The organism is Buchnera sp. (in: enterobacteria) (genome assembly GCF_056343165.1).
The window spans coordinates 55,800-99,469 of sequence record NZ_JBWHTS010000001.1 but is presented as its reverse complement, the minus strand read 5'-3'; the positions used below and the strand labels follow the sequence as shown (position 1 = coordinate 99,469).

Here is a 43,670-nt window from a genome sequence, read left to right as displayed (position 1 = left end):
CTAAATTCAAAAGATAAAAAAACATTTAAAGATCTAAATTCAAAAGATAAAAAAACATTTAAAGATCTAAATTCAAAAGATAAAAAAATTAATTAATTATTATTATTATTATTAGAAAAGATAAAATCTGTGGATAAGTAGTCTGAAGCATTGATTATAAAAGAACTTATTCTGTTAATTAACTGTGTATAATCGGTGATTTTCATGCTAATAACTTTTTTTATATGTTATTTTTTTGACTAAAATAAAATAAATATTTATTATTATATAATTCTTATTGCATTCAACAATTAAAAATTGTTTATTAGAAAAAATTGATTTTTAAATGTAATTATTTCATTTAAAACAAATTATTCAAAATTAATAAGAGACAAAAATGTTTAATATATCGAAAAAAAATATTATTTTTTTTATTTTATTTTTTCTTTTTATAAGTTTTTTTTTGTTTTATTGGAAATACCCTTTTATTATTCATGAGAAAAATTTAGAACTATTAAAATACGAAGAAATTGTAAAAAAAATAAATAGTAAAAAACCCAAAAATTTAAATGAAGTAGAAAATTTTATCATTCAAAATGATAGTATTTATGGAACCCTAACTGCTTTATCTTTAGCAAAAAAATACGTATTACAAAACAATCTTGATAAAGCGTTTATTCAATTAAAAAATAGTTTAAAGTACACGCAAGAAGAAAATTTAAAAAACATTTTAAAGTTAAATATGGCAAAAATAAAAATACAAAAAAATAAAAACCAAGAAGCTTTAGATATTCTTAAAACCATTCAAAATAATAATTGGGATAATATAATTGAAAATATAAAAGGCGATATTTTTTTTAATAAAAACAATAAAAAAGAAGCAAGAAAACATTGGGAAAAAAGCTTTTTAACTGAAGATTCTAATGCATCTAAAGAAATTATTAAAATGAAAATTAATGAATCAAAAGAATAAAATAAACTTAATAAATAAAATAGATGCAAAATATAAAAAAATAATAAAATATCTATTAAAATAAGAGCGTGTATTTAAAATGATACCTATCATTGTATTGATCGGACGTACCAACGTAGGAAAATCTACTTTATTTAATGTTTTAACAAAAACTAGAAATGCATTAGTAGATAATTATCCAGGAATTACTAGAGATAGACAATATGGATACTGTGAATTACAATTAAACCAAAAAATTATTTTAATTGATACAGCAGGTCTAGATATGCAATCAAATGAAATAGAAAAAAAAGCATATAAACAAACATTAATAGCTATAAAAGAATCACACTTAATTTTGTTTCTAGTAGATGCCCGCGATGGATTGATACCGCAAGAGTATGAAATTTCTAAAAAAATAAGAACATATCAAAAAAAAACTATTTTGATCATTAATAAAATCGATGGTATTAATGAAACTGACAAAATAAATGAATTTTATTCTTTAGGATTTGAAAAAATACAAAAAATTTCCGCTAGTCATAATCGAGGAATTAATACTCTAATCACTAAACACTTAATCCCCTGGATAAATATAAAATTTAAAGAAACAATAAATAAATTAGATGAAAATACCGATTATGAAAAATTAGCAATAAAAGTAGCTTTTATTGGCCGACCTAATGTTGGTAAATCGACTTTAATAAATGGAATTTTAAAAGAAAAAAGAATGATTACATCTGATATTCCCGGTACAACATTAGATAGTATATCCACGAATATTCAATATAATCATAAAAATTACATATTAATCGATACTGCAGGAACATCTAAAAAAAATAAAAATATTAATTCTTTTGAAAAATTTTCAATAATTAAAACATTACAAACTATTGAAAAAGCCAATATTATACTACTAATAATAGATGCAAATATTCAAGTATGTCATCAAGACTTATCATTATCTGAATTTATTGTTAATGCTGGAAAAGGAATCGTTATAGTTGTGAATAAATGTGATTTATTAGATAAAACAGAACTAAAAAAAATTAAAGACATAACTAAAGATAAATTAAAATTTATTAATTTTTCAAGAATACATTTTGTATCAGCATTATATAAAAAAGGAATATTTCAATTATTTAAATCCATTAATGAATCTCATGAAACATCTAAAAAAAAGATTAGCACATCAACACTTACAAAAACTATGCATGTAGCAGTTAAAAAACATCAACCCCCGATCATAAAAGGACGTCGAATAAAATTAAAATACGCACATCTGGGAAGTTCTAATCCACCTAAAATCATTGTACACGGTAATCAAGTCAAACATCTACCTTCACCTTATAAACGATATTTAAAGAATTTCTTTCATAAAATTCTAAAAATAAAAGGCACCCCTATTCAAATAGATTTTAAAGATAATACAAATCCTTATGTAAAAAATAAAGATTAATATTCCGTAGTATAATTTACGTGATACAAAGGGATTTCTACTTCAATATCAAATTTTCCTATAATAGCTTGGCAACTCAAACGACTTTCAGATTCGAGACCCCAAGCTTTATCTAAAATGTCTTCTTCTTTTTCAGACCATCCTGAAAGAGAAAAAAATCCTTTTCTAATAATACAATGACAAGTGCTACAAGCACATGATTGTTCACATGCGTGCTCCAATTGAATTTTATTTCGTAGTGCAACAGTTAATATTGTTTCTCCTTCTACTGCTTTAAATTCACCACCCTGTGGTAACATAATTTTATGAGGTAAAAATAAAACTTTAGGCATTATATATTCTCTTTTAAAATATTTTTAATCGAAGAGGAATTAATAGCAGATTTAAGCTGTAATGAAAAAAAATTTTTACTTGCTTCGTCTAATTTTTTTAAATTATTTTTCATCGAAAAAAAATCATCGTCTTCAATAGATTTTTCTAATTTTTTTTGTATATATTTTATTTTTCTTAATTCTTGTTTAGTAATTAGTTTTTTATATTTTTTCAAAGATGTATTTAAAATATCTAAAATACGGATAGATTCAATTTTTTTTTCTTCCTTTATTCTAAAATAATAATCATCCTTAGAATATTTTAAAGAATCTTCTAGTATTTCAGGAATATTGATATTTTTTAATATGATATTATTATCAATTGTGATTTTTTTTTCTTTATTACTATATTTTTCTAAAATTTTAACATCAATTAATCCATCTGTATCAACTTGAAATGTCACTAAAATTCTAACTAATCCGGCTTTTTGTGGTTTAATACCTCTTAAAACAAAACTAGATAATGAAATGCAATCTTTTACTAATTCTCTTTCTCCTTGTACAATATGTATCAAAATTGATGTCTGATTGTCTTTATATGTTGTAAATTCTTTGGTTTTTGAAATAGGGAGGGGTGTATTTCGAAAAATAATTTTTTCAACAAAACCACCCATAACTTCAATACCTAATGATAATGGTATTACATCTAATAATATTATTTTATTTTTAGCATTATTGTTATTAACTAGCATATTAAGATGCATAGCTGCACCCATTGCTACAACTTGATCAGGATTAATAGAATTCAATGGAGTTCTTTTAAAAAATTTTGAAACTTCGGCATAAACTAATGGAACACGAGTAGAACCTCCTACCATTATTACTTCTTCGATTTCATCAATTGACAAATTAATTTCTTTAAGAAGATGAGCACAAATAAATAAAGTTTTTTTAACAAAATCAATAATAATCAAATTAAATTCATCAAGAGTAATATAACCTTCCCAATTTAAAAAATGAACTTTAACTTTTTTATGTCTTGTTAATTTTATTTTTGTTGACTTTGCAATGTGGAGCAAATATGTTTGAAGAAATTCATTACATGTATTTAATATATTCGATTTTTTATAGATATAATTCGCTAGAGCATCATCAAAATCATCACCACCTAAGTTAGAATCTCCACTAGTGGCTAAAACTTCAAATATTCCCTTATTATTTAAATTTAATATAGAAACATCAAATGTACCTCCACCCAGATCATATATAACGATAATGCCTTTTTTTTGTATTTGCAAACTATATGCTATAGCTGCTGATGTGGGTTCATTTAATAGTCTTATTAAATTAATTTTAGCTAAAATAGCTGCTTTTTTAGTTTCTTTTTTCTGAATATCATTAAAATATGCTGGAACTGTAATAATACTTCCGTCTATTTCTTGATTGAATAAAAAAATAGCTCTTTTTTTCAAATGTTTTAATATATCGCTAGCAACATCAATCGGAGTAATACAACCAGCATCTGTGTGAAAAAAAATTCCTTGGTTTGAATTTTTCCCTATGAAATATGGGAGAACAGGAAATTTATTTTTAATAAAATTAAGAGAACGACCTAATAAACGTTTTACAGAACTAATTGTATTAGATGGATCTTTAGCAATATTGTTTAAAGCTTCCCAGCCTACTAATATTTTATCTTTTTTATATTGAACAACTGATGGCAATAAATAACGTTTTTTTTTATCTGATAATAAAATTACATTTTCTTGTCTGACTGTAGCAGCTAATGAATAAGTAGTACCAAGATCAATACCTAGTAACAATTTTTTTTTATATTTTTGTTCTAAAAAAATCATCTAAAATTATCCTAATTTATCTGACTTAAATATACATCATGTTCTTTTATTAAATTATCTTCTATTTTTTTGAAAAAAAGTAACTTCGCAATTATTTGAATAACTTTTTCATATTTTTCATTTTTAAAATTTATTTTAATTTTATTTTGACAATCCATAATTTTTTCTTCTATTTTTTTTTTAAAAATATCTAGTTTTTTTAATTCAAAGTTATTTTTTTTTAAATCATCTAATTCCTCATATAAAGAAAAATATTTTATTAAAAAATTATTATTTTTCAATAAAAGAGTTTCTTTTTTTATTTTAAAACCATTTAAATGCAGAAAATATATTGCTCTGCTCAAAAAATTTTTTAAGGTTTTATAACCTTTATTAATTTTTATTGATTTTTCTAAAATGATTTTTTTTTTAGATTCAGATTGATTTATAAACAAATCAGGATGAAATTGTAATTGTAATTTATAAAAATTTTTAGAAAGCAACTGTTCATTAATTTGAAAATTTTCTGGTAAATCAAACAGTTTAAAATAATTCATAAAGTGCCTATTTAACAATTAATAAATATGAAACGTACTCTAAAAATAGAATGTTGAAAGAAAATATTCTTTCAACACTAGATAATCATCTAATTAATCTAAATTTTTTTACTTTTATAATCAGCAATAGCTGCTCTAATGGCATCTTCTGCTAAAATAGAGCAATGAATCTTCACTGGAGGAAGTTCTAATTCTTCTACTATTTTAGTATTTTTTATTGATTCTGCTTCTTTTATAGATTTACCTTTAACCCATTCAGTGACTAATGAACTAGATGCTATCGCAGAACCGCAACCATATGTTTTAAAACATGCGTCTTCAATGATACCTTTTTCGTTAACTTTAATTTGTAGTTTCATTACATCACCACAAGCAGGGGCACCTACTAATCCACTTCCTACATTAATATCAGAACTAGAAAAAGATCCAACGTTTCGTGGATTTTCATAATGATCCATTACTTTTTTACTATAAGCCATTTTAAATTCCTTTCTAATAATCTATATTATTAACTATGATCCCATTCTATACTATTTAAATCAACTCCTGATTTAAACATCTCCCATAAAGGAGAGAGTTCACGTAATTTATTAATAGATTGATGAATTAATTTTATTGTGTGTATAATTTCTTCTTCTGTAGTAAATCTTCCAATTGAAAAACGAATAGAACTATGAGCTAATTCATCTTTTATTCCTAAAGATTTTAAAACATAAGAAGGCTCTAAACTAGCAGAAGTACAAGCAGAACCAGAAGAAATAGCTAAATCTTTAAGAGCCATAATTAATGATTCACCCTCAACATAATTAAAACTAACATTTAATATATGAGGTACCCCTTGTTGTAAATCACTATTTAAATAGACCTCTTCAATATTTTTAATACCATTCCAAAGAGAATTTCTTAGTTTTGTTAAATGTACAAAATCTTCATTTATTTTTCTTTTAGCTAAAGAAAATGCTTCACCCATTCCTACAATTTGATGAACAGGAAGTGTTCCTGAACGCATACCTCTCTCATGACCACCACCATGTATTAAAGCTGATAATCGAATACGCGGTTTACGACGAACATAAAGCCCCCCAATACCTTTGGGACCATAAACTTTATGGGCAGAAAAAGACATTAAATCTATAGATAATTTTTTTAAATTAATAGGTATTTTACCTACGCTTTGAGTGGCATCTACATGAAAAAAAACACCATTATTTCGACAAATTTTTGATATACTATTAATATCTTGTATGATTCCAATTTCATTATTTACATGCATGATGGAAACAAGTATAGTGTCTTTTTTTATATTTTTTTTTAAATCATTTAAATCAATAATACCGTTATTTTTAGGAGTAAGATAAGTTAAAATAAAACCTTTACTTTCCAAGTATCTGCAAGTGTCTAAAACAGATTTATGTTCTGTTTTACTAGTAATAATATGCTTACCTTTTTTTTGATAAAAAGAAGCTATACCTTTTATTGCTAAATTATTAGATTCAGTAGCACCAGAAGTAAAAACAATTTCCCGAGAATCAGATCCGATTAATTCAGATATTTGATTACGTGCAATATCAACTACCTCTTCTGCATTCCAACCAAATTTATGAGAACGTGATGCTGAATTCCCAAAAATTCCATCAATTGTTAAATAATTCATCATTTTTTTTGCAACTTCAAATTCAACAGGTGTAGTGGCCGCATAATCTAAATAAATAGGAGTTTTCATAATAAATTTTCACCTTCAAATAACATTACCTTCAAATAACATGCCAGGAAATATATTCTATCATTTTCATAAAACTTTAGAAAATTAATAAAACCCAATTTTTTAAAATATAAAAAATACAATGCTAGACTTTTCTTTCTATTAAGATTATACTATATAATAATGTTTAGTATTAGGGGTGTAGTTCAATTTGGTAGAGCATCGGTCTCCAAAACCGAAAGTTGTAGGTTCAAGTCCTTCCACCCCTGCCAAAATTACCAATTCAAAAATTTTTAATAATTTTTTTAAAAAATCAACATAAAAAATATATTAATATAATTTCGACTACTGTATAAAAATACAATTCTTGCTTTTTTCTTGAAAACTTTCTAACAAAATATACATTTCCAATAAAAATTTTTCGTTATAACAAAATAATTTATCTTAAATAATTCTTTTAAAAATTTTTATTTTTGGAGTCATCTAAAATGCCTAAATATCGTTCTCTCACAACTACTCAAGGTAAAAATATGTCTGGAGCAAGGTCATTATGGCGAGCTACAGGCATGACAGATGAAGATTTTAAAAAACCTATCATTGCAGTAGTTAACTCTTTTTCTGAATTTGTTCCTGGGCATATTCACTTACGTGAAGTTGGTAAGATTATTTCAAAAGAAATTCAAAATTCAGGGGGTGTTGCAAAAGAATTTAACACTATAGCAATAGATGATGGAATAGCCATGGGTCATTCTGGAATGTTATATTCTTTACCATCGCGTGAATTGATTTCGGATTCTATTGAATATGTAATTAACGCACATTGTGCTGATGCGATGATTTGCATTTCTAATTGTGATAAAATAACTCCAGGAATGCTCATGGCCTCATTACGTTTAAATATACCATCAGTCTTTGTCTCTGGTGGCCCTATGGAAGCAGGAAAAATCAAAAGAAACAAAAAAACAATAAAAATTGATTTAGTTGATGCGATTATTTATGGCGGTCAATCAAATACATCAAATGATTTTCTGAAAAACATTGAACTTTCAGCTTGCCCTACCTGTGGTTCTTGTTCAGGCATGTTTACAGCTAATTCCATGAATTGTTTAACAGAAGCAATGGGTTTATCTTTACCGGGTAATGGCACATTATTAGCAACTCATATTGAACGTAAAAATTTATTTATAAAATCAGCTCAAACTATAGTTCAGATAACCAAAGAATTCTATGAAAAAAATAATGAAAAGATTTTACCAAGGAATATTGCTAATAAAGAATCATTTGAAAATGCAATGATATTAGATATTGCAATGGGAGGTTCAACAAATACTATTCTGCATTTATTAGCAGCCGCTCAAGAAGCTAAAGTTGATTTTAAAATGTCTCATATTAACAAACTATCTAAAAAAACACCTCATATTTGTAAAGTTTCACCAAGTACTTCAGTATATCATGTAGAAGATGTTCATCGTGCAGGTGGTGTCATGAGCATTTTATCTGAATTAAATCGTTCTAACTTACTACATAAAAATACAAGAAATATATTACAGCTAAATTTAGAAGAAACATTAAATCAATATGACATTTTATTAACAAAAAATTCAGATATAATTGATATGTTTAGAGCAGGACCTGGCGGAATTCGCACAAAAAAAGCATATTCTCAAAATTTTAGATGGGAAACATTAGATTACGATCGTAAAGAAGGTTGTATCCGTTCTTGTCGATACGCCTATAGTAAGGATGGAGGATTAGCTGTTTTATATGGAAATTTAGCAAAGAATGGTTGTATAATAAAAACTGCTGGAATAGATCAAAAAAACTATATTTTTTCTGGAATTGCTAAAGTATATGAAAGTCAAGAAGAAGCAGTCAAGGCTATTTTAAATAAAAAAATAATTCCAGGTGATATTGTTGTTATTCGTTATGAAGGTCCTAAAGGAGGACCAGGCATGCAAGAAATGTTATATCCAACTACATATTTAAAATCGATGAATTTAGATAAAAAATGCGCATTAATTACTGATGGTAGATTTTCAGGAGGTACATCTGGAATATCTATTGGACATATTTCACCTGAAGCTGCAAATAAAGGCATAATTGCTTTAGTAAAAAATGGTGATATCATTAATATTAATATTCCTCAAAGAATTATTCACTTAGACATCACAGAAAAAGAATTATCTAATCGTATTTTGAACGAAGAATTAAAAGGACCGTTGGCTTATAAACCCAATAATCGTAAAAGATATATTTCTTCTGCTTTAAAAACATATGCTTTCTTTTGTACCAGCGCTGATAAAGGAGCGGTTAGAGACTATAAAAAAATATCTAACATTTAGATAATAGCATGAAATTAAAAAATTTTTAAAAATACAAGGATTTGATTATGAATTATTTTAACACATTAAGTTTTACACAAAAAATTAATCAACTAAATAAATGTCGTTTTATGAAAAAAAATGAATTTATCAAAAAAAATGATATTTTAAAAAATAAAAATATAGTTATTGTTGGCTGTGGTGCTCAAGGTTTAAATCAAGGGTTGAATATGCGAGACGCAGGATTAAAAATTTCGTATGCGCTAAAAAAAAATAGTATTTTAAAAAAAAATCAATCCTGGATAAATGCCGTTCAAAATAATTTTAAAGTAGATGATTATGAATCATTAATACCAGATGCTGATTTAGTAATTAATTTAACTCCTGATAAACAACATCATAATGTTTTAAAAGATCTCAAGAAATTAATGAAAAAAAATTCTTGTTTAGGCTATTCACATGGTTTTAATATTGTAGAATTTGGAGAAAAAATAAGAGAAGACATTACTGTTATCATGGTTGCTCCAAAATGTCCTGGAACAGAAGTTCGAGAAGAATATAAAAGAGGATTTGGAGTACCTACATTAATTGCAGTTCATCATGAAAACGATATAAATAAAATCGGATTAGAAATTGCAAAAGCGTGGGCTTTTTCTATTGGAGGACATCGTGCAGGCGTTCTAGAATCGTCATTTGTAGCTGAAGTTAAATCAGATTTAATGGGTGAACAAACAATTTTGTGTGGAATGCTTCAAACTGCTTCCTTATTATGTTATGAAAAATTAATTACAGAGCAATATAATCCAGCATATGCGGCGAAATTAATACAATATGGATGGGAAACTATTACAGAATCACTGAAGCATGGCGGAATTACTTTAATGATGGATCGATTATCTAATACATCAAAAATAAGAGCTTATAAAATTTGTGAAGAAATTAAAGAAATATTATCACCGTTATTTCAAAAACATATGGATGATATTATTTCAGGGAAATTTTCTAATGAAATGATGAAGGACTGGGAAAATAATGATAAAAAACTATTGAATTGGCGATTTAATACAAAAAATACATCTTTTGAAAAGGCTCCTTTGTATGATGGTAAAATACCAGAACAAGAATATTACGATCATGGAACGTTAATGGTTGCAATATTAAAATCTGGTATTGAGCTGGCTTTTGAAAAAATGATTCAAACAGGTATTATAGAAGAATCAGCTTATTATGAATCATTACATGAGTTGCCATTAATTGCTAATACTATTGCAAGAAAAAAACTGTATGAAATGAACAAAGTCATTTCAGACACTGCCGAATATGGCAGTTATCTTTTTTCTGAATCTGCATATCCTATTCTAAAAAAATTCATACTAAGTCTTCAAAAAAACGATCTTGGTTGTTCATTACCTGATAAATCAATAGATAATATTGAATTATATAAAATAAATCAAAAAATAGAGAGTCATCCAGTAGAAATTGTTGGACGCAAACTAAGAAGGTATATGAAAAAAATGAAAACTATTACAGTTGCAAAATAAAAAATAAAACACATATTGTTCTTACTTTTATAAATTCGAAAATATAACTCATCAATTAAATATTCATATTCTATGCCTCTAAATACTGCACAAAAACATGCTGTTGAATTTACTAATGGTCCCTGTCTAATATTAGCAGGGGCTGGTTCTGGAAAAACTAAGGTAATTATTAATAAAATTATTTATTTAATTAATCAATGCAAATATAAACCAGAAAATATCGCAGCAGTAACTTTTACGAATAAAGCTGCTTATGAAATGAGAATTCGATTATCGAAATATTTAAATATTTTAAAAATAAAAAAAATAAATATTTCTACTTTTCATTCATTGGGATTAGAAATTATTAAGAAGGAAATAGATGAATTAGAATTTAATAATCATTTCACTCTGTTAGATGAAAAAGATCAGATGATTTTGTTTAAAAAAATATGCAAAAAAGAAATTAAAAATAATATTCAGTTATTAAAAAAATTAAATTTTATGATTTCTTATTGGAAAAACAATTTTCTTGCTCCTTCAAAGGTTCGAGCGTCAGCACAATCTAAGGAAGAAAAATATTTTGCATATGTTTATGAAGAATATAATAATTATCTTTATCAATTTAATATATTGGATTTTGATGATTTAATTTGTATACCCACATTGTTGTTAAAAAATAACAAAACAATTAAAATGCGTTGGCAAAAAAAAATATCTTACTTATTGGTAGATGAATATCAAGATACAAATAATAGTCAGTATGAGTTTATTAAAATTCTTACTAATATTGATTCTAATTTTACATTAGTTGGTGATAATGATCAATCTATTTACTCATGGAGAGGAGCAAATCCTCAAAATATTTTTTTATTAAAAAAAGACTTTCCTAGCTTGAAAATTATAAAAATGGAACACAATTATAGATCTTCAGGAAGAATATTAAAAGCTGCCAATACTCTTATTGCTAATAATGTACATTTTTTAGAAAAAAATTTATTTTCTAAACTTAAATACGGAAATTATATAAAAGTTTTAATAGGAAAAAATGAAGAAAATGAAGCTGAAAAAATAGTTAAAAAAATTATTTCTCAAAATGCTAAAAAAAAAACAAAATATCAAGATTACGCTATTTTATACCGTGGTAATTATCAATCTCGAATTCTCGAAAAAGCTTTAATAAAAGAAAACGTACCATATAATATTTCTGAAAAATCATCATTTTTTTCTCGTCCTGAAATTAAAGACTTATTGAGTTATCTTCGTTTGATTGTTAATCTAGATGATAATCATGCATTTATAAGGATTATTAATGTCCCTTCTCGTCAAATAGGAAAAATAACATTAAATAAATTAGAGAAATGGGCCGTCGAAAAAAATAAAAGTCTCTTTCAAGCAAGCAATGATGTAGAGTTGAAAAATTTTTTAAAAGAAAAAACTATCAATAGAATAAAAAAATTTGTCTCCACGATAAAAAAATTTTCTGAATTATCTTCTTTACAATCACATAATATTTTAAAACATATTATTTGTAATATTCAATATGAAGAATGGCTAAATAAAAACCTAAAAGAACCCAATAAAATTAAAAATAGCTTAAATAATATTTATACTTTATCTAAATGGTTTAAAAATATGATTCAAGGAAATAATTTTGAACCACCAATGACTCTATCTCAAGTTGTCACACGAATGACAATTCGTGATATTCCAGAGACTGATATAAAAGAAGAAAAACAAAATCGAGTACAATTAATGACTTTACATGGTTCTAAGGGACTAGAATTTTCTTCTGTGTTCATAGTTGGCATGTGCGAAGGAATACTACCTAACCAAAGAAGCATTAATGAAAATAATATAGAAGAAGAAAGAAGATTAACTTATGTAGGAATAACTCGAGCAAAAAAACAATTATTTTTTACTTATTGTTGTAAACGTATACAATACGGACAAACATTAGATATGTTACCCAGTAGATTTTTATTTGAATTACCTCAAGAAGATTTAAAATGGGATAAAAATATTTTTTTCAATCCACCTATTAAAAAAATAGAAAACATTAAATTTAAAATATATAATATAAAGAAAAATATTAAAAAAAATCAAAATAATTTTAAATAAAATATTTTAAATTTAGTTTTAAAAAATTCTTAAAAATGTTATTATGATTTAATATTATAAAAATTTAAATTTTATTTATTTAAAATTTCTTACTATCGAGTAAATGTATCAAAATGAATAAAATAATCGAACTAACTGATCAAAATTTTAAAGAAAAAGTTTTAAATTCAAAAGGTTTTATTTTAGTTGATTTTTGGGCTCAATGGTGTAATCCTTGTAAGATTTTAGCACCTATTTTAGAAGAAATATCACAAGAATATTCCGATAAAATTGTGATTGGAAAATTAAATATTGAAGAAAACCCAAATACTGCTCCGCTATATTCTATTAGAAGTATTCCTACATTATTATTGTTTCATAACAGTGAAGTTCTCACGACTAAAGTTGGGGCAATTTCTAAATTGCAACTTAAAGAATTTTTAAATGAGCACATTAATTAAAATTATTTAAATAATGAAATTATTTAAATAATTAATTAAACACATTAAAAATTTAATTCTATTTAAAATTTATTAGTAAATTTTAAAATTATGTCATAATTTTTATTTCGAGATATACCCCGATTTTACTAAGAACCCACCATTATGAACCTTACCGCACTTAAAAATATGCCAGTTTCTGAAATAATTACTCTTGGTGAAAAAATGGGGTTGGAAAATTTAGCGCGTATGCGTAAACAAGATATTATTTTTGCCATCCTTAAACAACATGCAAAAAGTGGAGAAGATATATTTGGAGACGGTGTTTTAGAAATACTGCAAGATGGTTTTGGTTTTCTACGTTCTGCAGATAGTTCTTATTTAGCTGGACCTGATGATATTTACGTTTCACCAAGTCAAATTCGTAGATTTAATCTGCGTACAGGTGATACTATTGCTGGAAAAATAAGACCGCCTAAAGAGGGCGAGAGATATTTTGCTTTACTCAAAGTAAACGAAGTAAATTATGATAAACCTGAAAACGCAAGAAGTAAAATATTATTTGAAAATTTAACACCTTTACATGCTAACTCGCGACTGCGAATGGAACGCGGCAACGGATCTACAGAAGATTTAACAGCAAGAGTTTTAGATTTAGCATCACCTATTGGACGAGGACAACGCGGATTAATTGTAGCTCCTCCAAAAGCCGGTAAAACAATATTACTGCAAAATATAGCACAAAGTATTGCTTATAATCATCCAGATTGTGTTTTAATGGTATTATTAATAGATGAAAGACCTGAAGAAGTGACTGAAATGCAAAGATTAGTCAAGGGAGAAGTGGTTGCATCTACTTTTGATGAACCTGCTTCGAGACATGTTCAAGTTGCTGAAATGGTTATCGAAAAAGCAAAAAGATTAGTAGAACATAAAAAAGATGTGATTATTCTACTTGATTCTATTACTCGATTAGCAAGAGCGTATAACACAGTGGTACCGGCCTCTGGAAAAGTTTTAACAGGTGGAGTTGATGCAAATGCTTTACATAGACCTAAACGATTTTTTGGTGCTGCACGTAATGTAGAAGAAGGAGGAAGTTTGACAATTATTGCAACAGCACTAGTGGACACTGGTTCTAAAATGGATGAAGTAATTTACGAAGAGTTTAAGGGAACAGGTAACATGGAACTTCCATTATCTAGAAAAATTGCAGAAAAACGTGTTTTTCCAGCTATTGATTACAATCGATCAGGAACGAGAAAAGAAGAATTATTAACTTTACCAGATGAACTTCAAAAAATGTGGATTCTAAGAAAAATTATTCATCCTATGAGCGAAATAGACGCAATGGAATTTTTACTTAATAAACTTTCTATGACTAAAACAAATGATGAATTTTTTGACATGATGAAACGTTCGTAAAATTTAAAATATTTTTAATATTTTAAAATTTATTAAATTAAATATAAACTATATAAAAATGTTTTTTCTAAAAAAATAATATGATAAAATCAAATATAATATTCATTATATATGAATTTTAAAAAAAAGCTGGACAATCAAGATTATTAATTTTAAAATCTAATTTGTTTTTATTAATGCGCTCGTAGCTCATTTGGATAGAGCGCTACCCTCCGAAGGTAGAGGTGTCAGGTTCAAATCCTGTCGAGCGCAATTTTTTTAATACAAAAAATTTTTAAATTGGTGGCTATAGCTCAGCTGGTAGAGCTCTGGATTGTGATTCCAGTGGTCATGGGTTCAAATCCCATTAGCCACCCCACATTAAAATTTAGATAGAATTTAGAATTTTATTCACGGCGAATAGCGCAGCTTGGTAGCGCAACTGGTTTGGGACCAGTAGGTCAGAGGTTCAAATCCTCTTTCGCCGACCAAAAATTAATTTATAAATTTTGTTTTTTAATTATTTTGAGAAAGAATTCATTATTAGCATAGTTTGAAACTATTATATTCTTCCAACCTAATTTTTTAGCTATTTGATATAATCTTTGTCCAACAACAAAAATTTTACATTGTAATAACCATTCCACATGATTAGTGCCTGAAATAATTTTTTTTAATTGATATAAAGCTTCACTGCTAGTTACTAGTATCGTATCTATTTTATATAATCGCCATTTTTTTACTTCTACATTATTGTTTAATATTTTAAACACTCTTTTATAACATTCAATTAAAGAAACATTAAAACCTTCTTTTTTTAGTTTCTTTTCTATTAATTTTCTACCATTCTCTCCTTGTAGTAAAATTATTTTATCATTTTCTATTTTATCTTTATATAATATGTTTAACAAACCTTCACTGTTTTCTTTTTTTTGAGGAAAAATAATTTTTTTTTAATATATTTATGAAGAACAAGAGCAGTACTTTTTCCAATAGTATAATATTTTGCTTGTAAGGGCCATTTTAAATTATTTTTTTTTAAGTATAAGTTCGTATAATGAATAGCTGTTTTAGAAAAAATAAGAATAATTTTTGATTCATATAATTCTTTAATTTTCTTTGATAAACTCATTAAACTAAAACTCGGGTAAAAATCAAATAAAGAAAAATGCCAAGAAGATATTCCAATTTTATTTAAATTATATACTAATTCTTCTCCTGTAGGAGAAGGCCTTACAACTAATATTTTCATATATAGTAGGATTGTTTAATCTGAAGGTTATTCAGAATGTTTTTAGCTCCATTTTTAAGCAATTCGTCAGCAAGCGAATATCCCATTTTTTCTCCTGTATTATACCAACCTATTCTTTCTCCTTTTAATATTGTTTTACCATTAGGCGATCCTACTAATCCTCTTAACCAAATTTTATTTTTTCTTAAGATAGCATAACTTCCAATAGGAATTTGACATCCTGACTCTAATTTTCTACAAAAAGCTCTTTCCGCATTTATTTCAATAAAAGTATCAATATGATTAAGATGAGATAAAAAAAATAGAACATTTTTATCATGTAATCTAGATTGAACACCAATAGCACCTTGACCGCATGAGGGAAGGGATAATTCTGCAGGTATAATTTGAGCGATTCTATTTTTTAATCTTAATCTATTCAATCCTTCAGTAGCAAGAATAATAGCATCATATTTACCTTGATCTAATTTAGCTATTCTAGTTTCTATATTACCCCTTAAAGGAGAAATAATTAAATCTGGTCGATAAGTAACTAATTGACACTGTCGTCTTAAACTAGACGTTCCAATTATAGCACCTTTAGGTAATTGATTTATTGATTGATAATTATTAGATACCAGTGAATCTAAAGCGTTGCCTCTTTTACATATACTAACTAAAGATAATTCCTTTGTTAGATTTACTGGGAGATCTTTCATGGAATGAATAGCAATATCCGCTTTGTTTTCAAGTAAAGCGCGTTCTAATTCTTTAATAAATAATCCTTTTCCTCCAATTTTTGAAAGAGATTTATTTAATATATTATCTCCATGAGTGACAATAGGTACTAATTTTATATTTAAATGCGGATGTAAAGAAAGTATTTTTTTTTGAACATATTTAGTTTGCTCTAATGCTAATGGACTTCTTCTAGTGGCAATTCGTAATGTTTTATTGTACATATCAGGATTCATATTAATATAAATGCATTTTTTATAATTTTGTGAAATTAAAATATTTTTCAGTCTAAAAAGATATTACCATTCTTTTAAATTTATATATAAAATTTTTTTAATTCAACATATTAATTTTTTACAAAATACTAATTTTTTTTTTGATTGAACCGAACATGCATTTTCAAATATTTCCCAAAAATTTTTGTTGCTGCGATTACAGATCCATTGATTATTTTTGTAATTAAAATGATATCCGTTCACTGTTGTAGCTAACCAAATTTGTTTTAGTGATTCTTGTTTATTAATTATAATTACACTTTTATTTTCGAAATTAATAGTCATAACATAATTTTGAATTTCATAATCTATATCAATTTCATTATCGTATAGATTTAAATTATCTTCTATTTTTGAAAACAAATCGTTTACTAATACATGAAAATTGTTATGATTTTTTTTAGAAATATTTTTTTTTCTCATAAAATGATCCTTGATATTAACTAGCAATATAATAAATAAAAAATAAAAAAAATTAAATTTATATAATAAATGTCATCTCATTTTTTATAAAATATAAATAAATTATTAAACGAATAATATTATAAAATAAAAATTATAAAAAATATTAAAAAATTAGGTAAAAGAAAAAATGGAAAAATACTATAAAAATAAAAAAAAAATAAATTTTTCTAAAATGCATGGATTAGGAAATGATTTTATGGTTATTAATTGTATTAAAGAAAATTTTATTTTATCATCACTTATAATACAAAAATTATCTAATCGACATACTGGTATTGGTTTTGATCAATTATTACTTGTAGAAAAATCACACAGTTCTTTCTTTGATTTCAATTATCGAATTTTTAATTCTAATGGAAATGAAGTTGAACAATGTGGAAATGGAGCTAGATGTTTTGGTCTTTTTTTATTATTAAAAGATCTGACTAGGAAAAATAAAATTTCAGTTAGTACTAAAAAAAAACATTTAATAATTGAATTTTTACCTAAAAACATGATTAAAGTTAATATGAATGAACCTGATTTTAGATTTGATAATTTATCTGTGTTAAAAAATGTTTTATGTCAAAATTTTTCAATTAAACTATTCAATGAGAATTTAATTTGCAATTTAGTTTCTATTGGAAATCCTCATTGTATTATTAAAGTACAATGTATTAAATATGCTCCTGTAAAAAAAATTGGTAAACATATAGCAGAAAACCCGATATTTCCAGAAGGTATAAACGTGAGTTTTATAGAAATTGTAAATAAAAAATATATTAAATTAAGAGTATATGAACGAGATGTAGGTGAAACAAAAGCTTGCGGAAGTGCTGCTTGCGCAGCAGTTTCTATAGGGATAGCACAAAAATTACTTGCTAATGTTGTTGAAGTTGAATTATTGGGTGGAAAACTTATTATAATGTGGAAAGGTTTTGGGACACCGCTTTATATGATAGGACCTGCAGAACATGTTTATGATGGTTATATATACATATAAAATTTTTTTTTATTAACCAAAGAGGCTATATTTTGATTTTTTTAAAGAATGAACAAGAACTATCAAAAAAACAGTATATAAAAAAAAACACAAAAAAATTTAATCAAGTTATTTTAGCTCTTTTTTCTGGTGGTTTTGCTACTTTTTCTATTTTATATTGTGTTCAATCAATTTTGCCAATATTCTCTAAACAATTCTATTTAACTCCTGCGGAAAGTAGTCTATCTCTTTCTGCTGCAACTGTAACAATGGCTTTTGGAATGCTTTTTACTGGACCATTATCTGACGTCATTGGTAGAAAATTAATTATGTCTATTTCTTTGTTGATAGCAGCGATATTAACTATTATATGTTCAATGATGACTAGTTGGACAAGTATTGTTTTACTGCGTTCTTTAACTGGTCTGGCATTAAGTGGTGTTGTTGCCGTTGCTATGACATATATTAGTGAAGAAATACATCCTAATTCCTTATCTTTCTGCATGGGTTTATATATTAGTGGAAATACTATAGGTGGTTTTTCAGGAAGACTACTGAGTAGTATTTTAGCAGAAAAGTTTTCTTGGAATATTGCATTAATGATAATTGGTTTATTTTCTTTTATATCATCTTGTTTTTTTTTATATTTTTTACCTCCTTCTAAAAATTTCTTATCTATTTCTATTAATTTTCAAAAATTTTTAAATCATTTTTACTTGCAATTAAAAAATCCAGCTCTGTTTATGCTATTCATTATAGGTTTCATATTAATGGGTAGTTTTGTTACTATTTTTAATTATATTGGTTATCGTTTAATGTTAGAACCATTTTTTCTTTGTCAATCTAGTATAGGACTAATATCAATTATTTATTTAACCGGAGTATATAGTTCACCTAAAGCTGGTATTTTAATTAATAAATATCATCGAAATAAAATTCTTATTGGATCATTATTATTAATGATAATAGGTGTTTTTATCACGCAATATAATCAATTATTGATAATAATTTTAGGTTTGATAATGTTTTCTGGTGGTTTTTTTGCTTCACATTCTACAGCTAGTAGTTGGGTAGGTTCCTATACTAGTTTTGGTAAAATACAAGCAACATCTTTATATTTGTTTTTTTATTATTTAGGTTCTAGTATATTTGGTACATTCGGTGGTTTTTTTTGGTTTCATATGAAATGGCCTGGAATTTCTATTTTTATTATAATAATGTTATTTTTTGGCGTTTTTTTATCGTTTAAATTGAAGAAAAAAAAATTTTAAAAATAAAAATTTTATTTTGCTTTCCTCAAGCATAGTTTCTCACAGATAATAATCTTAGTTCAATTCATCAAAATGGCTTAAAGATTATGCTATATTTATTTTCTTATTCTGATTTGAATCATAGTTTATTGGTTTTTTTAGCTTTATTTTTTGTTTTATTTTACGAGGCTATTAATGGTTTTCATGATACTGCGAATGCAGTATCTACTTTAATATATACTCGAGCAATGTCTGCAAATATTGCGGTTATCATGTCTGGAGTATTTAATTTTCTAGGTGTTTTACTTGGAGGTTTAACTGTTGCTTATGCCATTGTTCATTTATTGCCAAACGATTTATTGTTAAATACTAGTTCAAAAAATGCTCTTGCTATGGTTTTTTCAATGTTACTAGCAGCTATAATTTGGAATTTATTTACATGGTATTTTTGTTTACCTGCATCAAGTTCACATTCTTTAATTGGAGCAATTATTGGAATAGGTTTAACAAATGCAATAGTTAATAATACATCTTTAGTAGATGCACTTAATATCCCTAAAATGACTAATGTTTTTTTATCCCTTATTTGTTCTCCTATTATTGGATTAGTGATAGCTGGAGGTTTAATTTTTTTACTGCGATATTATTTGTATGGCAATAAAATTTTTTATCGTATTCATATGACACCATTAGAACGAGAAAAAATAGACGGTAAAAAAACACCACCATTTTTAATTAGAATAGCACTAATTTTGTCATCTATTGGAGTTAGTTATGCTCATGGTGCAAACGATGGACAAAAGGGTATTGGGTTAATAATGCTTGTACTTATAGGTATCATTCCTGCTTCTTTTTTAGTGAATTTAAATGCTGATAAATACGAAATTAATCATACAGAAAAAACACTAAATAAATTAGAAAAATACTATTTAAAAAAAAATATTAAAATATCGAATATAAAGAACAATCAAAATATAACAAATAACTCACTTATAAAGTGTCAATTATATAGTTCTATAAAAAATATTAAAAATGCCAAGTTGTTATTAAAAAACATATCTAACTATAATTCATTAAATGTTGAGAAAAGATTTCAATTACGGCATTTTTTATTATCTATTTCTGATTTAATTGATAAAACAGTAAATTCTTCTAATACTAATTCTGAAGATAAACATTTTTTAATCGAAAGTAAAAAAATTATACTCGAAACGATTGAATATGCACCGATGTGGATTATATTAATTGTTGCCTTATCATTATCAATAGGAACAATGATAGGTTGGAAACGTATAGTTGTTACTATTGGTGAAAAAATAGGAAAAAAAAGAATGACATATGCACAGGCTATGTCAGCACAAATAACAGCTTCCTTGTCTATTGGAATAGCAAGTTATACTGGTATACCAGTTTCTACTACTCATATTCTTTCATCTTCTGTAGCAGGCACTATGTTAGTTGACGGTGATGGAATTCAAATAAAGACAATAAAAAATATCGCTTTAGCATGGATATTAACTTTACCTATTTCAATTTTTTTATCTGGATTTTTATATTGGATTGCATTATTTATAATATAAAATATTGACTTTTAATATATTAATAATATTCATTAACTAATTAGGAGTACGTGCAAAATATGTACTCCTGTTATTTTTTATAGAGGTTGGTATATATCAAAACGATGATTTTTTGTTGTAATAATGAAATTTACTTTATCTTTAGATAAAGGCTTTGCATAACAAGGACGTTTTACAACAATTCGCTTTTTTGCTAATTTTCTCGAAATTTCTAATAACATTTCAGAATCATAATTATATCCTATCAATTTCCTGAAAAATTGCATGTTTTTTTTAGGTAGAGATTTTTTATAATGAAAAGGGTACATGGGATCTAAATAAATAACATCTGGCTGCAAAATAGGCATATCTAACATATTAAAACTATCACTTACTATTAAATGTAATCTTTTTTTTAGCCAATGACCTATTTTATTATCTTCATATCCTCTTCGCAAACCGTCTTGTAACAAAGCAGCAGCTATTGGATGACGTTCTATCATCAAGACTTGACATCCTAAAAAAGAAAATATAAAAGAATCATTACCCAAACCCGCAGTTGCGTCTAATATAAAAGGAAAATAAGAATTTTTTATTCCTGCAACTTTGTATAAAATTTCATTTTTTTTAATAAAATGATGACAACGATAATTATTTTTTTTTGAAGTAAAATCTACTTTTATAGATTTTTCTTTTAGATTTTCACGACTATACAACTCTAATGAATTATTTTTTACCATCAAACCCATAGAAGAATTTTCATCATGTTCTAATTTAAATAATTTGATTAAACTATATGTGCTTTTATTATAAGATTCAAATTTTAAATAAATTTTCATATTTTTTATCTTTTTTGTTTTTTAAAATTAACAATTGACTTTTAAAAAAAAATAATTAAAATATAAATTAATAATTTTTTGTATATTTAATTTTAACAAAATATTTTTAAAATATATTAAAAAATCATTCAAAAAAAGGACAAAAATATTATGTCATTTAATTTTTTATTTAATATAGATATAGCAAACAAAAAATATGCAAATAAAATAGATATTTACGAAAATGCTATAAAAAACATATTAAAAATAAAAAAAAATAATAAATCTGAAAAATACAATAGAAAAAATACTAATAAAGTAAATGATTTTGCAGATAAAAAAGAATTAATGGATCTAGAGAATTCATATAAAAGCTCATTAATTTTATTAAATATAATGCAAAAAAAAATGGAACAAGCTATTTTCAAAAAATATGAAATAGAAAAAAATAATAATGAAGCAAGTCAAAATAATTTGATCAAAAAAAAATTCCTGAACAATCTCAATCAAACTTTTCTGAAAATAAAATAGGATTTTCTAATAGAAAATCTTTAGATTTTGATATTTTTGAAATAGCTGAAAAAATTCTTGAAACAATACAGAACACAGTTGTAACAACTTATGAAACTGTTAAAACAGAAACTATAAATCTATTTAATGGTACGACATTTAAGAAAATATTTTTTTCATCGGATAACACTCATAAAAAACTAGATTTAAATCCTGAATCGACTACTTCTTTATCTGAATATATTGAGCAACTTAAAAGAAGCATTGAGTCGTCAAAAATTTATATGAGAGCCATTATTGAAAAAATTAGATATCAAGGTAGAATAAAAATTGTCAACAAATTAAATGGCAACCCTCGTCATCCTGAATATCAAAGTTCATTTCCCGATCTTTTTACTCCAATCCCTAAACCTAAAAATGAAAATGATTATTATCCTTTTCAAACATCAGATGATTTTGACTTAGAAGGAAGAAAAAGTATATTAAGAACAGATGAAAATTTTAGAAAAAGAATAAGTAAAAATATTCAAGAATCTTATTATCGTAATTTTATTAGTGATGGTGTATGGAGAGTTTCAAGCCAATCTGATTCATTTTATAATATTAGATCTACAATTCAAAAATTTCAAAGTAAATATGAATATTTAAAATTATTTAATGATTTAGATGAAAAATTTATGAATGATTCTAATCCATCTCTTTTTGTTATAGACGATAATTTTATTCCCATGAGCAATCGTAATCAAATGTTAGAAAGTTTTAAAGAAATAATACCGAATACTGAATCTCAAAAATTGATTTCAATATACGCAAATCAAAATTTTTTGTATCAATCTTATCTTCAATTACTTTCTGAAAATCCAAAAATCAATCAATATAAAATAAAAAACTCACGAAATGTTTATAAAATAAATTTTTTAAATGATGGTGCAATCAAATTAGTTGCTACGAATTTATCTGATTTAGATGCAAATAATGATAATTGTATTCAGAAATATAAATCTTTTGGAATACGTGCAACTGTAATTCTTCCTCCAGATAATTTACCAATAATAAAATATTCGCATTTTATGAAATAAATATTATTAATTTTATTAAAAAATAGCAGGGTATATTAAATACCCTGCTATTTTAAATTAAAAAATATTTATTTCATAGGATCTTTATTAATTTTTCTTAATAATGCAGAATGAACTTTTTCTGGAAGATAAGGTTTTATATTGCCCTTATATTTTGCTATTTCTTTAACAAAAGATGAAGATATAAAAGACACTTCTTGTGAGGAAAGTAAAAAAATACTATCTAAATCTGGATAAATTTGTTTGTTTATAGCAGCTAATTTTATTTCATAATCAAAATCAAATATTGTTCTGACTCCTCTAATTAAAATACTGGCTTTTTCTTGCTTTGCTAAGTTAGCAAGTAGATCGTCAAATCCAAGTATTTTTTTTACATTTTTTAGATGATGAGTAACTATTTGAGCTAATTCGATTCGTTCTTTTAAATTAAAAATTGGTTTTTTTTTAAAATTACTAGAAATTGCAATGATTATATTATCAAATATTTTTGTTGCGCGTGTTATAATATCTAAGTGTCCATATGTAATTGGATCAAAAGTACCTGGATATATTGCTATTTTATTCATATTATTATTTTTTTGTTCTGTTTATAAATAAATTTTCCAAACTTTAATATATTGTAAAAAAATTAAAATGAAAAAAACAATCTGGAAGCCTAGTGCTTCTATTAAAAATTTAATTAAAAGATCTAATATCATTTCTGATATTCGTTCGTTTTTTTCTAAAAAAAATGTTCTTGAAGTAGAAACTCCAATTCTATCACGTTCAACAGTGACTGATGTAAATTTAGTATCGTTTGAAACTAATTATTTTTCTTTAAATAATATTGATAAGTTAAAGTTGTGGTTAACAACTAGTCCAGAATATCATATGAAACGTTTATTAGCATCAGAAAGTGGACCTATATATCAGATTTGTCATAGTTTTAGAAATGAAGAATCAGGTCGATATCATAATCCTGAATTTACTATGTTAGAATGGTATCAACCTTTTTACTCAATGAAAAAATTTATTAAAGAAATAGATAAATTTCTTCAGATAATATTAAAATCTGATAAATCAGATAAAATTTCTTATCAAAATTTATTTATAAATTTTTTAAAAATAGATCCTTTATGTACTAATTTATCAGAATTAAATAAAATATCTAAAGAACTAAAATTAGATCATTTAACTTATCTTGAAAATGATTTAAATAAATTTATACAATTATTGTTTACACTAAAAATTGAACCTAATTTAGGAAAAAACAAACCTTTGTTTGTTTATCATTTTCCGTCAGGACAAGCATCACTTGCTGCTATTAATAAAAAAGATTCTCGTATATCAGAAAGATTTGAAATTTTTTTTAAGGGAATAGAACTAGGAAATGGTTTTTATGAACTAACAGATCCGAACGAACAAAAAAAACGTTTTATTAAAGACAACAAAGAACGTTTTTTTATGAATCGTCCAATACACAAAATAGATGATTTATTTCTAAATGCTTTACATTCTGGTTTACCTCCTTGTTCGGGAGTCGCAATAGGTTTAGATCGATTAATTATGTTAATTTTAAATAAAAAAAGTATTCATGAAGTCATCTCGTTCCCAATAGATCGTTGTTGAAATGAAATAAAAATTATTTCACCAGTAATTTTCCATGGTAATATTTCCTGTTTTGCGCCGTAAATGTTTTTCCATATTCCTGTTATTTTTTAAAAATAAAAATGTATCTTTTACCATATTAGGGTTTCCACATAACATGACATGTGAACTGCAATGATTTATGGAGAGACCAATTTTTTTTTCTAATATTTTATTTTTTAATAAAAAAGGTATTCTACCAGTTAACGAATTTTTATTTTCTTCTCTACTAGTGATGGTTTGAATTTTTAACTTTCCATTGTATTTTTCACATAATTCTTTCATTAAGGGTAAATAAGTTAATTCATTTTGATATCGTACTGCGTGTATTAAAACAATATGATTAAATCTATCAATATTCTTAGCTTCTTTTAAAATAGAACAATAAGGACCTATACCTGTACCTGTAGCAAACATCCATAATATTTCACAATCTGGTATTTCATCTATAATAAAAAAACCAGATGATTTTTTTTTAATAAGAATTTTATCACCACTTTCAAGATTATATAGTAAATTACTTAGTTGTCCATTTAGCACGCGAACAATATAAATTTCTAAATTGTTTTCACTCGGAGCATTGACGTATGAGTATGCTCTTTGAATTTTATTTTTTCCTAGAAGATTGCTATTATATAAAGCTAATTTAGTAAATTGTCCTGCATGAAAAGTTTCTATTGGAGCATTTAAAAAAAGACTAAATAAATTTTTAGTCCATCTTTTTATCATTAAAACATCTGCATCAATCCACGGATTCATTAATTATTCTCGATAATTGTATACAAATCACTGTACTTATTATCATAAGCACAGTGATATTTGATTTTTATATTTTTATTTTTTATCAATTTTTTTAGTATCATCAGGAACATTAATTGAAATTTTTTTAGGTTTTTCTTCTTCTGGAACATTGCATTCAAAATCTAATTTTAACAAACCTAAAGATAATTCTGCTTTTTTTACTTTAATTTTATGGTCTAAATTAAAACTTAAAGAAAAATTATTAAACATTATACCTTTATGAAACCATTTATAAGATTCTTCATTATCGTGTTTTTTTATATCTTCTTTTTTACCTTGAATAGACAATTGGTTGTTATGTACAGATATATCTAATTCTTCTTCTTTGTATCCGGGAATGCTAAGTGTCAACTGATATTTAATTTCATTTATTTGACATAGATTATATGCTGGTGTGTCAGATATTGGTTTTTCTCCTGTTAAGGTGCTAAACATTTTATCTATTTGATTAAATCTATTTGAAAAAACATTATGATCATTAAAATTTGGAATAAATGAAAGAGAACGATAAGACATAGTAAACTCCTCCGAATTATTTTTATTATACAATTTTTTATGATTTAAATTTTTTTATAAAAAATTAATGAATGTTTTATTTTATATTAAGGTCTCATTTGATTTTTTCAATAGCAATTTTAAATTAATTTAAATTTATTTTTTATAATGTAAAAAATATTCATCCATTTTATAAAGAATAACAATGGATAAATATTTTAAATAAAAACTATAAAATAAAACGGCTAAGATCCTCATTGGATATCAGTTGATCTAAATGTTCTCCTACATAATTCGAATTAATTTCAACTGTATTTCCTTTATTATCACTGGCATTAAACGATATATCTTCCATTAATTTTTCTAATACAGTATGTAACCGTCGAGCTCCAATATTTTCCATAGATTCGTTAACTTTCCAAGCCGCTTCCGCAATGTTCCGTATTCCTTCTTTCGTAAAATTAATATGTACACCTTCTGTTTCCATGAGCGCTTTATATTGTGCAGTGATAGATGCCGCAGGTTCAGTTAAAATTTTCTCAAAATCATCAATAGTAAGTGCTTGTAATTCAACTTTAATTGGAAGACGTCCTTGTAGTTCAGGAATTAAATCAGAGGGCGTGGATGTTTGAAATGCTCCAGATGCAATAAATAAGATATGATCTGTTTTAACCATCCCGTGTTTAGTAGAAACAGTACAACCTTCAACTAACGGAAGTAAATCTCTTTGAACACCTTCTCGTGAAATATCTGGTCCGGAAGAATCACCTCTTTTACATATTTTATCAATTTCATCGATAAAAACTATTCCGTTTTGTTCAACTGCATTAATAGCTTCTTTTTTTATTTCTTCTTGATTAATTAATTTAGCCGCTTCTTCTTCTGTTAAGAGTACAATGGCATCTTTAATTTTAAGTCGTCTGCTATTTTTTTTATGTCCTCCTAGATTCTGAAATAAAGATTGCAGTTGACTAGTTAATTCTTCCATACCTGGAGGTGCCATTATTTCAACACCCATAGTAGTTGCTAATACATTTATCTCTATTTCTTTCTCATCTAAAACACCTTCGCGTAATTTTTTTCTAAATATTTGAATTGTTTTTGAAAGACTTTCATTTTTTTCATGTTCTGCCCAATTTTTTTTAGGTCTAGGAACAAGAACATCTAAAATTTTTTCTTCTACTATTTCTTCTACTCGAATTTTATTTTTTTCAATATTTTTAATTCGAATCATTTTTATTGCAGCATCAGTTAAATCGCGAATAATTGAATCTACTTCTTTTCCAACATATCCTACTTCAGTAAATTTAGTAGCTTCTACTTTAATAAAAGGAGAATTTGCTAATTTAGCCAAACGTCTTGCAATTTCTGTTTTTCCCACTCCTGTCGGTCCAATCATTAAAATATTTTTAGGAGTGATTTCATGACGAAGTTCACTATTCAACTGCATACGGCGCCAACGATTTCTTAATGCAATAGATACTGCTCTTTTTGCTTTTTCTTGACCAATAATAAATTTATCAAGTTCAGAAACAATTTGAGGAGGAGTCATTTCAGACATAGAGATAATCCTTATTTTTCTGAAAATAGTTCTTTTATAGTGAAAGTATGATTTGTATATATACAAATATTAGCAGCAATATTTAATGATTTTTTTACAATTTCATTTGCATCTAAATTAGTATTATCTATTAATGCTCGAGCAGAAGATTGAGCATAAGAACCACCTGATCCTATAGCTATTAAGTCATCTTCTGGTTGTATTACGTCTCCATTTCCTGTGATTATTAAAGAAGTCTCTTTATCTGCAACTGCTAATAAAGCCTCAAGTTTTCTTAACATTCTATCAGATCGCCAGTCTTTTGCTAATTCAATAGCTGCACGTTGTAATTGACCTTGATACATGGCTAATTTTTTTTCAAACATTTCGAATAAAGTAAATGCATCTGCGGTACCTCCTGCAAAACCAGCAATTACTTTTCCATGATATAAAGATCTAATTTTTTTTACATTACTTTTCATAATTGTATTACCTAAAGTTGCTTGTCCATCACCTCCAATTACTACTTTATTTTTTAATCTTACGCTTAATATTGTGGTCACAAGAAAAGCCTCTTTAAAATAATATTTTTATTTTCTTATATAAACATAAAAATATTTTATATAAGATGTAATTATCTATTTTATTTTAAAAATAGAATATGATTTTTCTTTATATTATTTTTAAAATATTTTGCTAAAATACTTTCGAAATAATTTATTTAATTATATAAAAATTTAATAGTTGACTCTAATTGATTTTTAAAAAACATGCATTTTACAAATTTTCTAATATATCAACATATTTCCATTTTTCTTTTGGTTTAGGAGGTAATGCATTATCATCTTTACTGTTTTTTATAAGATTTTTTTTTGTTATTTCAGAAGATTTTTTAGAACTTATATTTAGATAAAAAAAGAAAATAAACATAAATATTAAAAATAAATATATATATGAACTTATTTTTTTTTTTTTCTTATTAAAATAAATAGGATTAATTTTTTTTTTATTATTATACATATATTTTTACGTATTATTTTACGAATAAAATTGATAATTTTTTAGTATTAATATATTAATACCGGTATAATAAATGTAGATGTTTAAATTTTATTTAGGAATATTTTATTATGAAAAAAAAAATCCATCCTCATTATTCTAAGATAACAGCTACTTGTTCTTGTGGGAACATAATTGAAGTTTTTTCTACTATTAATCATGATCTAAATTTAGATATATGTGCAAAATGTCATCCATTCTATACAGGGAAACAAAGAGTTATTGATACTGGAGGCCGTGTTGAAAGATTTAAAAAACGATTTAAATTTACGAAGAAAGAATTTAATTAAAATGATTTTTTCTTTTTATAATTAATATTTTTAAGATTTAATCATCTAAATTTAAAATTTAAGATGTTTGAATCTTAAAGCTAGAATTTTTAAAACATATTTTCTTTTAAAATTCAGAGGAATTATTAAAATAATTCTTAAGAGCTACATAAATAGCATTAGCGATTTTGTTTTGATAATCAGCAGTTCTTAATTTTTTTTCTTCTGAAAAATTTGTAATAAAACCAGTTTCTATTAATATGGAAGGTGTGTTAATAGAGCTCAGTATACTAAAACTAGCATAATTTGGATATGTTTTATTTAATTTTGTATTTTTTTTCAGTTGTTCTAGTATTTTTTTGCATAAGTTTAATTCTATTTTTTGAAAATCATTAGATTGCAAATCTAAAATAGTTTTTTTTAAAAAAAAATCATTTTTATTTTCATTTAAAATACTTTCAATTTTTTTAGAAAAAATTATAGTTGATTGTTTTTTCAAGTAATCATTAATTTCACGATTCATTCTATTTTTTGATATTATCCATACTGATGCTCCCGATACATATTGTTTTTTAGAAGAATTAGCATGAATAGAAATTAATAAATTTGCATGTTTTGTTTTAAGAAATTGTTTTCTTTTTTTTAATGAAAGATAAGAATCATTTTTACGAGTTAAAATTGTATGAAACATGCTATCGTTATTTAATAATTTTTTTAGTCGAAGTGCTATTTCAATATTTACTTTTTTTTCTTGTAATCCTTTAAATCCAATTGCTCCAGGATCATGTCCGCCATGTCCTGCATCTATTATTAATGTGATTTTTTTTAATGAATTAATATTATTAATAGACGGATTTTTTTTTATATAAAAATCAATTTTTTTAAAAACTTGATTTTTTTTATATATTTTTTTATTTTGTACCAAACTAATTTTTTTAAAAAAAAATTTTGTTTTTCTTTTGAATCATTTTTTTTAAAAAAATTTTTATTTTTGTTACCAGCCCCGACTTGGCCTACTTGAAATGCACATAAAAAAAACAAAAATACTATCCATTTATAAGAAAAAATCATAAATTTTCCTTAATTTTTTTACATTCTTATATATTTTAGATTTAATTTAAAAACAATATTATCTTGTATTTTTCAAACAAAAATTTTTATGGAATCTATTTTATTATTTGAAATAATATTTTTTATATGCAAGATTGGAGCGGGAAACGAGATTTGAACTCGCGACCCCAACCTTGGCAAGGTTGTGCTCTACCAACTGAGCTATTCCCGCAATAATACGTTGAAAATTTGGTGAATAAAATGATATTTTATATAGATAAGAAATATTTTTCAAGCTTTCTTTTCTAAAAAATTATTTTTTTATTTAAATCTTAAAAATTTTTTTTTATAAAAATCTAGTTCTCTTATAGATTCACGAATATCTTCTAGTGCTCTATGATTGTTATTTTTTTTAAATTTTTTCAATATCAATGGATTCCAGCGACAAGCTAATTCTTTTAGAGTACTAACATCTATATATCTATAATGAAAATAATTTTCTAATTTTGGCATATACTGGAATAAAAATCTGCGATCTTGTGCGATACTATTACCACACATTGGAGAGGATTGAATAGGGACCCATTTTTTTAAAAATAATATAGTTTTAAGTTCTGCTTTTTTTTCATCATACACACTTTTTTGAACTCGTTTTATTAATCCATTCTTTTCATGTATTTTTGCGTTCCATTTGTCCATTAGTAAGATCTGTTCTGTTTTTTGATATATAGGAATTACTGGTCCTTCTGAAATAACATTTAAGTTGGTATCTGTAATTAATGTCGCAATTTCAATAATTCGATGTATTTTAGGATTTAATCCGGTCATTTCCAAATCTATCCAAATCAAATTTTTTTTGTTAATTTTCATGATTTTTTCTATGATGATTAAGTTGTTTTATTTTATATAACGCTTGATTTAAAAAGAGAATTATAAGAATTATTCAATTATTAATTTTATAATTTTCTTAATTATTTTTTTTATTTAAATTTTATACTATATATGTTAATTATATATAAAATATTTTAATTTTTAAAACATGTTTTTTAGTATAATAAATAATCTAAAATAAAATAATAGAATTAAATAATTATAAATTTTTAAAGTGTTAAAAAATAATCTTTTTTGTAATATAAATTTTAGTTTTTAAAAAAATTATTATACTTTTTTAAGAGAGATAAATTATTTAATGAAAAATATAAATTTTGACAATACTAAATCTTATCGAGATTTAAAAGATCATTTTAAAAAAATAAAAAACATTCACTTAAGAGATTTTTTTTTATTGGATTCAAATCGATTTAAAAAATTCTCAATTTTATTTGAAAATGAAATGTTAATTGATTTTTCAAAAAATCGTATTAATGATGAAACTTTAACATATTTACTAGATTTAGCTAAAGAAGTTAATGTAAAATCCGCTATAGAATTAATGTTTTCTGGTTCAAAAATAAATAAGACAGAAAATCGTTCTGTATTGCATATAGCATTACGTAATAGAACTAATCGTCCTATTATAGTAGATAACTGCAATGTTATGTTAGAGATTAATTTCTTACTTGAAAAAATGAAAAAATTTTCAGAAATAATCATCAATGGACAATGGAAAGGTTATACAGGAAAATCTATTTCTGATGTTGTAAATATTGGTATCGGTGGTTCTGATTTAGGACCATATATGGTTACTGAAGCACTTCGTCCATATAAAAATCATTTAAATATGCATTATGTTTCCAATATAGATTGTACGCATTTAACTGAAGTTTTAAAAAAAGTAAATCCTGAAACAACTATTTTTTTAATTGCCTCTAAAACATTTACAACAGATGAAACAATAACTAATGCATATAGTGCAAAAAAATGGTTTTTATATTATTCAAAAGATAAAAATTCTTTGGATAAGCACTTTTTTGCTTTATCAGCTAATATAAAAAATGCTTTAAAATTCGGAATTAATATTAATAATATTTTTAAATTCTGGGATTGGGTAGGTGGTCGTTTTTCATTATGGTCCTCAGCGGGATTATCTATAATATTATCTATTGGATTTGACAATTTTGAGAAATTTTTAGATGGTGCTCATGCTATGGATAATCATTTTTATAATTCTGATTACCATGAAAACATTCCAGTATTATTAGCTTTAATCAGTATTTGGTATACTAATTTTTTTAATTCTGAAACCGAAGCTATATTTCCATATGATCAATATATGCATCGTTTTGCTGCTTATTTTCAGCAATCTAATATGGAATCTAATGGAAAATCAATTAATAGGAATGGAGAAAAGATAAATTATCAGACCGGGCCTATTATTTGGGGTGAACCTGGTACTAATGGTCAGCATGCGTTTTATCAATTAATACATCAAGGAACAAAATTAATTCCTTGTGATTTTATTGCTCCAATTTTTTCACATAATAATTTAAATGATCATCATGTAAAATTAGTATCTAATTTTTTTGCTCAAACAAAAGCATTGGCTTTTGGTAAATCTAGAGATTCTCTTTTAAATGAATTAATACTATCTAATAAAAATAAAAAGGATATAAATAGAATTTTACCCTTTAAAATATGCGAAGGAAATCAACCTACTAACTCTATTTTAATTCGGAAAATCACTCCTTATAATTTAGGTTCATTAATTTCTTTGTATGAACATAAAATTTTTGTTCAAGGTTATATATTAAATATTTTTAGTTTTGATCAATGGGGTGTTGAAATAGGAAAAGAACTATCTCAAAATATTTATAATTATTTAAATACTAACGTTAAAAATGGATATTATGATTCTTCAACTGAAGGTCTTATTAATTTTTATAAATCTTTCAAGATATAAAACTATTGTTTGTTTAAAAAAATATTAAAATGAAAAAATACATTAAAAGTTTTTAAATTTTATTTTTCAAGAATATGAGTGGTTATTATGTTAATATTAATGAAATTAAAAATACAAAATTTTGGTCGTTTTTTAAGTAATATGATAATGCCTAATATAAGTATTTTTATTGCATGGGGAATGATGACTGCTTTATTCATGCCATTAGGATGGCAGCCGAATAAAACTTTAGAAAAATTAATATCACCTACTGTTTTTTATCTTTTACCTATTTTGATTGGACATACTGGAGGCAGTTTAATTGCTGGTTCCAGAGGAGGATTAGTAGGCAGTATAACTACTATAGGAGTAATTACTAGTACTAATATACCAACATTATTAGGCGGGATGATTGCAGGTCCTTTAGGCGGATGGGTTATAAAATATTTCGATCAAAAAATAGAAAACAAAATCAAAAATGGTTTTGAAATGTTAGTGAATAATTTTTCTGTTGCTATACTTGGAATTTTATTAGCGATTATTTCATTTTTTACAATTGGTCCATTTATTCAATGGATTTCTTTTTTCTTAGGAAGATTAATAAAAATTATTGTATCATACAATTTGCTGCCTTTTATTTCTATAATCATAGAACCAGCTAAAATATTTTTTTTAAATAATGCAATTAATCATGGAATTTTTTCTCCTCTGGGCATTCAAGATGTATTAAATAAAAACAATTCTATCTTTTTTTTAATTGAATCTAATCCAGGTCCGGGATTAGGTGTATTAATAGCGTGGTTTTTTTTCGGAAAAGGTGAATTGTCTAAATCTTCTGGAGGAGCAGCAATAATTCAATTTTTAGGAGGAGTTCATGAGATTTATTTTCCCTATGTTTTAATCAAACCAAAATTAATTATTTCTGTTATTTTAGGTGGTATGAGTGGTATTTTTATGCTTGTTTTGTTACATGGCGGTTTAATTTCAGCAGCATCACCAGGTTCTATTTTATCTATTTTAGCCATGACTCCTAAAGGTTTTTATGTTTCTAATATTATTGCAATTTTTTCTTCTTTTATAGTTTCCTTTATAAGTTCTTCTGTATTATTGAAATTTCAATTTCACAATATTAAAAAATATAATCAAAATATTTTTAATAAAAAAAAGAATGATTTAAATTTAAAAACATCAAAAGATCATATTAATAATATTCAATTTAGCAGTGTTAAAACTATTATTATTGCTTGTGATGCAGGAATGGGATCTAGTGCAATGGGCGCAAGTATTCTGCGTAAAAAAGTAAAAGATGCTAATTTGAATCACATTTCTGTTTTAAATATGGCAATCAATGTATTACCGAGAAATTCAGATTTAGTAATTACACATCAAAATTTAACACATCGGGCTCAAGAATATGCACCATACGCTCAGCATATATCTTTAAAAAACTTTCTTAATAATAGTTTTTATGATAATTTAGTAAAAAAATTAATAGAAAATATAACTGATTTAGAAAATAATTATATTAATTCTTCAAATACACAAAAAAAAGAAAAAATAAATAATTTATTTCAGTTGAGCGAAAAAAATATTTTTCTGAATCAATACGCAAAAAATAAAGAAGAAGCAATTAATATTGTTGGTGAAAATTTAGTAAAACAAGGTTATGTTAAACCAGATTATATTAATTCAATGTTGGAAAGAGAGAAGATGGCTTCTACTTGGTTAGGAGAATCAATAGCATTGCCACATGGAACTATTGAATCAAAAGATTCTGTATTAAAAACTGGAGTAATTTTTTGTCAATTTCCGAAAGGTGTTCATTTCGGAGAAGAAGAAAATGATATTGCTTATCTTGTTATTGGAATTGCAGCTAAAAATAATGAGCATATTATGGTTGTAAGCAATATTACTAATGCATTAGATAATGAAGATACAATAAAAAAATTATCTAGTACTACCAATGTAAAAGAAGCACTATCACTTTTAACTATTAAAAAAATTTAATCTAATATTTTTTACTTATAAAATTTTATTGGACTCATTTATGAAAGCGCTACATTTTGGAGCTGGAAATATTGGGCGTGGTTTTATTGGGAAAACATTATCAGAATCAGGTTTTAATGTTATTTTTTCTGATATCAATCAAGATATAGTTGATGCTATTAATGATAAGAAAGAATATTCTGTCAAAATAATAGGTTCTGATCAAAATAAAATTGTCAATGTTAAAAAAGTAAGTGCTATAAATTCTAACAATTCAAAAATTACAAAAATAATTGCTTCTGTTGATTTAATTACTACTGCAGTAGGTCCCGGTGCATTGAATAAAATTGCTTTAATTATCGTTACTGGAATAATATTAAAAATTAAAAATAAATCTGTCAATCCGCTCAATATTATTGCCTGTGAAAACAAAGTTAAAGCAACTTCTTTTTTAAAAAAAGAAATTCTTAAAAAATTACCTATAAAATATCATGAATATTTAAGTCAATATATTGGTTTTGTAGACTGCAGCATTGATACAATCATACCCTCTTTTGAACAAAAAAAATCTTTGTTTTTAATTGCTGAAAATTTTAAAGAATGGATTGTTAATATTACTCAATTTAAAGGGATAGTACCTAAAATAATTGATATGAAGGTAAGTGATAATTTAAACGCTTTTATAGAAAGAAAATTATTTACATTAAATACTGGACATGCTATAGCAGCTTATTTGGGTTTGATGAAAAAATATAAAACCATACAAGAAGCTATGTCAGATAAAGAAATACGAGTGATTGTAAGATCGGCTATGAAAGAAAGTGGATTAGTTTTAATAAAACGTTATAATTTTAATAAAAATAATCATTTATCTTATATCAAAAAAATTTTTTCACGTTTTGAAAATCCTTTTTTATCAGATAAACTTGAACGAATAGCAAGAAATCCATTGCAAAAATTAAGGAAAAAAGAACGTTTAATAAAACCTCTTCTAGGTGCTATCAAATATCAAACACCTTATTTAAATTTAATTAAAGGTATTGCAGCAGCAATTTATTATCAAAATCCAAATGATATAGAATCAATGAAAATTTCATCTTTGATAAAAAAACAAGGCCTAAAAAGTACTTTGATTGAGATTTGTGGTTTGCCTATAGATAGTCAAGCAATAGATTTTATTATTTCAGAATATAATTTAATTTTTTACAAATAGTGTTTTAAATAAATTTAGAGAATAAGGTAATGCCAATTCGTATATTACCATCTGATTTATCAAGTCAAATTTCCGCTGGGGAAGTTATTGAACGTCCAGCTTCTGTTATTAAAGAAATCATAGAAAATAGTATAGATGCTGGTTCAAAAAACATTGATATTTTAATTGAAAAAAGTGGTTTTCAATCTATAATACTAAGAGATGATGGTTGTGGTATTGAAAAAAAAGATTTGTTACTTGCCGTTTCTCATCATGCTACTAGCAAAATTAGTTCATTATCAGATTTGGATACACTTACTACTTTTGGATTTCGAGGAGAAGCATTAGCTAGTATCAGAGCAGTTTCAAGATTAACTTTAATCTCTTCTACTAAATTTCAAACAGTAGCTTCGAAGATATATTTAGAAGGATTTTCTAATAATTGTTTTGTTTTACAACCAATAGCACACCCGCAAGGTACTACTATTATAGTAGAGAATTTATTTTATAATATTCCGGTTCGTCTTAAATTTTTACAAAATAAAAAATTAGAATTTTTAAAAATTTGCAAAGTAGTAAAAACAATATCTTTATCTCATTTCAATATTAATTTTTCTCTTAAACATAACAATAATTTAATTATACAATATAATTCTATTAATGACAAAAAAAATGAAATTAACAGGTTAAAAGATGTATTTAATTTAGTTGATATAAATCAATTTATAAAAATAGAAGAAAAACAGAATAATATGATTTTTTTTGGATGGATATTTAATCCATATCTTATTAAAAAATCAAAAAATGTTCAATATTGTTATGTTAACAATCGATATGTTTATAATAATGTTTTTATTAATGCTGTTCGTTCTGCTTATTATAAAATATCAGGAAAAACAAATATATCATTTGTTTTATATCTCAAAATTTCACCTAACAATATTGATATTAATATTCACCCAACTAAAAATGAAATTAAATTTCATCAGCCTGATATAATTCATGCATTTATTTATGAAATTATTTTAGATAATCTAAAAAAGATCAAAAAAAAATTTTTTCTAGAACATTTTTCATGTAAAAAAACAATACGAGTAGATCAACAAAAACAATCTAATTTATATTTTTTAAATCATATTTTTTCGACATCAATGCCTTTATTTTCATTAAAACAAAATGTTTTTGAAAAAATATATGCAAAAAAAAAACACAGTAATTTAAAATCAAATAATTATTCAGAAAAATATCAATGTTCTATTGGAAAATTATTGATAATTGTGCGGAAGTATTATGGTTTGCTTTACAAGAAAGATAATTTTTCATTGATTTCTTTCCCTTTAGCTAAAGGAATATTAAGAAAACAAAAATTAAAAAAAAATATTAGAAAAAAAATTATACCTAGACACTGTTTGAGCCATATTAAAATTAATTTAACTTCTCAAGAATATTTTATTTTATTAAAAAATAAAGAAATATTGTTAAAAATTGGATTTTGTTTAATTTTTAAAAAAAAATATGTTATTTTAACTTCTATTCCTGTTTTTCTAAAAAAAAGAAATCTTTATTTAAAAATATTAGATTTTTTTTCGTTTTTATTTCTTAAAGAAAAAATTTTAATTTCAGAAATAATTCATTGGTTTTATCTTAATGTTTTTATAGAGTTAAAAAATTGGACTCGCATTGATGGAATTTTAGTGTTGTTAGAAATAGAATATTATTTTCCTTTATTGTTAGCTAATCCTCCATCAAAATTATTACAAAAAATAAATATTAATACAGCATTGTGTATTTTAAAAATATGAACTTGTATAAAAAAAAAAACCTATTGTTATTTTTTTAATGGGACCAACAGCTTGTGGAAAAAGTCAACTTGCTATTCGTCTGAGAAAATACTTGCCAGTAGAATTAATTAGTGTGGATTCTGCGCTAGTTTATCGTGGAATGGATATCGGAACGGATAAGCCGAGTTTTTTTAATTTATCTAATCATCCTCATCGTTTATTGAATATTAGGGATCCAATTGAAAATTATTCAGCAGCAGAATTTAAAAAAGATGTTTTAAAAGAAATTGATGATATTGTTAAATTAGGAAAAATACCTTTGCTTGTTGGCGGAACAATGTTTTATTATCATATATTACTGAATGGATTATCTATTTTACCATCATCTAATATAAAAATTCGTGAATTTTTATTAAAAAAAAGCAATGAAAAAAATTTTTTACATAAAAAACTAGAATCAATAGATCCCATCTCTGCTAGTCGAATTCACAAGAATGATTTTCAAAGGTTAATAAGAGCTTTAGAGGTTTTTTATCTTTGTGGAAAAAGTTTAACGGATCTAAAAAAAAATACAAAATATAAATTACCATATGATATTTTTCAATTTGCAATTATCCCTCCGAATAAAGAATGGCTAAATAAAAAAATTGAACTTCGTATTAAAAAAATGTTGATTTTGGGTTTTCAAAAAGAGGTAGAAATTCTCTTTTTAAGAGGAGATTTGCATATAAATTTACCATCTATTCGATGTATAGGGTATCGTCAAATGTGGGAATATCTTGAATATAAGCATAGTTATAAAGAAATGTTTAATAAAACAATATATGCTACAAGAAAACTTGCTAAACATCAATTAACATGGCTTAAGAAATGGAAAAATATCAATAAAATATTATATAATTCTTCTCCTGATATTTTAGTTGGAAAAGTATTAAATATTCTTCAAAAAATGTGTTTTTTTAATAGCTTTCATAATTTTTATAAAAAATAAATTTCTTCTAAAATAACAGAAGATATATTATTTTTATAACAGGTTTTTGAAATGTGACTACGAAAATATATTAGCTTAATTTTTTAAAATTTATTTTAGCAAAAACTAATAAATGAGGCATAAGATGGTTTGGAATAAACCAAATGATAATAAACCTGAATCTGATCCATGGGGGAATGAGGACAGTAATAATAAAAACTGTTCAGATAATAAACATGAAAAGAAAAATACTATATCAGATATAAAAAATTTTTTATATAGTCTCAGAAATATTATTGTTAGAAACACTAATTCTTCACATTCACCAAAAAAAATAATTCATCCCTTTTTAATAATGATGTTTATAAGTTTTTTTATTTGGTGTGCCAGTGGTTTTTATACTATTAAAGAAGCTGAAAGAGGGGTGGTCACTAGTTTCGGTAAATTTAGTCATTTAGTTCAACCCGGATTGAATTGGAGACCTGTTTTTTTTAATGAAGTCAAAGCGGTAAACGTTGAAACAGTACGTGAATTAGCCACTTCAGGTATAATGTTAACTTCAGATGAAAACGTGGTTCGTGTTGAAATGAATGTACAATATAAAATAACTAATCCTGCTGATTATCTTTTTTCTGTCTGTTATCCAGATGACAGTTTGCGTCAAGCAACAGATAGTGCGCTAAGAGGTGTAATTGGACATTCAAGTATGGATCGAGTCTTAACAGAAGGGAGAACATTAGTGAGAAGTGATACTCAAAAGGAAATTGAAGAAACAATTAAACCATATAAGATGGGTATTACAATATTAGATGTTAATTTTCAAACAGCTCGTCCTCCTGAAGAAGTGAAAGCTGCTTTTGATGATGCGATTGCAGCACGTGAAAATCGCGAACAATATGTACGTGAAGCTGAAGCTTATTCAAATGAAGTACAACCCAGAGCTCATGGTCGAGCACAAAGAATTTTAGAAGAAGCTCGAGCATATTCTTCACGTATAATATTAAAAGCTCAAGGGGAAGTTTCCCGCTTCTCTCAAATTTTACCTCAATACAAAATGGCTAAAAAAATAACTTTAAAACGTCTTTATATAGAATCTATGGAAAGATTATTAAGTAACAATAAAAAAATATTTATTGATAAAAAAAATAATTCAGCATTTTTTTTGTCTTTAGACAAATTTTTCTCTCATGTAGAATCAATCAATAAAAATATTAAAAATAATATTGAGATTAATAAAAATAATTCTAATAAGAAAGAAAAAAATATTAATTATTTTTCATCATTGTCTCCTAATAATATTTTAGAACAACGTCGTATTAATTCCATTCGAAGTGATCTTAAAAATATAGAGAGAGAATGAATATGAATAAAATCTTTATTTTTCTAACAAGTATTTTATTTCTTTTATTGTCTTCGTCTTTTTTCATTGTTAAAGAAGGAGAATGTGGTATTGTTTTACAGTTCGGAAAAGTTTTGCGTAATAATGAAAAAAAAACAGTAGTATACAATCCTGGTTTGCATTTTAAGCTGCCATTTTTAGAAACAGTTAAAATGTTAGATTCGCGAATTCATACTATGGATAATCAAGCTGATCGTTTTGTAACAAAAGAAAAAAAAGATCTGATTGTTGATTCCTATATAAAATGGCAAATTAATGATTTCAGTCGTTATTATCTTGCTACAGGTGGAGGAGATATTTTTCAAGCTGAATTGTTATTAAAAAGAAAATTTAGTGATCGATTACGTTCTGAAATAGGTCGTCTAAATGTTAGAGAAATTGTAACTGATTCGAGAGGAAGATTAACTACCGATGTTTTAAATTCATTAAATAAGGGAAGTATTAATTCAGAAAAAGCTTCTTTGATTAATGTGAATAGCATGAATGCATTAGGTATTCACGTGGTAGATGTTCGCATTAAACAAATTAATTTGCCTCTTGAAGTTTCTGATGCGATATACAATCGAATGAGAGCTGAAAGAGAAGCAGTGGCTAGAAGTCAACGTTCTCAAGGACAAGAACAAGCTGAAAAAATACGTGCAACAGCAGATTACAAAGCATCTATAATATTATCAGAAGCACAAAAAGAAGCTTTAATAATTAAAGGTAAAGGGGAAGCTGAAGTAACAAAGTTATTTGCAGAAAATTTTAGCAAAGAACCAGATTTTTATTTTTTCATTCGTAGTTTACGTGCATATGAAAACAGTTTTAAAAACAAGGGAAATATTATGTTAGTCGATTCAGATAATGAATTTTTTCAATATATGAATAAAATGATTAATATTGAACAGCGATAATTTAAAATACAACAGCGAAAATATTTAATTTTAATAGGTACAATAAATATATGAATAAAAATATTGTAATATTGGGAACACAATGGGGTGATGAAGGTAAAGGAAAGATAGTAGATTGTTTAACTTCAGATACTGCATATGTAGTAAGATATCAAGGAGGGCATAATGCAGGTCATACATTAGTTTCTAATGGGCAAAAGATTATACTTCATTTAATTCCATCTGGTTTATTACATGAAAATGTTGTTGGGATAATTGCCAATGGAGTAGTGGTTTCTCCTTTAGAATTAATAAAAGAAATAAAAATGCTGGAAAAAAATAAAATTTTTGTTAACAAACGTTTGTTTATTTCGAGTGCGTCACCTTTAATTCTACAGTATCATATTGAAATGGATGTAGCTCGTGAAAAAAAATTAGGTATTAGTGCGTTGGGTACGACAGGAAGAGGTATTGGACCAGCATATGAAGATAAAATAGCCCGACGAGCTTTACGTGTTGGGGACTTAAAAAATGAAAAAACTTTATCAATGCGTTTAGAAAAAATAGTTAGTTATTACAATCATCAATTAGTATCTTTTTATAAACAAAAACCCCTTGATTATAAGATTATTTTAAGAGATTTACTACCAACAATAGATATAATTCATGATATGATAAAAGACACGACTAATATTTTGCATGAAGCTATTAAAAATAATAAAAAAATAGTTTTTGAAGGAGCTCAAGGTAGTTTTTTAGATATTGATCATGGCACATACCCTTATGTAACCTCTTCTAATAGCACTGTTGGCGGTGTTGTTACAGGTACAGGAGTAGGTCCTAAAAATTTAGATTACATACTTGGTGTAACAAAAGCATATTCGACACGAGTGGGATATGGTCCTTTTCCTACTGAATTATTTAACAATATAGATAAACATTTTTCAAATAAAGGTAACGAATTTGGTTCAACAACTGGCAGAAAAAGACGTACTGGTTGGCTGGATGCAGTCGCTTTATCTCGTTCAGTAAATATTAACTCTTTATCTGGTCTATGTATAACAAAATTAGATGTATTAGATGGATTAAATGAAATAAAAATTTGCACAGCTTATAAAAACGTTAATAATTCAGAAATTATATCATTTCCAGACATAAATGAATGGGAAAATATAAAACCAATATATGAAACTTATCCTGGATGGACTAAAAAAACTTTGGGTATAAAAAAGCTGGAAGAATTACCTTATGAAGCACGTAATTATATAAATCGCATAGAAGAAATAACACAAGTTCCTATTGATATTATTTCTACTGGTCCCGATCGTTCTGATATTATTTTAATTAACGACATTTTCATAAAAAAATAAAATTTCTTGATATTAAAATTAATGCATAAATTTCTACTTTAGTTAAAGTCTTAATTAATTAAATAAAAATAAATAGATTAAAATTTATTAATATATAATTTTATTGTAAAATAATATACATGGAGAAGTAATATGGTAGTAGATCCCTACCAAAAAAGAGAAGCTAATAAATATAAAAACCCCATTCCGAGTCGAGAATACATCTCATTATTGCTTAGAAAATCTGAAGATCTAATAAGTCAAAAAAATTTAGAAAAAAAATTTGGCATTAATAATCAAGAAGCAAAAAAAGCATTGCGTCGCAGATTGAGAGCAATGGAACGAGACGGTCAAGTGATATATACTAAAAATCGCTGTTATATTGCTCCTGAGAGTCTTAAAGTAGTTAAAGGAAAAGTTATAGGACATAGAGATGGCTATGGTTTTCTTAGAACAGAAACACTACAAGATGATCTTTGGCTTTCATCAGAACAAATGAAATCTTGTATCCATGGGGATATTATTCTTGCTCATATTATTAATTCTCAGGGGAAAAGAAGGAGTTCAGCAAGATTTTTAAAATTATTGCAACCTAATAATATGTTGATTGTTGGCAGATATTATATTGATAATAAAATTAGATTTGTAATTCCAGATGATACTCGTTTTAATTTTAAGATTTTTATTTTTTCAACTGTTCGAGAAAAAATTTCTATAGGATCTATTGTAGTAGTAAAGTTAAAAAAACATCCCGTAAGAAACAATAAAGCAGAAGGATTAATAGTAGAAATTCTTGGAAAAGAAATGGGTACTAATTTAGCCATAGAAATAGCATTACGTACGCATTCTATCCCCTCGATATGGTCAGAAGAAATTAAAAAACAATTATATAAAATTAGCAATAAGATAAATCAATACGATTTTAAAAATCGTGCAGATTTAAGACATCTTCCTTTTTTTACTATTGATGATGAAGATGCCCGTGATTTTGATG

Annotated in this window: 38 protein-coding genes, 5 tRNA genes and 1 pseudogene (1 of these 44 only partly in view); 27 read left to right on the top strand and 17 right to left on the bottom strand. The window is 25.3% G+C overall.

Features of this window, described 5'->3' with window-relative positions; translation table 11 throughout:
• Nucleotides 1-376: 376 nt before the first annotated feature.
• Both ACTP5B_RS00590 and der read left to right on the top strand, forming a co-directional pair.
• Nucleotides 377-952 (top strand): YfgM family protein, encoded by a 576-nt coding sequence (locus tag ACTP5B_RS00590; protein WP_464829085.1) that lies wholly within the window; start codon nt 377-379, stop codon nt 950-952.
• A 79-nt stretch (nt 953-1,031) separates the two neighbouring features.
• The gene (der, locus tag ACTP5B_RS00585) at nt 1,032-2,390 is read left to right on the top strand and encodes a ribosome biogenesis GTPase Der (RefSeq protein WP_464829083.1); all 1,359 of its coding nucleotides are present in this window, start codon (nt 1,032-1,034) and stop codon (nt 2,388-2,390) included.
• On the opposite strand, the gene fdx is transcribed toward der, so the two are convergent.
• From fdx to ACTP5B_RS00560, 5 genes are all read right to left on the bottom strand, one after another.
• Nucleotides 2,387-2,722, bottom strand: coding sequence for an ISC system 2Fe-2S type ferredoxin (gene fdx / locus ACTP5B_RS00580; protein WP_464829082.1), 336 nt, complete (start codon nt 2,720-2,722; stop codon nt 2,387-2,389). The two genes, der and fdx, sit on opposite strands and share 4 nt — an antisense overlap.
• Nucleotides 2,722-4,557 carry a Fe-S protein assembly chaperone HscA gene (hscA, locus tag ACTP5B_RS00575; RefSeq protein ID WP_464829080.1) on the bottom strand — a complete coding sequence of 612 codons (1,836 nt, stop codon included), beginning with the start codon at nt 4,555-4,557 and terminating at the stop codon, nt 2,722-2,724. The genes fdx and hscA overlap by 1 nt, the downstream gene beginning before the upstream one ends.
• Before the next feature lie 11 nt (nt 4,558-4,568).
• Entirely contained in the window at nt 4,569-5,093 is a 525-nt protein-coding gene (hscB, locus tag ACTP5B_RS00570; protein WP_464829078.1) for a Fe-S protein assembly co-chaperone HscB, read from the bottom strand.
• Between the two features lie 98 nt (nt 5,094-5,191).
• Nucleotides 5,192-5,572 (bottom strand): Fe-S cluster assembly scaffold IscU, encoded by a 381-nt coding sequence (iscU, locus tag ACTP5B_RS00565; RefSeq protein WP_464829076.1) that lies wholly within the window; start codon nt 5,570-5,572, stop codon nt 5,192-5,194.
• A 29-nt stretch (nt 5,573-5,601) separates the two neighbouring features.
• The gene (locus ACTP5B_RS00560; protein ID WP_464829074.1) at nt 5,602-6,816 is read right to left on the bottom strand and encodes an IscS subfamily cysteine desulfurase; all 1,215 of its coding nucleotides are present in this window, start codon (nt 6,814-6,816) and stop codon (nt 5,602-5,604) included.
• 174 nt (nt 6,817-6,990) lie between these two features.
• Between ACTP5B_RS00560 and ACTP5B_RS00555 the strand changes: the two genes are divergently transcribed.
• The 9 genes from ACTP5B_RS00555 to ACTP5B_RS00515 all read left to right on the top strand — a co-directional run bounded on the left by ACTP5B_RS00555 (nt 6,991) and on the right by ACTP5B_RS00515 (nt 15,071).
• Nucleotides 6,991-7,067, top strand: a tRNA-Trp gene (locus ACTP5B_RS00555).
• Between the two features lie 216 nt (nt 7,068-7,283).
• Nucleotides 7,284-9,137: a dihydroxy-acid dehydratase gene (gene ilvD / locus ACTP5B_RS00550; protein ID WP_464829073.1), complete on the top strand. Its 1,854-nt coding sequence runs from the start codon at nt 7,284-7,286 to the stop codon at nt 9,135-9,137.
• 47 nt (nt 9,138-9,184) lie between these two features.
• On the top strand, nt 9,185-10,657 hold the full coding sequence (gene ilvC / locus ACTP5B_RS00545; protein WP_464829071.1) for a ketol-acid reductoisomerase: 1,473 nt from the start codon (nt 9,185-9,187) through the stop codon (nt 10,655-10,657).
• Between the two features lie 72 nt (nt 10,658-10,729).
• A complete protein-coding gene (gene rep, locus ACTP5B_RS00540) occupies nt 10,730-12,757 on the top strand; it encodes a DNA helicase Rep (protein WP_464829070.1) in 2,028 nt (675 codons plus the stop codon).
• A gap of 113 nt (nt 12,758-12,870) precedes the next feature.
• On the top strand, nt 12,871-13,197 hold the full coding sequence (gene trxA, locus ACTP5B_RS00535) for a thioredoxin TrxA (protein WP_464829068.1): 327 nt from the start codon (nt 12,871-12,873) through the stop codon (nt 13,195-13,197).
• A gap of 144 nt (nt 13,198-13,341) precedes the next feature.
• On the top strand, nt 13,342-14,601 hold the full coding sequence (rho, locus tag ACTP5B_RS00530) for a transcription termination factor Rho (RefSeq protein ID WP_464829066.1): 1,260 nt from the start codon (nt 13,342-13,344) through the stop codon (nt 14,599-14,601).
• Between the two features lie 178 nt (nt 14,602-14,779).
• Nucleotides 14,780-14,853 (top strand) — tRNA-Arg (locus ACTP5B_RS00525).
• 30 nt (nt 14,854-14,883) lie between these two features.
• Nucleotides 14,884-14,959: transfer RNA gene (locus tag ACTP5B_RS00520), tRNA-His, on the top strand.
• A gap of 35 nt (nt 14,960-14,994) precedes the next feature.
• Nucleotides 14,995-15,071, top strand: a tRNA-Pro gene (locus ACTP5B_RS00515).
• 9 nt (nt 15,072-15,080) lie between these two features.
• Here ACTP5B_RS00515 and ACTP5B_RS00510 read toward each other — a convergent pair.
• The 3 genes and pseudogenes from ACTP5B_RS00510 to cyaY all read right to left on the bottom strand — a co-directional run bounded on the left by ACTP5B_RS00510 (nt 15,081) and on the right by cyaY (nt 17,247).
• A pseudogene (locus ACTP5B_RS00510) lies at nt 15,081-15,832 on the bottom strand (uroporphyrinogen-III synthase).
• The gene (hemC, locus tag ACTP5B_RS00505; RefSeq protein WP_464829404.1) at nt 15,829-16,773 is read right to left on the bottom strand and encodes a hydroxymethylbilane synthase; all 945 of its coding nucleotides are present in this window, start codon (nt 16,771-16,773) and stop codon (nt 15,829-15,831) included. Before hemC ends, ACTP5B_RS00510 begins: the two are co-directional and overlap by 4 nt.
• 114 nt (nt 16,774-16,887) lie before the next feature.
• Nucleotides 16,888-17,247, bottom strand: coding sequence for an iron donor protein CyaY (gene cyaY / locus ACTP5B_RS00500; protein ID WP_464829065.1), 360 nt, complete (start codon nt 17,245-17,247; stop codon nt 16,888-16,890).
• A 169-nt stretch (nt 17,248-17,416) separates the two neighbouring features.
• Between cyaY and dapF the strand changes: the two genes are divergently transcribed.
• The 3 genes from dapF to ACTP5B_RS00485 all read left to right on the top strand — a co-directional run bounded on the left by dapF (nt 17,417) and on the right by ACTP5B_RS00485 (nt 21,080).
• On the top strand, nt 17,417-18,271 hold the full coding sequence (gene dapF, locus ACTP5B_RS00495) for a diaminopimelate epimerase (RefSeq protein WP_464829063.1): 855 nt from the start codon (nt 17,417-17,419) through the stop codon (nt 18,269-18,271).
• Nucleotides 18,272-18,303: 32 nt separating this feature from the next.
• Nucleotides 18,304-19,521 carry an MFS transporter gene (locus ACTP5B_RS00490; RefSeq protein WP_464829062.1) on the top strand — a complete coding sequence of 406 codons (1,218 nt, stop codon included), beginning with the start codon at nt 18,304-18,306 and terminating at the stop codon, nt 19,519-19,521.
• 86 nt (nt 19,522-19,607) lie between these two features.
• On the top strand, nt 19,608-21,080 hold the full coding sequence (locus ACTP5B_RS00485; RefSeq protein ID WP_464829060.1) for an inorganic phosphate transporter: 1,473 nt from the start codon (nt 19,608-19,610) through the stop codon (nt 21,078-21,080).
• Between the two features lie 77 nt (nt 21,081-21,157).
• On the opposite strand, the gene ACTP5B_RS00480 is transcribed toward ACTP5B_RS00485, so the two are convergent.
• Nucleotides 21,158-21,898, bottom strand: a complete 741-nt coding sequence (locus ACTP5B_RS00480; RefSeq protein WP_464829059.1) for a class I SAM-dependent methyltransferase — start codon at nt 21,896-21,898, stop codon at nt 21,158-21,160.
• Between the two features lie 150 nt (nt 21,899-22,048).
• Between ACTP5B_RS00480 and ACTP5B_RS00475 the strand changes: the two genes are divergently transcribed.
• Nucleotides 22,049-22,408, top strand: coding sequence for a hypothetical protein (locus ACTP5B_RS00475; RefSeq protein WP_464829057.1), 360 nt, complete (start codon nt 22,049-22,051; stop codon nt 22,406-22,408).
• A gap of 263 nt (nt 22,409-22,671) precedes the next feature.
• Nucleotides 22,672-23,466 (top strand): hypothetical protein, encoded by a 795-nt coding sequence (locus ACTP5B_RS00470; RefSeq protein ID WP_464829055.1) that lies wholly within the window; start codon nt 22,672-22,674, stop codon nt 23,464-23,466.
• A 68-nt stretch (nt 23,467-23,534) separates the two neighbouring features.
• On the opposite strand, the gene coaD is transcribed toward ACTP5B_RS00470, so the two are convergent.
• Nucleotides 23,535-24,032 (bottom strand): pantetheine-phosphate adenylyltransferase, encoded by a 498-nt coding sequence (coaD, locus tag ACTP5B_RS00465; protein ID WP_464829053.1) that lies wholly within the window; start codon nt 24,030-24,032, stop codon nt 23,535-23,537.
• A 67-nt stretch (nt 24,033-24,099) separates the two neighbouring features.
• Here coaD and epmA point away from each other — a divergent pair, with 67 nt between their 5' ends.
• Complete coding sequence (gene epmA / locus ACTP5B_RS00460; RefSeq protein WP_464829051.1) at nt 24,100-25,074, top strand: elongation factor P--(R)-beta-lysine ligase; 975 nt, start codon at nt 24,100-24,102, stop codon at nt 25,072-25,074.
• Between the two features lie 18 nt (nt 25,075-25,092).
• On the opposite strand, the gene ACTP5B_RS00455 is transcribed toward epmA, so the two are convergent.
• The 4 genes from ACTP5B_RS00455 to hslV form a co-directional block, all read right to left on the bottom strand.
• The gene (locus ACTP5B_RS00455; RefSeq protein WP_464829050.1) at nt 25,093-25,851 is read right to left on the bottom strand and encodes a ferredoxin--NADP(+) reductase; all 759 of its coding nucleotides are present in this window, start codon (nt 25,849-25,851) and stop codon (nt 25,093-25,095) included.
• A gap of 75 nt (nt 25,852-25,926) precedes the next feature.
• On the bottom strand, nt 25,927-26,409 hold the full coding sequence (locus tag ACTP5B_RS00450) for an Hsp20 family protein (protein ID WP_464829048.1): 483 nt from the start codon (nt 26,407-26,409) through the stop codon (nt 25,927-25,929).
• A 208-nt stretch (nt 26,410-26,617) separates the two neighbouring features.
• Nucleotides 26,618-27,949, bottom strand: a complete 1,332-nt coding sequence (hslU, locus tag ACTP5B_RS00445) for an HslU--HslV peptidase ATPase subunit (RefSeq protein WP_464829047.1) — start codon at nt 27,947-27,949, stop codon at nt 26,618-26,620.
• A gap of 11 nt (nt 27,950-27,960) precedes the next feature.
• Nucleotides 27,961-28,491 carry an ATP-dependent protease subunit HslV gene (gene hslV, locus ACTP5B_RS00440; RefSeq protein ID WP_464829045.1) on the bottom strand — a complete coding sequence of 177 codons (531 nt, stop codon included), beginning with the start codon at nt 28,489-28,491 and terminating at the stop codon, nt 27,961-27,963.
• A gap of 567 nt (nt 28,492-29,058) precedes the next feature.
• Here hslV and rpmE point away from each other — a divergent pair.
• Nucleotides 29,059-29,277, top strand: coding sequence for a 50S ribosomal protein L31 (gene rpmE / locus ACTP5B_RS00435; RefSeq protein WP_464829043.1), 219 nt, complete (start codon nt 29,059-29,061; stop codon nt 29,275-29,277).
• Nucleotides 29,278-29,383: 106 nt separating this feature from the next.
• On the opposite strand, the gene ACTP5B_RS00430 is transcribed toward rpmE, so the two are convergent.
• From ACTP5B_RS00430 to orn, 3 genes are all read right to left on the bottom strand, one after another.
• Entirely contained in the window at nt 29,384-30,094 is a 711-nt protein-coding gene (locus ACTP5B_RS00430; protein ID WP_464829403.1) for an N-acetylmuramoyl-L-alanine amidase, read from the bottom strand.
• 368 nt (nt 30,095-30,462) lie between these two features.
• A tRNA-Gly gene (locus tag ACTP5B_RS00425) sits at nt 30,463-30,538 on the bottom strand.
• 89 nt (nt 30,539-30,627) lie between these two features.
• Nucleotides 30,628-31,176, bottom strand: a complete 549-nt coding sequence (gene orn, locus ACTP5B_RS00420) for an oligoribonuclease (RefSeq protein ID WP_464829041.1) — start codon at nt 31,174-31,176, stop codon at nt 30,628-30,630.
• A 319-nt stretch (nt 31,177-31,495) separates the two neighbouring features.
• Between orn and pgi the strand changes: the two genes are divergently transcribed.
• The 9 genes from pgi to rnr all read left to right on the top strand — a co-directional run.
• Nucleotides 31,496-33,145, top strand: a complete 1,650-nt coding sequence (pgi, locus tag ACTP5B_RS00415) for a glucose-6-phosphate isomerase (protein ID WP_464829040.1) — start codon at nt 31,496-31,498, stop codon at nt 33,143-33,145.
• Nucleotides 33,146-33,232: 87 nt separating this feature from the next.
• Nucleotides 33,233-35,131, top strand: a complete 1,899-nt coding sequence (locus tag ACTP5B_RS00410; protein ID WP_464829039.1) for a PTS mannitol transporter subunit IICBA — start codon at nt 33,233-33,235, stop codon at nt 35,129-35,131.
• Nucleotides 35,132-35,171: 40 nt separating this feature from the next.
• Nucleotides 35,172-36,323, top strand: coding sequence for a mannitol-1-phosphate 5-dehydrogenase (locus tag ACTP5B_RS00405; protein ID WP_464829037.1), 1,152 nt, complete (start codon nt 35,172-35,174; stop codon nt 36,321-36,323).
• A gap of 29 nt (nt 36,324-36,352) precedes the next feature.
• Complete coding sequence (gene mutL, locus ACTP5B_RS00400; protein WP_464829036.1) at nt 36,353-38,104, top strand: DNA mismatch repair endonuclease MutL; 1,752 nt, start codon at nt 36,353-36,355, stop codon at nt 38,102-38,104.
• A gap of 37 nt (nt 38,105-38,141) precedes the next feature.
• A complete protein-coding gene (gene miaA / locus ACTP5B_RS00395) occupies nt 38,142-39,074 on the top strand; it encodes a tRNA (adenosine(37)-N6)-dimethylallyltransferase MiaA (protein WP_464829034.1) in 933 nt (310 codons plus the stop codon).
• Nucleotides 39,075-39,198: 124 nt separating this feature from the next.
• Entirely contained in the window at nt 39,199-40,413 is a 1,215-nt protein-coding gene (gene hflK, locus ACTP5B_RS00390; protein WP_464829032.1) for an FtsH protease activity modulator HflK, read from the top strand.
• Between the two features lie 2 nt (nt 40,414-40,415).
• Nucleotides 40,416-41,348, top strand: a complete 933-nt coding sequence (gene hflC, locus ACTP5B_RS00385; RefSeq protein WP_464829031.1) for a protease modulator HflC — start codon at nt 40,416-40,418, stop codon at nt 41,346-41,348.
• 50 nt (nt 41,349-41,398) lie between these two features.
• Nucleotides 41,399-42,697 (top strand): adenylosuccinate synthase, encoded by a 1,299-nt coding sequence (locus ACTP5B_RS00380; RefSeq protein WP_464829029.1) that lies wholly within the window; start codon nt 41,399-41,401, stop codon nt 42,695-42,697.
• Between the two features lie 132 nt (nt 42,698-42,829).
• Nucleotides 42,830-43,670, top strand: partial view of a ribonuclease R gene (gene rnr, locus ACTP5B_RS00375; RefSeq protein WP_464829027.1) — the beginning only. The gene runs 1,355 nt beyond the window's last position; only the first 841 of its 2,196 coding nucleotides appear in the window; it begins with the start codon at nt 42,830-42,832; its stop codon lies beyond the right edge, outside the window.

What these genes read in the sequence shown, in the direction of transcription:
- der (WP_464829083.1), top strand. Translation starts at nt 1,032, where the DNA reads ATGATACCTATCATTGTATTGATCGGACGTACCAACGTAGGAAAATCT.
- fdx (WP_464829082.1), bottom strand. Translation starts at nt 2,722, where the DNA reads ATGCCTAAAGTTTTATTTTTACCTCATAAAATTATGTTACCACAGGGT.
- ilvD (WP_464829073.1), top strand. Translation starts at nt 7,284, where the DNA reads ATGCCTAAATATCGTTCTCTCACAACTACTCAAGGTAAAAATATGTCT.
- ACTP5B_RS00380 (WP_464829029.1), top strand. Translation starts at nt 41,399, where the DNA reads ATGAATAAAAATATTGTAATATTGGGAACACAATGGGGTGATGAAGGT.
- cyaY (WP_464829065.1), bottom strand. Translation starts at nt 17,247, where the DNA reads ATGAGAAAAAAAAATATTTCTAAAAAAAATCATAACAATTTTCATGTA.
- ACTP5B_RS00560 (WP_464829074.1), bottom strand. Translation starts at nt 6,816, where the DNA reads ATGAAAACTCCTATTTATTTAGATTATGCGGCCACTACACCTGTTGAA.
- ACTP5B_RS00405 (WP_464829037.1), top strand. Translation starts at nt 35,172, where the DNA reads ATGAAAGCGCTACATTTTGGAGCTGGAAATATTGGGCGTGGTTTTATT.
- rep (WP_464829070.1), top strand. Translation starts at nt 10,730, where the DNA reads ATGCCTCTAAATACTGCACAAAAACATGCTGTTGAATTTACTAATGGT.
- trxA (WP_464829068.1), top strand. Translation starts at nt 12,871, where the DNA reads ATGAATAAAATAATCGAACTAACTGATCAAAATTTTAAAGAAAAAGTT.
- ACTP5B_RS00410 (WP_464829039.1), top strand. Translation starts at nt 33,233, where the DNA reads ATGTTAATATTAATGAAATTAAAAATACAAAATTTTGGTCGTTTTTTA.
- ACTP5B_RS00485 (WP_464829060.1), top strand. Translation starts at nt 19,608, where the DNA reads ATGCTATATTTATTTTCTTATTCTGATTTGAATCATAGTTTATTGGTT.
- iscU (WP_464829076.1), bottom strand. Translation starts at nt 5,572, where the DNA reads ATGGCTTATAGTAAAAAAGTAATGGATCATTATGAAAATCCACGAAAC.
- epmA (WP_464829051.1), top strand. Translation starts at nt 24,100, where the DNA reads ATGAAAAAAACAATCTGGAAGCCTAGTGCTTCTATTAAAAATTTAATT.
- hemC (WP_464829404.1), bottom strand. Translation starts at nt 16,773, where the DNA reads ATGTACAATAAAACATTACGAATTGCCACTAGAAGAAGTCCATTAGCA.
- ilvC (WP_464829071.1), top strand. Translation starts at nt 9,185, where the DNA reads ATGAATTATTTTAACACATTAAGTTTTACACAAAAAATTAATCAACTA.
- dapF (WP_464829063.1), top strand. Translation starts at nt 17,417, where the DNA reads ATGGAAAAATACTATAAAAATAAAAAAAAAATAAATTTTTCTAAAATG.
- mutL (WP_464829036.1), top strand. Translation starts at nt 36,353, where the DNA reads ATGCCAATTCGTATATTACCATCTGATTTATCAAGTCAAATTTCCGCT.
- hscA (WP_464829080.1), bottom strand. Translation starts at nt 4,557, where the DNA reads ATGATTTTTTTAGAACAAAAATATAAAAAAAAATTGTTACTAGGTATT.
- rpmE (WP_464829043.1), top strand. Translation starts at nt 29,059, where the DNA reads ATGAAAAAAAAAATCCATCCTCATTATTCTAAGATAACAGCTACTTGT.
- ACTP5B_RS00470 (WP_464829055.1), top strand. Translation starts at nt 22,672, where the DNA reads ATGAGAGCCATTATTGAAAAAATTAGATATCAAGGTAGAATAAAAATT.
- hflK (WP_464829032.1), top strand. Translation starts at nt 39,199, where the DNA reads ATGGTTTGGAATAAACCAAATGATAATAAACCTGAATCTGATCCATGG.
- orn (WP_464829041.1), bottom strand. Translation starts at nt 31,176, where the DNA reads ATGAAAATTAACAAAAAAAATTTGATTTGGATAGATTTGGAAATGACC.
- miaA (WP_464829034.1), top strand. Translation starts at nt 38,142, where the DNA reads ATGGGACCAACAGCTTGTGGAAAAAGTCAACTTGCTATTCGTCTGAGA.
- hslU (WP_464829047.1), bottom strand. Translation starts at nt 27,949, where the DNA reads ATGTCTGAAATGACTCCTCCTCAAATTGTTTCTGAACTTGATAAATTT.
- coaD (WP_464829053.1), bottom strand. Translation starts at nt 24,032, where the DNA reads ATGAATAAAATAGCAATATATCCAGGTACTTTTGATCCAATTACATAT.
- rho (WP_464829066.1), top strand. Translation starts at nt 13,342, where the DNA reads ATGAACCTTACCGCACTTAAAAATATGCCAGTTTCTGAAATAATTACT.
- hscB (WP_464829078.1), bottom strand. Translation starts at nt 5,093, where the DNA reads ATGAATTATTTTAAACTGTTTGATTTACCAGAAAATTTTCAAATTAAT.
- ACTP5B_RS00475 (WP_464829057.1), top strand. Translation starts at nt 22,049, where the DNA reads ATGTCATTTAATTTTTTATTTAATATAGATATAGCAAACAAAAAATAT.
- ACTP5B_RS00480 (WP_464829059.1), bottom strand. Translation starts at nt 21,898, where the DNA reads ATGAAAATTTATTTAAAATTTGAATCTTATAATAAAAGCACATATAGT.
- hflC (WP_464829031.1), top strand. Translation starts at nt 40,416, where the DNA reads ATGAATAAAATCTTTATTTTTCTAACAAGTATTTTATTTCTTTTATTG.
- ACTP5B_RS00590 (WP_464829085.1), top strand. Translation starts at nt 377, where the DNA reads ATGTTTAATATATCGAAAAAAAATATTATTTTTTTTATTTTATTTTTT.
- ACTP5B_RS00455 (WP_464829050.1), bottom strand. Translation starts at nt 25,851, where the DNA reads ATGAATCCGTGGATTGATGCAGATGTTTTAATGATAAAAAGATGGACT.
- ACTP5B_RS00450 (WP_464829048.1), bottom strand. Translation starts at nt 26,409, where the DNA reads ATGTCTTATCGTTCTCTTTCATTTATTCCAAATTTTAATGATCATAAT.
- pgi (WP_464829040.1), top strand. Translation starts at nt 31,496, where the DNA reads ATGAAAAATATAAATTTTGACAATACTAAATCTTATCGAGATTTAAAA.